We start from the raw sequence: 57,142 nt of genomic DNA, 5'->3' as shown, positions 1-57,142 counted from the left end.
AAGGCGCAAAAAACCCGCAGGACGCCTACACCTTCATCAACTACTTACTGCAACCGGCCGTGATCGCGCCCATCAGCGACTTCGTCGGTTACCCCAACCCGAACAAGGACGCCACCGAGCAGGTCGACCCGTCGATTCGCAACAACCCCAACCTGTACCCGACCGAGGCGGCCATGGCCACGCTGTACACCTTGAAACCGCTGACCCGGGATGCCGAGCGCGCCAGGACCAGGGCCTGGACCAAAATCAAGTCGGGTACCTGATCGCCGATTCCACCGCAGGGCCTGAGGGGTTGACCTTGACTTAACTACCGCTCGCCGAGTGGGCAACATCCTTACTGTGAGAAAAACGCCGCTACGCACCCTAGCGGCCCCTTTCTTGCGGCCAGGATGCCCTTATGAATGACACTGCACTGTCCCCCAGCGCCAACGATCTGCTGACTCAACTGGCCACCGGCCCCTCCCTGCGGGAGGTCGCGGCGGCGACTTTACGATCGGCGCTGGCCGAGCTGTACCCGGACCTTGATATCGACCCCAACCTGGCCATCCTGGTCACACCTCGCTGGCAAAGCGTCAGCGGTGAGGTGGTGCCCGACCTTCCGCACCTTCAATCGCTGGCCGGCGCACTGGCGCGCAGTGCGTTGACCAACGTCGCGCTGACCTGGATCGACGGTGAGCACTATCTGATCAATCAAACCCAGGAGCAGGCAAACACCCACGTTTCCGTCCAGGTTGACCGTATCGCGCAGTTGATCAACGAGTTGGCCCCCCTGCTGTTTGTCTCCTACCAGGAACAACAGCTCGATTTCTGGAACCAAAGCGGCGGCCAGAACGGGCCACGCTGGAAGACGTTGGCCCGCACACTGCGCAACCTCTGGAATGTACACACCGTCGATGACTGGGACGACGATGAGTGCGCCATGGCCAGGAACGTTTTTCACTACCCCGAATACGCACAGCGCCAGCCCCATGACAACTATGACGCCCACGTCTACCTGATTGATATGGATGAGCAAGCGGGTAGCGTCAGCAAACACCTCAATGTGACCTCTATGGCGCTGGTGGTCGGGCAGTTGGGCACACGGGAGCTCATCCTCGGTTACTCGATTGCCACCGGCTATAAAAAATTCAGCTCGATGAAGGCGTTTGGTGAATACCTGGCGCCCCATCCCCATTTATTCGCGGGGCGCGAAATCCATTGGCGACTGTTCGAGCCATCGGGCAATTTCTTTGAGTATCAGGCCAGTAGCCTGATCAGCCTGCAAATCGAAGCGCTGCGGCACATTGCCTTTGACGATGAGGACATCAAGCCACTTTCCCCGGCGGACAGTGCGAAGAAGGAACTCCACGCGTTCACGCAACAGGATCAATCCCGGCTTGGCTGGGCTCGCGACTCCCTGCCAGGATGGTTGCAGCAGGCCTCGTCACCCGACCAGTCGGCCTATGGTCGTTACATGATGGACTTGGCGGCCTTGAACCTGCAGGAGAACGGCAAAACCTATATGGATGACATTCCCGCCGTGGGTGATTTTGCCCGCGACGCATTGCGCACACAGATGATCAAGGACCACCCGGAGGCTGCCAACGTCAACCTGGAAAACGTGCAAATCGCCGTGACCAGCGCAGTGATCTGGGGCACGCTGGCCGTACCCGGCCAAACCCAGACGCAAACCTTCACGCTGACCGAGTTGGCCCTGGAAAACCTGATTGCCCTGCCGTTGGGTAACAAGGTCGTGATTTACCGTAACGGGACGGTGACGCCCATCTGGATGACGGCGCAATACTTGGAAAAACTGATTACCCAGGTCGATATCGGCAAACATTATCCCGCCCTGATCAAAAGCAAATTGCTGGAGGACGCTGCGCAGTCCTTGCGCCGGCAAAAACTCTACACCGAACAATTGCGCCTGCAACTGCCCTTGCTGGCCTTGCAGTACAAGATTCGCGGTCTTCACGGCCTGACCGAGCAGGGTTATCGCTACGTGTGTGCGGTGATGAACACGGAGACTGAAAAGCAGCGGGTAGACGGTTACCCGGTGGTGATCCGCCCCCTGGCCCTGTACCCCAAGCGGCGCTTGACGACAGCCGTGGATACGGTCGACAACATGTTCATCATTGGCCCCCAAGCCCCGAAAAACGGCCCTTGCCTGCTCTATCGACCACTGAGCAATGAGCCGTTGATGGAGTTCGCCTCTGAAGCCAACCTGCTCTATGAAATCAAGCAATCAGCGACCTTGCGCCAGTCGATCCTCGCCTGGTTGCCCGACAAGGAGCGCACCGCTTACGGCCAGTTCGTATTCACCGGCACCCTGCCGTCCCCCTGGGTCTTTACCAGCCTGCTCAATGACCCACTCGATGCGCTGGTGATGACAGGGCCGATCCGTTTCGGCAATGAGGTGTTGCGCAATGACTATTTCGCGACGCTGTTCAAAACTCACGCGATAGCATTGGCAAACCTGGCCGACCGCCAGTCTGTCTCCAATGCCGAGGGCCGCTGGGAAAGCTTGAAGCACATGGGCTGGCAGATCTTTACCGCGGCACTGCCATTCATGGGGAAAACCGTCGGCGCAGCGTCCTGGATCTGGCAATTGATGGATGATCTGCAACATGTCGTGGATGCCAGAGAAATAAACGAGCGACCTGCCGAGCTCTCCGCCTGGGTGGATATATTGCTGACGCTGGGCATGGTGTTGACGATGCACATCAGTACACAACGACGCCCCAGCGCGGCGATCGAAAAAGAAACGCGCGCCTCTTCCGAGCCGGGCGAGTCGTCCGAGCCCTCCAAGCATCCCAAGCATCCCAAGCCGTCAGAACCCGCCGAACCGTCCAAGCCCCCACCCGCCATGGTCCTGATACAAAAACCGACGATCACGGCAGGTGAGCTGCCGGCGGACCATCAAGGTACGCTGCATGCCAGCGGCGCGCTGACTCAGTCCCGGCGCAATCTCGGAGCGATCCTGGATGCCCTCATGGTCGAGAAGCCATCATCCCTGAGCGAACAGTACAAGGAGGACACCGCCTACAAGCACCTCTACAGCGCAGGGGAACACTGGTATGCGCCGGTTGGGACTCGATGGTTTGAGGTTGATGTGGACGAAAACGATTCAGTCCTGATTGTTGATCCAAAACAGTCACAGCGAACAGGCTTTCCGCTGACCAGCAACCGTGCTGGCCAGTGGTTTATCGACATCCGGTTCCGATTGAAAGCCAGCGGGCTGCGACGCCTGCGGCAAAAGGGCCAGCGCCTGAAACCGCCGAAAATAAAAGACCTGCGCGAGCAGTTAAATAGCTTTGACAAGCAATTGATGCAACGGCACAGCGAGCTTGAGGCACTGCGCGAGGCCATCGCCGCAACGCCGGAGGACGCCCAGGAAGCGGCTCGAACCTCCTACCTTGCCCAGGCGGACAATCACATCAAGGAACTCGACGTAACGATCTCCCAACTCAAATCGCTGAAGATCATCGACACCGTTCCCAATTACCTGGACGGGATGTACGAATACCTGACCAACCAGATTTTCGTGGCCCGCTCAGCCATCAACGAACAGTTGGACGGGTTCCAACAACAGCTACGTTCTGTCGAAGGGCACATGGACCCCGATGACGATACGCTGGCGACACTCCCCCTCAGTACCTATCAAAAAGTCTATGAGGTCACCCAGGATATGATTGAACGCCTGACGTTCATCGAGACCCCTTTAAGGGAGATGCGGGAGCTCGGTGAAAGGGGTGTCAGGTTCGCCACTACTCATGGGCTCGGCCTGGCGAATGTGAGCCTCACTGACCTCAAAGCGTTCAAGATCAGCCTGAGTACCTTCCTATGCCTCAATGAGACCAAAACCGAGAGCTTGCCGGCGGCCAGGGAAGCGGTTGCGCGCATTATCGAAACCGCCGAGCTGGCAGTGCAAAGCCTGCGAGTCGCCCTGGACCCGGAGAATGAAGCCACTCAAGACCAGTTGATCGAAACCCTCGACAGCCTGGTAGACCAGTTTGCAAGCGTGGATCAGAACCTGGTGGAGTTGCCGGCCGACTTCCCCGACGACCTGCAAAAAACCCCATTGGCCAATCTGCGCAAACAAATCGATGAGTTCGCCCAAAACGCCACGCGAGAACTGACCGGCCTGCTGCGCGAACGCAAAGCCCAAACCCTGGAACCCATGCCTGGACCTTCCCGCCCCTCGTCCAGGGTCACGAAGAGAGTCATCAAGACGCATCTCAAGGGGATTGTCATCGGCGAAGAACGCCTGCCGGACGCCGAAGGCAGCACAGCGCTGGTGGAGGTAAAGGAGCCGCTGACAGGCAAGGTAATCGCCACGTTCCATGAAAAAGAGCCGGGCGTGTGGGTTGAACAACTACCCGCGGCGCGATCAACCAGCCGCACCCAGGCCCGCAACCTTAAACAGAGCACGACCCACGGCCAGGCCCTGCTGGACACGCTTGATGCCTTTATCACTCGCACGGAAGTGCTGTCCAACGAGGCGGGATGGCTGCCAGTAACCATTGAAGAGCGTATCAGCAACCGGATCGAACAGCTGATGCACGCCAGCCAGGAGATCGAAGAAGCACTGACCCTGAGCAATCTGACAGAAAGCACGACACACCCCTCAGCAATGCTCAACAAACGACTGTCCGCCGCGATCAGCAAGCTCCAGGGCGAACGCAAGCGCCTCCACATTCATATGCTCAAGACACGGCCACCCACCGCGGCTCATGTCGAGCTATTGCTCAAGGAAGGGGTGGTTACCATCAAACCGCCCACCGGTGCGCGCATCAAGCTCACCGGACGTCACTCAGGTTTCCTGCAGGAGTATCCCGTGGTGGATATCCAAACCAAGAAAACGGTGTGGTATGCCCACTTTCACTACACCGCGCTGACAGGATCAGAGGAGAACTTCACCGCTGCCCACCTGAAAACCCCAGACCAACGCGGCCTGGGCGGAAAATACGAGCGCAGGAACGACGCCAGCCGCAACAATATCAGTATCTACCGCAGTGAGATCAGCCCCCAACTGGCGCGCATGCTGTTCCTTAAAAGCAAGCCACCTCAGCCGGCGGTGGAAGAGCCCCAGGCCTGACGCAAGCGCGCCAGGGCCTGGCCGATGGCAACCTCTGGCACCGCGGCAAACCCCAGCACGAGGCCCGCACGCTGGTCCGGCGGTGTGCTGGAGCCTGCCAGCCAGTAACTGCTCAGGCCGTTGATTTCGACACCAGCAGCCTTGGCCTGCTCGAGCAATTGTTGCTCACGGGCCAGGCTGGCCACGCGTACCGTAAGGTGCAGCCCTGCGGCAACGCTGGGCAGGCTGGCGACCCCGTCGAGGTCACCCGGCCACCCGGCCAGGAGTGCGTTGCGTCGGCTCAACGCCGCGCGGCGCATGCGCCGGATATGTCGCTGGAAGTGCCCGGCGGCCATGAATTCGGCCATCACGGCCTGGGTGCTGACTTCTGAATGGCGCATATCCACCGCGCGCCGCCGGGAAAAGGCGTCGACCAGGCCCGGCGGTAATACCAGGTAACCCAGGCGCAAGGCCGGAAAGGCCACCTTGCCGAACGTGCCGACGTACAGCACGCGCCCGCTGCGGTCCAGTGCCGCCAATGGCGACAGCGGCGCGCCGCTGTAGCGGTATTCACCGTCGTAATCGTCCTCGATGATCCAACCGCCCGTGCGCTCGGCCCAGGCCAGCAGTTCGAGGCGCCGCGCCAGGCTCATCACCACACCCAACGGGTACTGATGAGAGGGCGTGACATACGCCACTCGGCAATCGCCCAGGCTGTTGAGCACCTGGCAATCGATGCCTTCACTGTCCACCGGTACACCGTGCAACCGTCCGCCTGCCAAAGCGAACGCATGCCCAGCCGCACGGTAGCCAGGGTTTTCCACCGCTACCCCATCTCCCGGCTCTACCAGCAACTGTGCACAAAGGCTGATTGCCTGCTGCGCCCCACTGGTGATCACTATTTGTTCAGCGGTGCATTGCATGCCCCGTGAGCTGCGCAAGTAAGCGGCGATCAGACCGCGCAGGCGACCGTCACCCGCGGGGTCGCCATAGCACAGCAGTTCCAGGTCCGGCTTGCGCCAGAACGCCCCATTCAGCTTGGCCCATACCTCAAAGGGGAACAGATCAAAGGCCGGCACGCCCACGCGGAATGCCCGAGGCGGACCCGAGGGAGGTAAGGCCAGGTGGTTGTTTTTGACCCTGGCCAAGCCCGCGCTGTGGATAACTTCATCGTCCAGATCTTCCGGCAAATCAGCCCATTTTGTGGATAAGGCTGGGGATAAGCCTGTTGACAACCCTGTGGATACTTTTGTGGATAGTTTTTTTGCCGTAGGCAATTGAGCGACATAAGTGCCATCGCCGACCCGGCTTTCAATAAACCCCTCCGCATACAGCTGATCGTAGGCGCGTACCACACTGTTGCGGGAAATCGACAACGCCGCCGCCAGGTCACGGGTGGCGGGCAGGCGCGTGCCACTGACCAGTCGTCCATCCAGCACCCGCTGGCGCAAGGCGTCATACAGTTGGCGAGTCAGACCCTGACGGCGATCCAGCTCAATACCGGCGGGGTTGAATGACAGCGGCGCAGAGATGGGCGACATATTGGACCTATGAAATTGGTGCCAGATGGCTCTTACAACGAGCCATTAGCCTGCCTAGGATGCAGGCATTCGCCAAGGAATATTTCCATGTACACACCTCGCGCCTTCGCCCTCGACGATTTGCCCGAACTGCACCAATTGATCCAGCACACCCGCCTGGCGCAGTTAGTGACCGTGGGTGAACAAGGCCTGCAAGCCAGCCACTTGCCACTGCTGCTCAACCCCGATGAAGGTGCCAATGGCACGCTCTACGGACACCTGGCCAGAGCCAATCCTCAGTGGCGGGACCTGCAGAACGGCAGCGAAGCGCTGGTGATCTTTGCAGGCGCCGAGGCCTACATCAGCCCGGCCTTTTACCCAGCCAAAGCCGAGCACGGCAAAGTGGTGCCCACCTGGAATTACCTGGCGGTGCACGCCTATGGCAAGGCCGAGGTGTTTACCGACGCCGAGCGTTTGCTCAACGTGGTCAGCGCTCTCACTGATCGCCATGAAGGCAACCGCTCCCAGCCCTGGAAAGTCAGCGATGCCCCGGCCGATTACATTGAAAGCATGCTCAACGCCATCGTCGGCTTTGCCCTGCCGATCGAACGCCTGATCGGCAAACGCAAACTCAGCCAGAACCGCAGCCCGGCCGATATCGCCGGCGTGCGCGAAGGCCTGGCCGCCAGTAGCGACGTGCGTGACCAGACCCTCGCCCGCTTTATGCCCCAAGGAGCCTCAGAATGAGCCAGATCGACATCCGCCCAGTCACCGCCGCCGACCACGCCGCCTGGCTGCCGCTGTGGCAAGCGTATCTGACGTTCTACAACACCGAGTTGCCCGACGCCGTCACCCAAAGCACCTGGCAGCGCCTGATCGACGCCACCGAGCCCACCCATTCGGCCCTGGCCTGGCAGGACGACAAGGCGGTGGGCATGGTCAACTTCATCTACCACCGCTCCAACTGGAGCATCGAGAACTCGTGCTACCTGCAGGACTTGCTGGTCGTCCCGACCCAACGTGGCACCGGCGTGGGCCGCAAGCTGATCGAATTCGTCTACACCACCGCCAAGGCTGACGGTTGCTGCAAGGTCCATTGGCTGACCCACGAGACCAACGCCACAGCGATCCAACTCTACGAACGCATTGCCGAACGTCCAGGCTTTATCCAATTTCGCAAAGGTCTTTAAGGAGCGCAGCATGACGACTTCTCTCGCCGACTGGAAAGGCGTTCAGGCGCCCACCGTTCAACGGCTGGAAGGACGGTTTATCCGTCTGGAAAAACTCGACCCCGCCCGCCATGGCGATGAGCTGTTCAACGCCCTGCAAGGCCCCGGTGCCGACCCCAAGCTGTGGGACTACCTGCCTTACGGCCCATTCCCCGAACGCAGCGTCTTCAATGATTGGCTGAACAATCACGCCGCGCACAGCGACCCGTATCTTTTCAGCGTCATCGACCGCGCAACCGGCCAGGTACAGGGCATCCTCAGCCTGATGTCGATCGTCCCGGACCACGGTCGCATCGAAATCGGCCACGTCACCTTCGGCGCCGCCATGCAGCGCTCGCCAAAAAGCACCGAAGCGGTCTACCTGCTGGCCAAGCACGCGTTCGACCAGGGTTACCGTCGCCTGGAATGGAAGTGCAACAACGCCAACGGCCGCTCCAAATACGCAGCCGAGCGGTTGGGTTTCAGTTTTGAAGGCGTGTTCCGCCAGCACACCGTGGTCAAAGGCAAGAACCGGGATACCGCGTGGTACTCGATCATCGACGCCGAATGGCCACAGGTTGCAGCGGGCTTTGAGGCGTGGTTATCGGAAGCGAACCAGCAGGGTGATGGGCAGGTGAAGTCACTGGCGCAGTGCCGGTCCCAACACCTCTGATCAATGAGGGAGCCACGCGTTGATCGCCCGCTGGCCGATGCGTTTTTAATCGCGCCGCACTAGAGAAAACTCCCGCAAACTGGGGGTCGATGACCTGACAGTTATCGCCCCGTCATCTCGCTAAATTCCCGGCCTCATTCATCAGAGGTTGGGATTTCATGCCTTTTACACCCCACAGATTCGCACTCGTCATTGCCCTTGCTCTCAGCACTGCCAGCCTTCAACCCGCGCATGCGCGTGGCGATATCGAATACAAGCCGTACCCGCATCCCTACTACGATGCGCAGCCCGATCCGTGGCCTCCTGTAGAGCCCGAGATCGAGTCAACGCCCCTCGACGGTTATCTCACCCAGAAAGCGACCTCGCGCAATGGCTTGCAAGTGGCCAAGGTGCTGGAGCCGGGATTGATTCGGTTACTGGAGTCCGGGGAACTGACGTCCGAGCAAATCAAAGCCCTTGAAAAGCTCGGTGATGGCCTCGAGAAACAACCCGGCGGCATCGGTGCCAGCCTTGAGCAACTGGCCGGCAGCCAGAACGCCAACCTCGCCGGCGCAACGCAAAACACCACACAGCACCTCAGCAACCAATTGCTCTCGACCCTGCGCACACTGCCCGCTGACGACGAAGGCCACTTCTGGATTCAAGGTGTGGGCAACGACGGCAGCCTCGACAAGCAAGGCGGCAGCGCCGGTCTGAAATATGGCATCGACGGCCTGTTGCTGGGCGCCGACTGGGCACTGGATCACGCCTGGCGCGTTGGCATCATGGGTGCAAAATCCACCAGCCATTTGAATACCCAACGCTTCTCTGGCGACCTCGACAGCTGGCACCTGGGGGGTTACGCCGTACGCCAGGACGGCCCGATAGGCCTGCGCCTGGGGGCGATCTACAGCGACCACGCGGGGCAGAACAAACGCGACGTCAACCTGCTGGACTACAAGGAGCAACTCAAGGGCAAATACAACGCCCAAAGCCAAACCCTGTTTTCCGAACTGGGCTATCAACTGGGCAGCGCGGACCTCAGCGTCGAACCCTTCGCCGGCCTCGGTTTCCAGCGCTACCACCGCGACAGTTTCAAGGAAACGGGTGGCTTGACCGCGCTGAACGTCGGCGCACAAACCCAACAAAACCTCAGCACCACCTTGGGCCTGCGCCTGGCAACGGTGTATCGGTTCGATAACCAGATCAGCCTCACACCCCACCTCAGCACCGGCTGGAAACACCTCTACGGCGGAGTCGACAGCCAGGTCCGCCAATCCTACCGCGCCCTGCCGGGGCTGGTTGACGGCTTCACCGTCACCGGCACCTCGCTGGACCGCAATAGCCTCGACCTTCAAGCCGGGCTCGACCTCGCCTTGTCGGCACAACACACCGTCGGCCTGACCTACAGCGCGCAAGCCGGCACAAACAGTCGCAACCAGGGCTTGATGGGGCAGTGGAAGATCAGCTTCTAACCCCACCAAATTGCGCACGAAAAAAAAGGGGGGCACCTGCCCCCCCGAGGATTAAACGGTCGTGTCGAAGGCTGGATCAGCCTTCGATTTCAATCAGGATTTCGCCAGGGTTGACCCGGTCGCCCTTGGCCACATGAACGGCAGTCACCTTGCCGGCAATCGCTGCCTGCACTTCGGTTTCCATTTTCATGGCTTCGGTAATCAGCACGGCCTGGCCGGCCTTGACCACGTCACCTTCCTTGACCAGCACGTCGACGATATTGCCCGGCATCGCGGTGCTGACATGGCCAGGCTCGGTGGCGTGCTTGCGCTTGCTGCCGCCACTGCTGACGAATTCGTTGAGCGGTTCGAACACCACTTCTTCCGGCATGCCGTCGATGGACAGGTAGAAGTGACGCTTGCCTTCGGCCTTCACGCCGACACCGGTGATGTCCACGCGGTAGCTTTCGCCGTGTACGTCGATGACGAACTCGGTCGGTACGCCTTCGCCACCGGCACGCGCCACGCCGCCGGCTTCTGGGATCGGCAACAGCACTTCAGGGGCCAAGGTGCCGGCGTCGCGCTCTTCGAGGAACTTGCGCCCGATGTCCGGGAACATGGCGTAGGTCAGCACGTCTTCTTCGGACTTGGCCAACGCGCCGATTTCACCGCGCAGTTTGGTCATTTCCGGCTTGAGCAGGTCGGCCGGGCGTACGTCGATCACTTCTTCGCTGCCGATGGCCTGGCGACGCAATTTCTCGTTCACGGTGCCCGGCGCCTTGCCGTAGCCGCCTTGCAGGTACAGCTTCACTTCGTTGGTGATGGTCTTGTAGCGCTCGCCGGCCAACACGTTGAAAAACGCCTGGGTGCCAACGATCTGCGAGGTCGGGGTGACCAGCGGCGGGAAGCCGAGGTCTTCGCGTACTCGCGGGATTTCGGCCAGCACTTCGCCCATGCGGTTGAGCGCGCCTTGCTCTTTCAATTGGTTGGCCAGGTTGGAAATCATCCCGCCCGGTACCTGGTTGACTTGCACGCGGGTGTCGACGGCGGTGAATTCGCTTTCGAACTGGTGGTACTTCTTGCGCACGGCGTAGAAGTACAGGCCAATCTCTTGCAGCAGTTCCAGGCTCAGGCCGGTATCGAACTCGCTGCCTTTAAGGGCGGCGACCATCGACTCGGTACCGGGGTGGCTGGTGCCCCAGGCGAAGCTGGAGATCGCCGTGTCGATGTGGTCGGCACCGTTCTCGATGGCCTTGAGTTGGCACATCGCGGCCAAGCCCGCCGTGTCGTGCGAGTGGATAAAGATCGGCAGGTTTTGCTCGGCTTTGAGTGCCTTGACCAGCTCGCCGGTGGCGTACGGGGTCAGCAGGCCGGCCATGTCCTTGATCGCAATCGAGTCGCAACCCATGGATTCCAACTGCTTGGCCTGGGCCACGAACGCCTCGACGGTGTGCACCGGGCTGGTGGTGTAGGCGATGGTGCCTTGGGCATGTTTGCCGGCGGCCTTCACCGCTTCGATGGCCACGCGCAGGTTACGCACGTCGTTCATGGCGTCGAAGATGCGGAATACGTCGATACCGTTGACGGCAGCCTTGGCCACGAACGCCTTGACCACGTCATCGCTGTAATGGCGATAGCCCAGCAGGTTCTGGCCACGCAGCAGCATCTGCAAGCGGGTGTTGGGCAACGCGGCGCGCAGTTTGCGCAGACGCTCCCACGGGTCCTCCTTGAGGAAGCGCACGCAGGCGTCGAAGGTCGCGCCGCCCCAGACTTCCAAGGACCAGTAGCCGACTTTGTCGAGCTTGTCGCAGATCGGCAGCATGTCGTCGGTGCGCATGCGAGTGGCCAGCAACGATTGGTGGGCGTCGCGCAGGATGGTGTCGGTTACGAAGATTTTTTTAGACATTGGAATGTTCCTCACAGGCCTGCGTGGGCGGCGATGGCGGCGGCGATGGCCAGGGCCAGCTCTTCGGGTTTGCGCTTGATCGAGTAGTTGGTCAGCTCAGGGTGGCTTTCCACGAAACTGGTGTTGAACTGGCCGCTGCGGAATTCCGGATTGCGCAGGATTTCCTGGTAGTAGGCGGCGGTGGTCTTCACGCCTTGCAGGCGCATGTCGTCCAGGGCACGCAGGCCGCGGTCCATGGCCTCTTCCCAGGTCAACGCCCACACCACCAGTTTCAGGCACATGGAGTCGTAGAACGGCGGGATGGTGTAGCCGGTATAGATCGCCGTGTCGGTACGCACGCCGGGGCCGCCGGGTGCGTAGTAACGGGTGATCTTGCCGAAGCTGGGCAGGAAGTTGTTCTTCGGGTCTTCGGCGTTGATACGGAACTGCAACGCGAAGCCACGATGCTGGATATCTTCCTGTTTCACCGACAGCGGCAGGCCCGAGGCGATGCGGATCTGTTCGCGGACAATGTCGATCCCGGTGATTTCTTCAGTGATGGTGTGTTCCACCTGCACCCGGGTGTTCATCTCCATGAAGTACACCTCGCCCTCGGCGAGCAGGAACTCCACGGTACCGGCGTTCTCGTAGCCCACGGCCTTGGCGGCTCGCACCGACAGGTCGCCGATGTAGGCGCGCTGTTCCGGGGTCAGTTGCGGGCTTGGGGCGATTTCGATGAGCTTCTGGTTACGGCGCTGGATCGAGCAATCGCGCTCGAACAGGTGCACCACGTTGCCGAAGCTGTCACCGAGGATCTGCGCCTCGATGTGCTTGGGATTGACGATGCATTTTTCCAGGAACACTTCCGCCGAACCGAACGCCTTGGTGGCCTCGGAAATCACACGGGGGAAGGCTTGTTCAAGTTCTTCACGGCTGTTGCAACGACGAATGCCGCGACCGCCACCACCGGAGGTGGCCTTGAGCATCACCGGGTAACCAATACGGTCGCCTTCGGTGAGGGCCTCAGCGATGTCGGCGACGTTGCCTTCGGTGCCCGGCGTGACCGGCACACCGGCCTTGATCATGCTGCGGCGCGCTTCGGTCTTGTCGCCCATGCGGCGGATGACTTCGGCCGAGGGACCGATGAATTTGATCCCGCGTTCGGCGCAGATGTCCGCCAGTTCGGCGTTTTCCGACAGGAACCCGTAACCGGGGTGCAGTGCATCACAGCCGGTTTCCACGGCGAGGTTCACCAGCTTGCGCGGGTTCAAGTAACCGGCCAGGGGCTCGGCACCGATGCTGTGGGCTTCGTCGGCACGCTTGACGTGCAACGCGTGGCGGTCGGCGTCGGAGTAGACCGCGACCGAGCGAATGCCCATCTCGGCGCAGGCACGCACGATTCGTACGGCAATTTCACCACGGTTGGCGATCAGGATCTTTTTTATCACTTGGAAATTCCCTTGAGCCGATTGCTGCGTTCTTCGACCCTATGAATCCGGGTCGGCGCGTGACCAAATGTTTCATGACAGTCGCGAGACACACACTAAGCCCGCCAAGGGATTAACAAAAATCAATAATTATTGGGTCGTGCATAAGTAAAGACTTATAGTTGGCCGCACAGCCTGGGGCGAGAGGATTAAAAAATGCGTAAGTCATTGATGCGACTGACATTGCGTCAATTGCAGATCTTCCATGAGGTGTGTGACTTGCGCTCCTACAGCCGCGCGGCCGAGGAAATGTCTCTCACACAACCGGCCGTTAGCCTGCAAATTCGCCAGCTGGAAGAGCTGATCGGCCAGCCGTTGTTCGATTACGTCGGCAAAAAGCTCTACATGACCGAGGCCGCCGAAGCCCTGCAACGGGCCAGCCGGGATATTTTCGGGCGCCTGGAAAACCTCGATATGCAGCTCTCGGACATGCAGGGCTCGTTGCAAGGCCAACTGAAACTGGCGATTGAGTCCAGCGCCAAGTATTTCGTGCCGCACCTGTTTGCCGCCTTCAAGCGCCAGCATCCGGAAGTGCAATTGCACCTCACGGTGGTTAACCGTGCCCAGGTGATCCGCCGGCTTTCGGACAATCGCGACGACCTGGTGATCATGTCGATGGTGCCCCAGGACATGGGCTTGGAGTTCCTGCCGTTCCTTAACAACCCAATCGTTGCCGTGGCACCGCCCGACCACCCGCTCAGCCTTCAGGGACCGCTGCGCCTGCAGGACCTGGAACCTTACACACTGCTGCTGCGCGAACCGGGTTCCGGCACGCGGCTGGCTTGTGAGGAATATTTCAAGGAAAAACGCGTGCACTTCACCCAGACGGTTGAAGTCGCCTCAGCCGAGGCGCAGCGCGAATGCGTATGCGCCGGGCTGGGCGTGGCCTTGTTGACGCGTCACGCGGTCAACATGGAATTGGCCACCGGCGGGCTCAAAGAGCTGCCGGTGGAAGAGCTGCCGCTGTACCGCAGCTGGTGCCTGGTGCAGGCCAAGGCCAAGCGCCTGTCACCGGTGGCCCATGCGTTCCTGGGCTTTATCCGCAGCGAGCGGGTGCAGATCAGCGCGCTGGCTGAGCGCTTCGCTGGGCAGCCGCGGGTGCCTGCCAGTGGAGTTCCGGGTAGTCCGTGATGCTCTGGAGCAGTTGGCGCTGATCACAGCGGTCTTCGATTGCGCGACGGAACGCCATGCGGCGCTGGTCTTCCTGTTGACGACGGGTCTTGACGGAGCTGTTGCTGTCTTCGTAGGGCCGGGCCATTTGGAGTCTCCCAATGCGAGTACGGGGAGTACAGGATGGCCTTGGAGAGTTACGGTTTGGCGGCATAGGCATGACAAAAGGGTGAACATTGATCCGTGGTGAGCGGGCTTGCCCCGCGCTGGGCTGCGAAGCGGCGCCAATCCGGCCACCGCGTTACTTCAGATAAAACGCGGTGGCCTGTTTTAGGGCCGCTTCGCGCCCCAGCGCGGGGCAAGCCCGCTCACCACGACAGCCTGCTCACCACAACAGCCCGCCACACGCAAAACTGCAATCAGTCGTCGAGGGCTTTGACGGATTTGGGCGACAGACGCAGGCTGCGCAAGCTGCGCTTGACGCTCTTGAGGTGGTTGACCAGGCTCGGCCCGCGCGCCATGGCCACGCCCATGGCCAGCACGTCGATCACCACCAGGTGGGCGATGCGCGAGGTCAGTGGCGTGTAGATCTCGGTGTCTTCATGCACATCGATGGCCAGGTTGACCGTTGACAGTTCCGCCAAGGGCGTCTGGCTGGGGCACAGGGTGATCAACGAAGCGCCGCTCTCACGCACCAGGTTGGCGGTGATCAGCAGGTCTTTGGAGCGGCCGGACTGCGAGATGCAGATGGCGACATCGGTGGGCTTCAAGGTCACCGCCGACATGGCCTGCATGTGCGGGTCACTGTAGGCCGCTGCGGTGAGCAGCAGGCGGAAGAATTTGTGCTGGGCGTCGGCCGCCACTGCGCCGGATGCACCGAAGCCATAGAACTCAACGCGCTGGGCCTGGGACATGGCCGTCACGGCCTTCTGCAGCTCCACCGGGTCGAGCTTCTCGCGCACTTCCATCAGGGTGTGCAGGGTGGTGTCGAAGATTTTCAGGCTGTAATCGGCAACGGAATCGTCTTCATGGATCGCAAATTGCCCGAAGCTCGCACCGGCGGCCAGGCTTTGGGCCAGCTTGAGTTTCAAGTCCTGGAACCCGGAGCAACCGATGGCGCGGCAGAAACGCACGATGGTCGGCTCGCTGATGCCCACGCTGTGGGCCAAATCGGCCATGGAACTGTGCATCACAGCCGCAGGGTCAAGCAGCACGTGATCGGCAACCTTGAGTTCCGATTTGCGTAACAGGTGGCGCGACTGGGCGATATGTTGCAACAGGTTCAAAGGACAGGACTCTTGTTATGGGCAGGGCCAAGGATGTAGCAAGCTTGTAGTTATACTACAAGAATTGCCGTTTTGCCCGTCCGACGCGTCACTAAATCGCCCTGCCCGCCTTTGAATTTAAGGGCAGCCAAGTTGTAGCCACAGGGGCGACCTTGGCATCACTCAGGAAAATCTGCATTTTTCCGTAACAAATCTGCCAACCCTTCGGCCTGCATCGGCCGGCTGATCAAATAGCCCTGCACTTCATCACACCGCTCACCGCGCAGGAAATCCAGCTGCTGCTGGTCTTCCACACCTTCTGCCACCACCTTGAGTGCCAGCCCATGGGCCATGGCGATAATTGCGCGGGTGATGGCCGCGTCTTCACGCCCCTGCCCGAGTCCACGAATAAAGGTCTGGTCGATCTTCACGTAGTCCACGGGGATACGCTTGAGGTAGCTGAGGGACGAATAACCGGTGCCGAAATCGTCGATGGCCAGCTTCACGCCCAGGTCGCGCAGTTGCTGGAACGTGGCGATGATGTGTTCGACGCTGTCGAGTAATTGGCTTTCGGTCAGCTCCAGCTCGAGGTATTGCGGGTCCAGGCCGGTTTCTTCAAGCACTTGGCGCACCAGGCTGACCAACTTGCCTTGACGCAGTTGGTGCACCGAGAGGTTCACCGACACGCGAATCGGCGCCAGCCCCTGACGCTGCCATTCACACGCCTGCCAGCACGCCTCGCGCAGCACGAATTCGCCCAGCGGCACGATGAGGCCAGTCTCTTCGGCCAGGCCGATAAAGTCCCCCGGCGGCACCATGCCCCATTGCGGATGCTCCCAGCGGATCAACGCCTCGGCCGCATTCAGCTTGCCGGTGGCCAGGCATAGCTTCGGTTGGTAGAACACTGAGAGCTGACGTTCTTCGATGGCCTTGCGCAGGTGGTTTTCCAGCTGCAAGCGCTCCAGGGTGCTGGCTTGCAAGCTGTCGGTGTAGAACTGAAAGTTATTACCGCCCAAGTGCTTGGCGTGCTGCATGGCCATGTTCGATTGACTGACCAGCGCGGAAATCTCCCGCGCATTGTCCGGTAACAGGCTGACACCCATTGAGGCACTGACCACCAACTCATGCCCTTCCACCGTCACCGGCACCCGCAGTTTGGCCAGCAGCCGCGTGGCCACGCGCGCCAGGCTCGACAGGTTGCCATAGGCGTCGAACAACACAGCGAATTCATCCCCGGACAAACGCGCAATGGTGTCGGCCTCGGGCAAGGCGTTAATCAGGCGACGCGCCATTTTTTGCAGCAATTGGTCGGCAACTTCATGGCCGAGGCTGTCATTGAGTAACTTGAAGCGGTCGAGATTGATGTGCAGCAGCGCCAGGCTGCGCCCGCCTTGGCGTACACGCTGGTGAGCCTCGCGCAGCCGTTCGCGGAACAGCGAGCGGTTGGCCAGCCCGGTCAACTCGTCGTAATGAGTGAGGTAACGCATACGTTCTTCGGACTCACGCCGCGCCGAGAGATCGGCGAAGAACCCCACGATATGACTGACTTTTCCTCGAACATCGCGCACCACATTCAATTGCAGCCACTGCGGGTACAGCTCGCCGTTCTTGCGCGTCTCCACCAACTCGCCCTGCCACGTACCGTGGCTTAGCAACGCCTGGCGGATCACCGGAAAGTGGCGGCGGGCATCGCGGCTGCTGGGCAGCTCCACCACATTGCGGCCAATCATGTCGTCGGTTTCGAAGCCCGTGACACGGCTGAAGGCCTGGTTGACGGCAATCAGCACGTAGTCCGGGTCGAGGATCACAATGCCCTCGCTGGCGGCTTCAAAGACGGTCGACGCCAAACGCTGCTGTTCCTCCAGGGCCTTGCTGGCGCTGATATCACGGCGTGTACCGAGCATGCGCGTGACGCGGCCGCTGGGCGCACGCTCCACGGCACGGCCACGGTCTTCGATCCACACCCAGTGCCCATCGCCATGACGCACGCGGTATTCCACTTGGTAGTCCTCGCTGCGGCCCTTGAGGTGCTCCACCAGGGCACGCTTGAGCAGCGGCAGGTCTTCGGGGTGCAGGCGTGGCTTGAGGTGACCGAGCATCGCCGTGACGTACTCAGGCTCCAGGCCGAACAGCTCCTTGAGCTGGGTGTGGTGGACTTCGTCGGTTTGCAGGTTCCAGTCCCACAGGCCCAGCTCGCTGGCTTGCAGGGCCATGGCCAGGCGCGCCTCGCTTTTATTCAGCGCTTGGCTGGCAGCGTCCAGCTCCTGGCTACGCTGTGCCACGCGGTCCTGCAGGCCGACCTGGGCTTCGCGCAGTTCCTGCTCGACCTGGCGGCGTTGTTCGACTTCGCGCACCAACTCCTGATTGAGTTGCTCGCTGCGCTGCTGTGCCTGTTGCAGATGTTCGATCAACGCCTGGTTCTGGAAGCGTCGCAGCAGCCCGCGCTGGATCAGGCGATTGACCTGCCACGCCACCAGGCTCAAGGACGCCAGCAGGATCAGGCCGAGTACGCCCCAGCCACGCTGCTGCGGGTCACCGCTCCAGAACAGGTAAATGATGGACGGCACCAGGCACGGCAAGGCGAACGACAAAAAGGCCGGCACGCTCACGGCGTAGGCCACGCTGGCCGACAGTGTCGCGGCGCCGATCAGGCCGAACACCCAGGCCTGCTGCATAAAGCTGCCCGCCGGCACCAGGGCGATGGCGGCGGTGGCCAGGGTCAGGCCGCTGACCGCCGAACCGAGCATGAACATGCGCCGCCACACCGGCTGGGCCTGGCGACTGGGCATGGCCGAATCAAACGCGGCCACTTGGATCACGCGCATCGCCACCAGGGCCAGCAGCCAGACCAACCAGATGCTGTCCAACAGGTATTGCTTGGGGTTCCAGAGCAGCCAGGCGCAGACCAGGCCATTGACCAACATCAACAGGGTCGGCAGCAGCGAGCCCTGATACAGCAGGCGTGTGCGCTCGACCGCCATCTCGGTGGCGTAGTGTTTGCGAAGAACCTGCGCGGGCGCCGCCGAGGGGCCAAACAGGTCGGTGCTGAGGGTCATAGGCAGTGTTCTTATAATGGTGAGCCCGAAACGTCGACGGAGCATACACAAGCAAACGCTTGGGCCAAACTGCTCTACGTCATAAAAACGGCATGCTCATGCGCCGCAAACTTCGGGGCCAGACGGCTTGAGCGAGACGCTGCGCGGGCTGTGGCCATTGACCAACCGGTCATCACCCTGATTGTTTTCCGTCGACCACCCGGCATTGGTATTTGCCCCACTCCCCCGTGGGCCATAGAATGCGCCGATGCGCGATGATCTCTCTCTTTTGCTGAACTCCCTCAACGATGCCCAACGCCAGGCCGTAGCCGCCCCCGTTGGCCGTCAGTTGGTCCTGGCCGGTGCTGGCTCCGGTAAAACCCGAGTGCTGGTGCACCGTATCGCCTGGTTGATCCAGGTCGAGAACGCGTCCCCGCATTCCATCCTGTCGGTGACCTTCACCAACAAGGCCGCTGCCGAGATGCGCCACCGCATCGAGCAGTTGATGGGCATCAGCCCGGCCGGCATGTGGGTAGGCACCTTCCACGGCCTGGCGCACCGCCTGTTGCGGGCGCACTGGCAGGAAGCGGGCCTGAGCCAGACCTTCCAGATTCTCGACAGCGATGACCAGCAACGCTTGGTCAAGCGGGTGATCCGCGAACTGGGGCTCGACGAACAGCGCTGGCCAGCGCGCCAGGCCCAATGGTTTATCAACGGCCAGAAAGACGAAGGCCTGCGCCCGCAGCACATCCAGGCCAGCGGCGATTTGTTCCTGGCCACCATGCGCAGCATTTATGAAGCCTACGAGGCCGCGTGCGTACGCGCCGGGGTGATCGACTTCTCCGAGCTGCTGCTGCGCGCCCTCGACCTGTGGCGCGACAACCCGGGTTTGCTGGCCCATTACCAGAAACGCTTCCGCCACATTCTGGTGGACGAGTTCCAGGACACCAACGCCGTGCAGTACGCCTGGTTGCGCCTGCTGGCCAAAGGTGGCGACAGCCTGATGGTGGTGGGCGACGACGACCAGTCGATCTACGGCTGGCGTGGCGCGAAAATCGAGAACATCTACCAGTATTCCGAAGACTTCCCGGACGCCGTCACCATCCGCCTGGAGCAGAACTACCGCTCCACCGCCGGTATCCTCAAGGCGGCCAACGCCTTGATCGCCAACAACACCGGGCGCCTGGGCAAAGAGCTGTGGACCGACGGTGGCGAAGGCGAAGCCATCAACTTGTACGCCGCGTTCAACGAGCACGATGAAGCGCGCTACGTGGTGGAAACCATCGAAAGTGCACTGAAAACCGGCCTGGCGCGCAGCGATATCGCCATTTTGTATCGCTCCAACGCCCAATCGCGGGTCTTGGAAGAAGCCTTGCTGCGCGAACGCATCCCGTACCGCATCTACGGTGGCCAGCGCTTCTTCGAGCGTGCCGAGATCAAGAACGCCATGGCCTACCTGCGCTTGCTGGAAGGCCGCGGCAACGATGCGGCGCTGGAGCGGGTGATCAACATCCCGGCCCGTGGCATTGGCGAAAAGACTGTCGAAGCCATTCGCGACCACGCGCGCCATGCCGATGTGTCGATGTGGGAAGCCATGCGCTTGCTGATCGCCAATAAAGGCCTGACCGGCCGCGCCGCCGGGGCGCTGGGTGTGTTTGTCGAACTGATCGAGAACCTCGCCGCCAAGTGCGCGGAAATGCCTCTGCACTTGATGACCCAGACCGTGATCGAGCAGTCCGGGCTGATCGCCTACCACGAAGCGGAAAAAGGCGAGAAAGGCCAGGCACGGGTAGAAAACCTTGAGGAACTGGTCAGCGCCGCCCGTGCGTTCGAAAACACCGAGGAAGACGAAGAGCTGACCCCGCTCGCCGCTTTCCTCGGCCATGCGTCGCTGGAAGCCGGCGATACCCAGGCCGATGAGCATGAAGACAGCATCCAGTTGATGACCTTGCACAGCGCCAAGGGCCTGGAGTTCCCGTACGTGTTCCTGGTGGGCATGGAAGAAGGCCTGTTCCCGCACAAGATGAGCCTGGAAGAGCCGGGCCGTCTTGAGGAGGAGCGCCGCCTGGCCTACGTGGGCATCACCCGCGCGATGCAGAACCTGGTGATGACCTACGCCGAGACCCGACGCCTGTACGGCAGCGAGACCTACAACAAGGTGTCGCGTTTCGTACGTGAAGTGCCGAAGGGGCTGATCCAGGAAGTGCGCTTGTCCAACAGCGTCAGCCGCCCGTTCGGCGGAGGTCAGCAGCAGAACTCCAGCAGTATGTTCGCCGGTTCCGAGATTCCGGAAACCCAGTTCAGCCTTGGCCAGCAGGTCAGGCATTCGGTGTTCGGCGAAGGCGTGATCCTCAACTTCGAAGGCGCCGGTGCCCAGGCGCGGGTGCAGGTGAATTTCGCCGAAGGCAGCAAGTGGCTGATGATGGGTTACGCGAAGCTCGAAGCCATCTGACTGTGGCGAGGGCGCTTGCTCCCTCACCCCAACCGGCCCCTCTCATGAAACACTGCGTTACATGAAGATCATGGGCCCGCCCTTGTTTTAGACGAGCGCGGGCCAATATCTGTAATAAGTCCTACAGACCATTCTGAATCGGTCCTACGCAAAAGCCCGAAACATTATGTCGCTAGCCACTGTCACTACACCTGTGCAACATGGCGCGCGTGCAATCCACAAATGGGAATTCCCTTTATGAAACGTTTTCTTAGCATCGCCATGGCGTTGTGCATCGGCCTGACGATGAGCATCGACGCCAACGCCAAGCGCTTTGGTGGCGGCAAAAGCATGGGCTCGGCACCGACTCACCAGACCAGCCAAATGGCCCCATCCGCCGGTGCCGGCGGTGCTGCGGCTACCGCAGGCGCAGCCGGTGCTGCAGGCGCCGCTGCCAAGGCTGGCGGTGCTTCGCGCTGGTTGGGCCCTCTGGCCGGTATCGCCGCCGGTGGCCTGCTCGCTTCCATGTTCATGGGCGGCGGCTTCCAGGGCATGCAGATCTTCGACATCCTGATCATGGCGGTCATCGCCTTCCTGATCTTCCGCTTCATCGCTGCCCGTCGCCGCAAGCAGCAGGAGCATCTGGCTCCCGCTGGCGCGCCAATGCAGCGTGAAGTGTTCGAGCAAAAACCAGCCATGGGTTCGATCTTCGGTGGTTCGGCAGCGCCTGCTGCGGCCCGTCCGGTGATCAACGCACCGGCCTGGTTCAACGAAGAGCGTTTCGTCGAAGCGGCCCGCAGCCACTTCCAGTCCCTGCAACAGCATTGGGACGCCAACGAAATGGACAAGATCTCCGAGTTCGTGACCCCGCAATTGCTGGAGTTCCTCAAGCGCGAACGTGCCGACCTGGGCGACGCGTTCCAGTCGACCTACATCGACGACCTGCGCGTACAGCTGGAAGGTGTGGATGATCGCGCTGACAAGACCATCGCCACCCTGACCTTCAGCGGTGTATCGAAGACTTCGCGCTTCGACCAGGGCGAAGTGTTCAGCGAAAGCTGGAACATGGAACGTGCCCAGGGCGACAACCAGCCTTGGCTGGTCGCCGGTATCCGCCAGAACGGCTGATCCCTGCGCGCTTAGCAAGCAGATACAAAAAACCCCGGACCTGTCCGGGGTTTTCTATTTCACGGTTGCACTTATAGCGAGCTACTGTATAAAACGCCCCTATAAACCGCGCCATCTAGCAAGAGGATCCCGGCCGTGGAAGAAATCATCGAACAATTGCGTGAAGCCAACGAACCGGTTCCGGTTCCGCTGGAACTGCCTGACGAAGACCAACTGGTGGAAATCGAGGAACAACTGTTCATCGACATCCCGTTTGTCTTCCGTGAATTTTTGCTGACCGTCAGCGATGTGGTGTACGGCAGCCTGGAGCCGGTGACCGTCACCGACCCGCAATCCCATACCTACCTGCCGGACGTGGCCGCCAACGCCTGGGATGCCGGTGTTGATCGCAGCCTGATCCCTATCTGCCAGGACGGCGACGACTACTATTGCGTCGAAGAAGACGGCACCGTGGTGCTGTGGTCCGGCGAAGAAGAAATCGTCACCGAGGAAACCTGGGAATCCGTGTGGCACTGGGCGCGGGACGTCTGGCTGGAAAGCTGACCGGGCTTGCTGTAGTGAGCGGGCTTTGTGGTGAGCGGGCTTGCCCCGCGCTGGGCTGCGAAGCAGCCCCATAGCCTCACATCGCCAAACCTGAAAGAACGCGTCGCCTGGACCGGGCCTGCTACGCAGCCCAGCGCGAGCAAGCTCGCTCACCACAAAAAAGCTCGCTCACCACAGTAAAGTGGCCCGCCCACTTTAGTGCTCCGGCGTATCCTTGTGGTTATCCAGGGTCTCCAGCAAGGCGACCTGCATCCGCGTATGCACGCGGATGAACCACCGCCAGAGCACGGCCGCCACCGCTGCCGTGACGACGGCGATCAGCACCAGCAACTTGTTGGTCGGCAGGATACTGGCCGACAAGGCGGCCAATAGCAGGAAGATCACCAGCAGCGAGAGGATCGGGATCAGTTCCGCGATCACCCTTCGTACACGCTGGGTGTGTCGCCCAGCCATTTCCGGCTTCACGCTCATCTCCGCCAGCAGCATCGACAGCGCCTTGAGCTTGCGGTACGCCGCGATCAGGAATGGCAGCGACAACAGCAACGCCCCGCCCCAGATCAGCGCCTTCTGCCAGCTTGGATCGCTGATCCAGCCCTCCAGATACCCACCGATGCGCGCCGCAAAAAAGCTGCCGGCAAAGAAGATCGCGATCACCAGCGCCAGGTTTACCCCCACTTGCAGGATGATCTTGCGGATCATCGACGCCAACATGGCGCCCTCGCCCTGAGGCTGGATGCTGCGCAACCATTCGCCGTACATGCCGAACACCCGGCTCATGCGCTTGGGCATGATTGCCGCAATCTTCAGCGACAGCGGGTCAGCGCCGCGAATCAAGTACGGCGTGAGCAGCGTGGTAATCGCTGAAACCGCCACGGCGACGGGATAAAGGAAATCACTGGTCACCTGCAGCGTCATCCCCAGCGCCGCGATGATGAAGGAAAACTCACCAATTTGTGACAGCCCCATCCCCACGCGCAATGAGGTCCGGCCATCATTGCCGGCGATAAATGCCCCCAAGCCGCAGGACAGCATCTTGCCGAGCACCACCGCCACGGTGATCACCGCAATCGGCCAGGCGTATTGCAGCAGGATCTGGGGGTCGATCATCAAGCCAATGGCCACAAAGAAGATGGCGCTGAACATGTCGCGAACCGGCTCGATCAGGCGCTCGATCTTAATCAACTGTCGGGATTCGGCCATGATTGCGCCGATCAGGAACGCGCCCAGCACCATGCTGTATTCCAGCTTGACCACCAGCAGGCAGAAACCGAAACACAAGCCCAGTACGGTGATCAGCAACATCTCGTTGCTTTCGAACTTGGCCACGTAAGCCAACAGCCTCGGCACCAGCAAAATACCGATGACCAGCGCAACGATCATGAACAGCGAGAGCTTGCCGACCGTGGAAAACACCTCGCCGGAGCTGACCGTACCGCTGACGGCGATGCTCGACAGCAAGGCGATGATGCCGATGCCGAGGATGTCTTCCACAATCAGTACGCCAAAAATCAGCTGGGCGAAGCGCTGGTTTTTCATCTTCAGGTCGTTAAGCGCCTTGACGATGATGGTGGTGGAGGAAATCGCCAGGATTGCGCCGAGGAACAGCGAGTCCATGGTGTTCCAGTCAAACCAGCGGCCAATCTCGTAGCCGATCCAGATCATCAGGATGATTTCCAGGAAGGCTGCGATAAACGCCGTGGCGCCGACCTTGAACAGCTTGCGCAGGCTGAACTCCAGGCCCAGGCAGAACATCAGGAAGATCACCCCCAGCTCGGCGAGGGTCTTGATGGTGTCTTCGTCGTGAATCAGGCCGAAAGGTGGGGTGTGGGGGCCAATGATGAACCCGGCGACGATGTAGCCCAGCACCACTGGCTGCTTGAGGCGGTGAAACAGGATGGTGACAACCCCTGCCACCAGCATGATCACGGCCAAGTCCTGGATAAAGCTGATGGCGTGCATGGCGAGGGGCTCCTTGAGGGTACTGGCGCTTTTCCCACTTCCGCCCGCGCCTTTGAAATATCGCAAAGTGCGGAAGGAAAAGTCTGCCTTGATCGTAAGAAATGCCCTGAGACGGGCTTTTGAAGGTTAACACCGCGACTTCCGCCGGAAAGCCGGTGCAATATATGGAAACAGATCGGAGAGCGCGTGACGGCAAGGCGCCTACCGGCGTCCCGTTATGGATGGCGCTGTAAAGATTCCAGCACCCGCAGAGGTGCGCCCCCAACCAATGCCTACAACCCGTGAGTGTGCTATGGAACCCGGAAACGCCCAGCTGTCGATGACGGTATTGATGACCCCTGATATGGCCAACTTCTCAGGCAATGTCCACGGCGGCACACTGCTCAAGTACCTCGACGAAGTGGCCTACGCCTGCGCGAGCCGTTATGCCGGCCGCTATGTCGTCACCTTGTCGGTAGACCAGGTGATCTTTCGCGAGCCGATCCATGTCGGTGAGCTGGTGACGTTCCTCGCATCGGTCAACTACACCGGCAACACGTCGATGGAAGTGGGCATCAAGGTGGTGACCGAGAACATCCGCGAACGCTCGGTGCGCCATACCAACAGTTGCTTCTTCACCATGGTGGCCGTGGACGACCAGCGCAAACCGGCCGCCGTGCCACCGCTGCAACCTCACAATAGCGAAGACAAGCGCCGGTTCGTGCAGGCCCAGCAGCGCCGGCAGATCCGTCAGGAACTGGAAAAGCGCTATCAGGAAATCAAGGCAGACGCGCTGTAGGCCATGCCCCCCCGTGTAGGAGCGAGCAAGCCCGCTCCTACAACCGCCAGCACCCATCGTAGTGGGCACACACATCAAAGCGCTGATCCAACTGGCTCATGCGCTCCATGTGATGGTTCACGATGTCCACCATCACGGCTTTGCTGGTGTTCGTGTAGTACTGCGCCATCAACTTGTCGTTAGCCTTGACGCGCTCGACAACGGCGGCGTCCGTCGGGTTCTGCCATTGCTCCAGAATCGCATCTTCGGTGCCGCTCAGGCGCATGCGGTAAACCCGCTCATAAAGCTCCAGCGTACGCGCCTTGCGGCCAGCCATTTCCTGATTCACCCGTGCATAGTTCTGACGGAACTGAACCCAATAGGCCTCAGGTGGCGTGAATGTGCCTAATTTCGCCTTGCGCTCGGCGATCGCCTCTTCGGTAGCTTGCGGGCGCTGCGCGGTGTCAGGCTCCATCAACGTGATGAGCTGCATATGGGTTTCAACGATTGCGTTGATCAACGCGGTACGGTGTGGCGTAGCCGGGATCACCTTACCGAATATCGGGCTCTTGCCCGCGCACGACGGCATACCGTTCTCGAATATCGGCTGGGGGATGCGCACATCCTTGCCATCCGAGCGCATCAGGCGCTGAAACGAGGTCGTGCACATGCCCCGTTCCATGTCGAAGGTCACTTCATACTCTTCCCCGGCCTTTGGCGTGATGCTCATTGATTTGCCGCAGACATAGCTGCCGCCATTGGTGTTGATCATCAGCATGGTTTCTTTGCCGGGTGCCAGCTTGAACTCCAGCAAGCCTCTGGCCTTGACCGGTGGGGGCACAGACATGCCGACACGCCGCCGGGTATCGACCAAGAAAATATTGTTGAGCATGCCAGTGGTCTGGCCCATACAGTGCTCAGCGTCGTAGACGTCGATGGTGGTATTGGACGTATTAGAGATGAAGCGCAGCTTGGCGGCATCAGCCTCGGTGGCATCAGGGTAAGTGCCGTTCACACTGCAACCGGCCAGTAACGACGTCAGCACCAGGGCGGTCAGCGCCCGCGGCGAAGGGAATACAAGGGACATGGATCTTCCTTGAAAGCACAGTGGACTAGAAGGCGCCCGATAGTACCGGACGCCCTTTGCCTGGCTCAATCAGGAATATTCCTACAGCTCGATGGGTGTCGCTTCGAAACGTACGCGAGGGTGGGCGATGCGATCCTGAGCCCGCACCAACTCCAGCTCGTAACTGGCGCAAGCCTGGGTTTCCAGCAGCACTTCGTGTACGGCGGCGGCGGTGAATTCGAAGGCGGCCAACAGGCTGTCGCCCAACAGAACGCGCGCCAGGAACAGGCCCGAGGTCAAATCGCCGACGCCCACCGGCTGACGCGGAAACGCCAACAGCGGCCGGCGCAGGTGCCAGCTGCCTTCGGCGGTCACCAGCAGCATTTCGAAACCATCCGGCAACTTGCCGGGGTAATCCAAATGCTTGACCAATACAGCCTTCGGCCCGCGCGCCAGCAACGCCTTGGCCATGGCCAGGCAATCGAACAGCGATTGCGGCTTGCGCCCGGCAAAACTGTCCAGTTCCAACTGGTTGGGGCACAGGAAGTCGGCCATCGCCGCGGCTTCGTCCAGCAGGAAATCGCTGACTTCCTGGGGCACGATGCAGCCCTTTTCCGGATGGCCCATCACCGGGTCGCACAGATACAAAGCCTTGGGATTGATGGCCTTGATGCGCGCCACGCCGGTCAGGATCGCCCGGCCCTGATCCGCACTGCCCAGGTAGCCGGACAAAATCGCGTCGCAGTTGCCCAACTCGCCGATCGCGGCGATGCCTTCCACCAACGCCGGAATCTGCTGCGGCGCCAACACTTCACCCGCCCACTGGCCATACTGGGTGTGGTTGGAGAACTGCACGGTGTTCAGCGGCCACACGTTCACCCCGACGCGCTGCATGGGGAACACGGCGGCGCTGTTTCCGGCGTGGCCGAAGACCACATGAGACTGGATCGCAAGCAAATGAGGTGTGCGTTTCATGCGGGGGATTTCCGTAAAGCCGTTGAAATTCTGGCCGCGCAGTATGCGACTAAAAGCAGCCTATACGACAGACCGGCGACACAGTTAAGCTGCTCTCACTTTGTTGGAGTCTTTCGCATGCTGACCCTGGGAAACATCTTCGTGTTGATGCTGCTGGCGACCGGTGCCGCCTGGGTGTGGCACAACCACGGCCTGCGCGAGCGCGCGCTGGAGCGGGTCAAGCAGCATTGCGCCAAGCTCGACATTGAACTGCTCGACGGTGCGGTGGCGCTCAAGCGGATCGGGTTTGTGAAGGATGCCAATGGCCGGCGGCGCCTGGCACGTATCTACAACTTTGAATTCACCGTCACCGGCGAAACCCGCCACCCAGGGACCATCACCCAATTCGGCGCCCACAGTGCGCAGATCGAACTGGCGCCCTACCCGTTCGAGATCAAGACACCACTGCCCAGCGCCGAAGTGATCGAGCTGAGCCAGTGGCGACAGGACCACGGCACCAAGAACCGTCAGTAACGACAGGCCGCCAGTGCGGTCTGCAATGCCGCCACGTCCTGTGGGTCGCTGAAAATCAATTCGATACGCGAATCGCGCCGCCATTCGCTGGTTTGCCAGGCGAGCGGGCTGTTATCCACAGCGTTGGCCGACAACCAGCCTTCGGCGCTGTGGATAACCAGCTTGGCGCGGCGCCACTCAAGGCTTGCCAGCCAATGATGCAGGCGCTGGGCATCGAATTGCTGGCTCGGGTGCCAGCGCCAACCGATGCTCCAGCCGCCCTCTTGGGCCTGGCTCAGGCAGATCGGTTGCGCGGGATCGCTCCAAATGGCCGGCATCTGCGCCAGCCCCTTGGGCACTTCGAAGTTATCCACAGCCGCAGCCGCCTGTGCGTTCAGCCCTGGCAACTGGGCCAGCGGCAAATGCGCCTGCCGGGTCCAGTAAAACGGGCAATCCGGTAACTGCTGTTCAATGGCGTGGCGCTGCGCGGCGTCCAGCGCTTCCTCCTTGTTCAATACCAGCAGCCCGGCACTCGCCAAGGCTTCCTGCTGCGCCGACGGCAAGGGTTTACCCGCCGCCAGCGCCTGGGCATCCAACACCAGTACACAGGCCTGCACTGCCAACACGTTCTGCCACGGCGCCTCTCGCAACTGCTTGAGCAATTGCGCCGGATGGCCCAGGCCTGACGGTTCGATAAACAGCCGATCGGGTTTGGCCTTACGCAACAAACGCCCAAGTCCTACCTGGAACGGCGCGCCATTCACACAGCACAGGCAGCCGCCAGCGACTTCGCCCAAGGCAATGCCGTCGTCATCCTGAGTGAGCAAGGCGGCGTCCAGGCCTATTTGCCCGAACTCGTTGATCAGCACAGCCCAGCGCTCGTTGGCTGGGCGCTGGGCGAGCAGGTGCTTGATGAGGCTGGTCTTGCCAGCGCCCAACGGCCCGGCAATCACATGAGTGGGAATGTTCTGCAGCATGAGGAGCATCGTTCAGACCGTGTAGAGCGTTTGATCCTACGCGGTTATGCGAGCCAATCCAGTGTCAGGATCAAGCGGCGTTCGTCAGCCTTGAGTGCGGGCGAACGGTGAATCAGGCCATGGCCTTCATTGCCATGCCACTTGGTGCCCTTGAGCAGGGCGACTTCCCCGCACTGGAGCTGCTCGATTCGGTCGCTGGGTTCGGCGTCCGGCTGGCCCAACTGGCGACGGTCCATCACGCCTTCACGCAACCACTGGCTGCCGATCCCGGCATAGGTGGTGATCAGCCGCACCGGCACATGGTCGACGTGAAAACGCGGGCACATGGCTTTATCCAACAGGCGCAAGCGCACGCCGATACGCTTGGCACCCAGCAAACAGGCAAAAGCGCTGACCAGCCAAGACACATCGGCGATAAAGCCTTCGTAGCCTTCCAGGTCGCGGCAACTGGACGCCAGCCCCTGCAAGTCGGGCGCGGCGTCTTCGTTATTGAGCTCAATCACCCTGGAATCGGCCAACGGCTCATTGAGCGCTACCAGCAAGGCGCCGAACTCGGCGATGTGCAGGGGCAACTGGCGCTGCCACACCGCCAGGTTGACGCCGTCTTCAAGGATGTCGGACAGCGCCAGCGGAGTTTCACCACGGGTCTGGCGAATCACGGGACGCAGGGGAATAACCGGGGCCAGCATCAGGCGGCTGCCTCCTCATACCAAGGGCCAAAGGGATCGGCCAGCAGGCGCCAGCCTTCGACGCCCAGGGCCATTTCTTCATCGTCGAGCAGGCAGGCGTCCAGCTCGGCGCGCAGCTGGGTGAAGTCGATGTTCTGCCCGATAAACACCAGTTCCTGGCGACAGTCACCGGTGCTCAGTTGCCAGTTGCCCATGATCGCCGCGACGCTTTCCTCATCCTGGGGCCACTGGCTTTTTGGCACAAAGCGCCACCAGCGACCGGCAAACCCATGGCGCATCAAGCCGCCCGCCTGAGACCAACTGCCTGCATCCTGGTGCTTGCTGGCCAGCCAGAAAAAGCCCTTGGAGCGCAGCAGTTTGCCGTTGACCCACGGACGGTCGATAAAGTCGAAAAAGCGCTGGGGATGAAAAGGGCGGCGCGCACGGTAAGCGGTGGAGGCGATGCCGTACTCTTCGGTTTCCGGCACATGTTCACCCCGCAACTCCTGCAACCAGCCCGGGGCCTGCGCGGCGCGTTCAAAGTCGAATCGGCCAGTGTTGAGGATCTTGTTCAGCGGTACTTCGCCCATCACCATCGGGATGATTTCCGCCTGGGCGTTGAGGCGCTCAAGGATTGCCATCAACTCTTCACGCTCGCGGCTGCTGATAAGGTCGATCTTGCTGATAAGGATCACGTCGGCGAATTCGATCTGCTCGATCAGCAGGTCGGTGATGGAGCGTTCGTCTTCTTCACCGAGGGTTTCACCCCGGGAGGCGAGGCTTTCGGCGGCCTGGTAGTCGAGCAGGAAGTTGATGCCGTCGACCACCGTGACCATGGTATCCAGACGTGCGATGTCGGCCAGGCTTTGCTCGTTTTCGTCGCGGAAGGTGAAGGTTTCAGCCACCGGCAAGGGCTCGGAGATGCCGGTGGACTCGATCAGCAGGTAATCGAACCGACCTTCCTTGGCGAGTTTTCCGACTTCCTCCAGCAAGTCTTCCCGCAAGGTGCAGCAGATGCAGCCGTTGCTCATCTCCACCAGTTTTTCTTCAGCGCGGTTGAGGGTGACGTCGCGCTGGACTTCGCTGCCGTCGATGTTGATTTCGCTCATGTCGTTGACGATCACCGCCACCCGCAGGTTTTCGCGGTTGCGCAGGACGTAATTGAGCAGCGTGCTTTTACCGGCGCCGAGAAAGCCGGACAACACAGTAACGGGGAGACGGTTGGGCATCAGGTATTCCTCATCAAGGGTGGCCGGTCAAACTGTCCGTTTATGGCGTTCGCGCAGCTCTTCACGTTCTTTGGCTTCGATACAGAGTGTCGCGGTGGGACGTAGCAGCAGGCGTTGCAGGCCGATGGGCTCACCCGTATCGCGACACCAGCCGTATTCGCCGCGAGCCAGTAATTCGAGGGCATCGTCGATCTTGTCCAACAGCTTTTTTTCCCGTTCCAGCAGACGCAGCTGCCACTGGCGCTGCTCTTCGGCGCTGCCGACATCGGCCGGGTCGCTGTTGGTTTCCTGCTCGCGCAGTGCCAGGAACTCGGCGTCGATACGCACTTGCAGCTCATGGCGCTGGGTCAGCAGCAACTCACGGAAGAAACCTTGTTGGGCTTCGTTCATGTAGTCGGCGGGCGGCTGGGCCAGCAGGTCTTGTTTGGTCATGGGGAGCGGGTCACGGGTCAGGCTATGCTTTGATGTTATAGTATAACAGTGCAAATAAGCCAATCCCCTCTTGCTCACCACGACGAAGGGCGCAATGCTTGAATACTTCCCTGCCTCGAGAAGCCCGATGAAATATTTGCTGTGCGCCCTGTTATTGGCTGCGGCAGGACCTGCCTGTGCCCAAGCGCCGAGCCTGCTGGCCAACTGCACGCGCAGCGCCAACCTGCTCGCGTGCGTCGACCCACTGGGCAATGCCTACAGCGTGGCGACGATCGGCAGCACCACGTATTTGCGTGGGTATGAGGTAATCGGCAAACGCTACTGGGCACAGACCAACAGCCGCTATGGGCAGCTGACGTTCTTTACTGGGTTGGCGTCGGACGGTGAGGCGTGGGTCGGCTATACACGGCGCGTGGGCTGGACCACCCTTAACCGGTTTTCCAGTTCGGGGGGCGCCAGCGCCAAATTCACCTGCAGCCGCATCACCGGCTGTTAGACCTGGGCGCTCTTCTGTTCCTGCATCCACGCCATGTAGCTGTTCATGGGCGGGTTCTTCTGGAAATATTTTTTCAGGCCTTCGAACAGGCCATCGGCAACCGCCTGTTGATGCCGCGCGGTGACCAGGCGCGCACTGTCACGCGCATTGGAGATAAACCCGGTTTCTACCAGGATCGACGGCACGTCCGGTGACTTCAGCACCGCGAAACCCGCTTGCTCCACGCGCTTCTGATGCAAGCTGGTGATGCCCTCCAGGCTGCCCAGGATCGAGCTGCCGAGTTGCAGGCTGGAGGCGATGGTGGCGTTCATCGACATATCCAGAATCACCCCGGCCAACATCGGGTCCTTGTCCTTCAGATTGAGCAGACGGGTGGCGCCGAGCAGATCGGCACCGTTTTCTCGTTGCGCCATGAAGCGTGCGGTGGCTGACGTCGCACCGCCTTCGGACAACGCATACACCGAAGCACCCGACGCGGTGATGCGCGGTGCCGCATCCGCATGCACCGAGATAAACATGTCGGCATTGTGCTTGTGGGCGATCTCCACCCGTTTGCGCAGCGGTACGAAGAAGTCGTCGTTGCGCACCAACTTCACGTCAAAACCCTTCTCGCGCTTCAGGCGTTTGGCCAACAGCTGAGCGATGGACAACACCACGTCTTTTTCTCGCTGGCCCTTGGAGCCGACTGCGCCGGGGTCCTTGCCGCCGTGGCCGGGATCGACCACCACGATGATGTCGCGCTTGGGGTGCGCCTTATCCACCAGGGGCGTGGGCTCTGACGCTATTTGACGAGGCGCCTGGGTGGCGCTGGTCAGATCCAGCACCAGACGATGACCCTGCCCATCCTGGGGCGGCAACACGAAGCTGTTGAGCTGCATCGGCGCAGCCAGGTCGAGCACGATGCGCGTGTCGCCCTTGCCAAAATGCCCCGAGCGGATCGAGGTGATCCCGCTGTTCGTCAACGCCAGCTGAGAGAAATCACCACTGAGCCCGGCGCCGCTCAGGTCGATGATCAAGCGCTCAGGCGCGCTCAGGGTGAAGGTCTTGTACTGCACCGGGCCGCTGAGGTCGAACACCAGCCGCAGCTTGTCGTCAGAGCGCCACAGGCGGGCGTTGCGTATCTGTGTGGCGTGGGCCGCAAACGGCAAGGTGAAAAGAGGGCTGGCCAGAAGCAGGTTAAGGAGCTGACGTCTGTGCATACAAATACCGCAAATAAAGGAGCGTCCCTACTCGACATGACTGAAAAAAGGCAGGAGCAGAATATTCATCGTCGACTCTATTGTTATACTATAACATGTCAAATCATTTCCAACGATGGACCTGCTCATGAATGCGCTGACTCTGCCGGATATCGCCGCGCAGGCTTCACGCCAAGCCTTGCCACTCGACTGGGTGGGGATGTGCGGCATCGCCCTGCCGATCCTTATCGACGGCCAACGCCTGACCGCCACCGCCGATGCCGGCGTGAGCCTGGACGACGGCGCCGCCCGTGGCATTCATATGTCACGCCTGTACCTGGCGCTGGAGATGCTCGACCAGCAGCCGCTTACGCCTGCACTTCTGCGTAATGTACTGCAGCGTTTTCTCGACAGTCATGAAGGTTTATCTAATAACGCCTACCTGCGTATCCACACCGATCTGCTCCTCAAACGCCCGGCGCTGGTCAGCCCACTGGGCGGTTGGAAACGCTATCCGGTGAGCATCGAAGCGCGTCTGGAAAACCAGATGTTCCACGTGGAACTAAAAATTGACGTTACTTATTCCTCAACCTGCCCTTGCTCTGCTGCACTCGCCAGGCAGTTGATTCAGCAGCAATTTCTTGATGACTTCGGCGACACACCGTTGCGGCATGAGGACGTGTTGACCTGGCTCGGCAGCGCCAACGGCATCGTCGCCACGCCCCACAGTCAGCGCAGCAGCGCGCAACTGTTGATCACATTGGACGGTGACCAAGCCGGCCTGCCCATCAATGACCTGATCGACAACGTCGAAGCCGCTCTCGGCACCGCCGTACAAACCGCCGTAAAACGTGCGGACGAACAAGCCTTCGCCCTGGCCAACGGGCAGAACTTGATGTTCTGCGAAGACGCCGCCCGCCGCCTGAACCTCGCCTTGAAACGCTCGGATGCCGTCAAAGCCTTCCACCTGAAAGTGATCCATGCCGAAAGCCTGCACGCGCACGATGCCGTGGCTGAAAGCCGCTGGACGAGAAACCCTGCATGATCACCTGCACCGCTTTGCGCTGGGGCGCCCCCGGCCAACCGCTGACGCCAGCCATAGATCTCACCCTGGAACAAGGCAGCCTCACTGGCATCATCGGCGCCAACGGCACCGGTAAAAGCAGCCTGCTCAAAGTCATCGCCGGCCTGCAAAAGCCCTTGGCAGGTAAAGTCTCGGTGGATGTTCCACGCCGTGGCGGCCTGTCGTTTCTGCCTCAGCAACAGCACCTGGACCGTCAGTTCCCCATCAGCCTGCAAGAACTGGTCGCCGCCGGATTCTGGGGTACCCAACTCACCCCGCAACAACGCAGCCAGCGCCTTGAAGCGGTGCTTGAAGACTGGTGCCTCAGCGGCCTGGAGCACCGCCCGTTGATGGCCTTGTCCGGTGGCGAATTGCAGCGCGCCCTGCTCGCCCGCATGAGCCTGGCCGAAGCGCCGGTGTTGTTGCTCGACGAACCCCACGCCGCGCTGGATGAAGAAGGCCAAGCGCTGTGCTGGAAACACATCCATGCCTGGCACGACCAAGGCCGCACGCTGATTGTCGTCTGCCATGACCTCGCATCCGTTCGCCATCACACCCAGCAAGTGGTGCAGATCAAAAACACCGGCTGCGTCTTCGGGCCCAGTAAAGAACTGATCCGCCCGCAACCCCGCATGCAGGTGGCCTGATGCACTTTGCCGCCCACCTGTGGATGCCCTTCGTCGACTTCGTCTTTATGCGCCGCGCGCTGATCGGCGGCCTGGTGCTCGCCTGCAGCACTGCGCCGCTGGGGGTGTTTCTGATCCTGCGGCGCATGAGCCTGATCGGTGACGCTGTGGCCCACGGCATCCTGCCCGGCGCTGCCCTCGGCTTCTGGTTCGCCGGCCTGAGCCTGCCGGCCCTGACCATCGGCGGCCTCGGCGCCGGTCTGAGCATGGCCGGCCTGTCCGCCTGGATCACCCGCCGCACCGGTCTGCGTGAAGACGCCAGCCTCGCCGCCATCTACCCCATCTCCCTCGCCGCCGGTGTACTGATCCTCGGCATCGCCGGCAAGCGCCTGGACCTGCTGCACCTGCTTTTCGGCTCCGCCCTGGCCGTCGACGAAACCACCCTCACCGGCATGCTCTGGGTCTCCGGTTTCAGCCTGATCGCGATGGCCGCGATCTATAAACCGTTGCTGCTGGACACCCTCGATCCGTTGTTCCTGCAAACCGTCAGCCGCCTCGGCCCGCTCGCCCATGGGTTGTTCCTGACCTTGGTGGTGCTGAACCTGGTGATCGGTTTCCAGGCGATCGGCGCCTTGATGGTGGTGGGCTTGATGATGTTGCCCGCCATCGCTTCACGCTTCTGGAGCCGGCGCCTGCCGGTATTGATCGCAGTATCGGCAGTGCTGGGATGCCTGTCGGTATGGCTGGGTTTGTTGCTGTCGTTCTACTACTCGTTGCCCAGCGGCCCGGCCATCGTGCTGGTGGCGGGCGCCGGGTATCTGCTGTCCGTGGTCTTCGGTCCGGTGCACGGCTTGCTGCGCCGCCCGCCTTTGCTGTCATCCCAATGAGGTGTTTCCCGATGCGCGCTCTACTCGTGCTGTTCAGTCTAATCCTGTCGTTATCGACGGCTCAGGCCGCAGACAAGCTCCAGGTGGTTACCAGCTTCAGCATCCTGGATGACATCACCCACCAGATCGGTGGCGATCACATCCAGATCAGCAACATGGTCGGTCCCGACGCCGATGCCCATACCTACGAACCGACACCCGACGACGCCAAGGCGCTGCTCAAGGCCAAGGTCATCATCAAGAACGGCCTGGGCTTCGAACCCTGGCTGGACCGCCTGGTGACCAGCACCGAAACCAAGGCCACGGTGGTCACCGCCAGCAAAGGCGTAATCTCCCACACCATGGAAGAGGACGGCGAAACCATCCCCGACCCACACGCCTGGCACAACCTGGCCAACGCCGAAATCTACGTGAACAACATCACCAAGGCGCTGGTGGCCGCCGACCCGGCCAACAAGGCTGACTACCTGCGCAACAGCCAGGCCTACCTCAAGGAAATCTACCGCCTGCTCGCTGAGGCCAAGACCAAGTTCGGCGCGTTGCCACCAGGCAACCGCCGCATCGTCACCTCCCATGACGCCTTCGGCTACCTGGGCCAGGCATATGGCATCGAGTTCCTCGCGCCTCAAGGCCTGTCCACCGAACGTGAGCCGTCCGCTGCCGAAGTCGCCGCGCTGATCACTCAGATTCGCAAAGATAAAGTCAAAGCCGTGTTCATGGAAAACATCAAGGATTCGCGCCTGCTCAAGCAGATCGCTGACGAAAGCGGCGCGCAGATCGGCGGCACGCTGTATTCCGACGCCCTCGCCGCAGAAGGCCCGGCCAGCACCTTTACCGGCCTGTTCGAATACAACCTCAACACGCTGTGCGCGGCGTTGAGCAAGCCATGAACTTGAGCATGCTCGACCTGGAAGGGGCTGCCGTCGGCAGTCGCTTTCCACTCGAACAGGTGCTGGATGCCCTGCCGTGGAACAGCGATGGCTTGGTGGCCGCCATCGCTCAGCAACATGGCAGCGGCGAAGTATTGATGCTGGCCTGGATGAACCGCCGGGCCCTCAACGAAACCCTGCTCACCGGGCAAGTCTGCTACTGGTCGCGCTCGCGCCAGCAGTTATGGCGCAAGGGCGAAAGCTCGGGCAACTGGCAGCAGTTGGTGGAAGCGCGCCTGGATTGCGACGGCGATGCGGTACTGCTGATCGTCAACCAACTGGGCCCGGCGTGTCACACCGGCCGCCCCACCTGTTTCTATAACGCCATCGACGGCGACCACGTCTACATCATTACGGAGCCCGCTGCATGATCCGCAAAAACCCTTCCGGCGATCTGCCGGTCATTGCCGAATCGGCCTACGTCGACAAAACCGCGATCATCTGCGGCAAGGTCATCATCGGCGAGAACGTCTTCGTCGGCCCCTACGCCGTCATCCGTGCCGATGAAGTCGATGCCAGCGGCGCCATGGACCCGATCACCATCGGCGCCAACTCCAATATCCAGGACGGCGTGGTCATCCACTCCAAGTCCGGCGCGGCGGTCACCATCGGCGAATTCACCTCCATTGCCCATCGTTCCATCGTGCACGGCCCCTGCACCGTCGGCGACCGTGTGTTCATCGGTTTTAACAGCGTGCTGTTCAACTGCGCCGTGGGCGACGGCTGCGTGGTGCGTCACAACTCGGTGGTCGACGGTCGCGATTTGCCCGCCGCCTTCTACGTGCCCTCCACCACCCGCATCGGGCCCAACACCGACTTGTCGCAATACCCGCCGGTGAGTGTGAGCGCCTCGGAGTTTTCCGAAGACGTGGCACGCACCAATGTCGATCTGGTGCGCGGCTACAAAGCCCTGCAAAACGAGTTCTGAATCATGAGCCGCCTGCTGATTCGCAATGCCCGCCTGGTGAACGAAGGCCAGGAATTCGACGCCGATGTGCTGGTCGCCAACGGCCGTATCGAGAAGATCGCCAGCAGCATCGAGGGCTGCGACGCGCCCTTGGCCATCGACGCCCAGGGCCAATGGCTGCTGCCGGGCATGATCGATGACCAGGTGCACTTTCGCGACCCCGGCGCGCCGGACAAGGGCAGCTTTTACAGCGAATCCCGGGCGGCCGTGGCCGGCGGTATCACCAGCGTCATGGATATGCCCAACACCCAACCCGCTACGCTGACCTTGCAAGCCCTGGCCGATAAAAAGCGTCGCGCGGGCCTGCATTCGGTGGCCAACTATGGCTTTCACTTTGGCGTGAGCAATGACAACCTCGACCTCGTCGCAGCGCTGGACCCGCGGGAAGTGGCCGGCGTCAAAGTGTTCATGGGGGCCTCGACCGGCAATATGCTGGTGGATGATCCACGGGTTCTGGAGCGGTTATTCGCTGAAGTGCCGACCCTCCTGCTGGCCCACTGCGAACATACGCCGAGTATCCAGGCCAATGAACAACGCCTGCGTGAGCGCTTTGGCGACAATATTCCTGCCGTGGCCCATCCGCTGATTCGCGATGCCGAAGCGTGCTATCGCTCGTCCTCTCTGGCCGTGGAGTTGGCCCAGCGCCACGGCACACGCCTGCATGTGCTGCACCTGACCAGCGCCCGCGAGCTGGTGTTGTTCGAAGACAAGCCTCTGGCGCAAAAGCGCATCACGGCCGAGGTCTGCGTGCACCATTTGCTGTTCGATGACCGCGATTATCATCGGCTCGGTCATCAGATCAAATGCAACCCGGCAATCAAGACACGCGCCGACCGCGACGCGCTGCGCCAAGCCTTGTTGAGTGATCGTCTGGATGTGATTGGCACTGACCACGCGCCGCATACCTGGGCGCAAAAACAGTTGGGCTATCGCGAAGCGCCGTCGGGTTTACCCCTGGTGCAGCACGCGCTGCCGGCGTTGTTGGAGCTGGTCGCCGATGGGCTGCTACCGCTGACGACCCTCGTGGCGAAAACCAGTCACCGCGTGGCCGACCTGTTCGCCATCCCGGATCGGGGTTATCTACGCGAAGGGTATTGGGCCGACCTGGTGTTGATCAACCCGGAGCCCGAAGGCAAGCCCGTCAGCAGCGAGCCGATCCTGGCCCGCTGCGGCTGGACGCCTTTTGCCGAGCGCAGCTTTCGCCACAGCGTCAGCACCACGCTGGTCTCCGGCCACCTGGCTTGGCACAACGGCCAGGTGGTCGACAGTTGCCAGGGCTTGCCCCTGCATTTCCTGCGTTAGGCGGCCTGCGTTAGGCGCGAGGCTTGACCGTCCCGCAATCGTTACCCAGCCACTGGGCATGGCTGTCCAGGCTGCCCTTCTGCTGAATACCGGTGGCATTGAAGGTGCCGTTGACGGTGGTGGTGAATTCTTTCTGGCTCTGGAAAGTAGCGACGCCGGTGCCCTGGGCTTTCGGGCAACTGAAGCGGAATTTCCACTGGTTACCGGTCTTGTCGGTGACTTCCTGTTTACAGCCCGATTGCGGGTCGGTCAGGGGGATCGAATCGGACGCGACCTGCGCCGGTGTCAGGCACACCTGCACGCCTTTGCCGGCCATGGTGATGCCTTGTTTTTCCAGCATGGCGCGCTGTTCAGGGGTCATCTGTTGCTTGAGTTGACCGAGGATCAGCGACAAGTCCGGCAGATCCTGGTTATCGACCTTCATATTGCTGGTGGTCAATTCCCACAAGCCCGGCGCCAGCATCTGCGCCTGTGCTGCCACGGGCAGCGACAAACCAATAACCATGGCTAAACCAAGCAGACGAGCATTCATCGGGTAACTCCTGGGCAATTGTTGGCGTTAGACGCCGCGAAGGCGCCAGTGTTGCACGGCAAATAAAATAGCGACATTCGTCAGCGAACATGGTCTGTTAGGCACTCGATTGCCTGGAGTACCGTCGTCCATGGATTTTTTTGGCCCGCACCTGCTCGCCTACTTCATCGCCACGCTGCACTTTCTCGGGACACTCGCCGCGATCCACGCGGTGCTGACCGTCAGGACCGCCCAAGGCTCGATCGCCTGGGCCTTGTCGCTGATGTTCATGCCGTACCTCACGTTGATCCCCTACCTGATTTTCGGCCGCAGCACGTTCGACGCCTACATCCAGGCCCGTCGCCAGGCCAATCAGGAAATGCACACCGCCATCACCGCGCTGAACTGGCGGCCTTGGGTCGAGGAAGCCCTGGCCGCACGTAACTCCAGCGCCTACGCCTCCCTGCGCGCCATGCCCAAGCTGGGCCGCATGCCGTGCCTGGCGAACAATGAAGTGCATTTATTGATCAATGGCGATGCCACGTTCAGCGCGATCTTCGAGGCGATTCGCAACGCTAGGACAGCCGTGCTTTTCCAGTTCTTCATCATTCATGACGACGAGCTTGGCAGACAGTTACATGCCTTGTTGAAGGAAAAGTCCGCCGAAGGCGTAGCCATTTACGTGTTGTATGACCGCATCGGCAGCCATGCCCTGCCCCATCGCTACGTGCAATCCCTGCGCGACGCCGGTGTACAGGTCAAGGCGTTCGCCACCCGCAGCGGCTGGCTCAATCGCTTCCAGGTCAACTTCCGTAACCACCGCAAAATCGTGGTGGTGGACGGCATTACCGGGTTTGTCGGCGGGCATAACGTCGGCGATGAATACCTGGGCAAGAAACCCCCGCTGGCGCCGTGGCGCGATACCCATGTGCAGGTCACCGGCCCGGTAGTGGCGTGCTTGCAGGAGTCGTTTGCCGAAGACTGGTTCTGGGCCGCGCGCGAGTTGCCAACGTTGATCCTGCCGGACGCCTACCCCGAGGATGGCGTGCTCTGCCAATTACTCGCCAGCGGCCCGGCCGACCCGTATGAAACCTGCTCACTGTTCTTCGTCGAAGCCATCCACGCGGCGACCGAGCGCGTGTGGATCACCAGCCCGTATTTCATCCCCGACGAAGCCGTGTTTGCCGCGCTGCGCCTGGCGGTGTTGCGGGGAGTGGACGTGCGCCTGCTGCTGCCCTCGCGGCCCGACCACCGCATCGTCTACGCCGCCTCCAGCCTTTACGCGATCGAAGCGGTGCGCGCCGGCGTGCGGGTGTTCCGCTATACGCCGGGCTTTCTGCATCAAAAGGTGGTGTTGGTGGACAGTGAAATCAGCGCCATCGGCAGTGCCAACATGGACAACCGTTCATTCCGGCTGAATTTCGAAGTGATGTTGCTGACGGTCGACGAAGCCTTCGCCAAAGAAGTTGAGCACATGCTGCTCGACGACTTTGCCCTGGCCCATGAGGTCAGCCAGGAAGAAAGCCGCGAAACCCGCCGCCTGCAACAACTGGGCATGCGAGTTGCGCGGCTTATTTCACCGATTCTCTGACAAACGACGCGGTGAACTATGTGGGAGGGGGCTTGCCCCCGATAGCGGAGGATCAGTGCCTGATGAGCTAGCTGACACACCGTCATCGGGGGCAAGCCCCCTCCCACATTTGGATCTCCAACAGTGTTGAAATTCAGCGGTAGATATCTTCCCGCGTCCACGGCAGTTCATGGCTGCCATCGGCATGGGGTTTCACCGCCAGTATCTGGTGCAGGTTGATCCAGCCCCTTGCAAACGCGTACGCGCAACCGGCCAGGTACAGCCGCCAAATACGCAACGCTTGCTCCGGCACCATCGTCGCTGCCGCTTCCAGGTTGTCTTCCAGGCGCTCGCTCCAGTGGTCCAGCGTGCGCGCGTAGTGCAGGCGCAGGCTTTCGACGTCGACCACTTCCAGCCCGACTTCACTGATCTCGGCGGTCATCATCGCCAGGTGCGGCAGCTCGCCGTTGGGGAACACATAACGCTCGATAAACTCCCCGGCGCCACGGCCTACCGGACGGCCATCGGTGTGCTTGGCGGTAATGCCATGGTTCATCACCAGGCCGCCTTCGCGCACGGCGCCGTACAACGTCTTGCAGTACTCCGCCAGGTTGGCGTGGCCGACGTGTTCGAACATGCCCACGCTCACGACTTTGTCGAAACGACCGTCTTGCGGCAGGTCACGGTAGTCGAGCAGTTGCAGGTCCACCTGGTCTTCCAGGCCTTCGGCTTTCACCCGTTCCCGGGCCAGCGCCAACTGTTCCTTGCTCAGGGTGATGCCAAACACTCTGACCCCAAACTCCCGTGCCGCAAACCGTGCCAGCCCGCCCCAGCCACAGCCGACGTCGAGCAGATACTCGCCCGGCTGCAGCCGCAGTTTGCGGCACAGGTGGCGAAATTTGTCTTGTTGGGCCTGGTCGATGGATTCGCTACCGGTTTCGAAGTAACCGCAGGAGTACGCCATGTCCTGATCCAGCCATAGCTGGTAGAACTCGTTGGACAGGTCGTAATGGTAGGAAATGGCTGCTGCGTCAGTGGCCTTGTCGTGGATCGAGCGCACCGGACGACTCACCTCGTCATCCTCGATCAGAGCGTGGCTCAATTCGTCACAGACCCGGATGACCTCGGAAATGGAGCCTTCCAGCTCCAATTTTCCCTCCACGAAGGCTTCGCCCAGTGAATCGAGCGTTGGATGTGTCAGCTGGGACACGACCGTGGGGTCCTTCACCACGATGGTCACACTGGGCTCGGGGCCCAAGTTGAATTCATGGCCGTCCCAGAGTCGAAGACGCAGCGGTAGCTGAAGATTCTGTAAGGCCGGTGGAAGTTGCGCGAGCATGAGTAATCCCCCCTTGTTTCAGACGTCTGCTGTGAGGGTAGACCATCCCAAGACAAAGTAGGAGGCTATCGATTTGATAGCGCTCTCCTATGGGGCTCGGCGCTCGAGCAAACCGTCCTGGACCCACTGTTTCAGCCACGTAACGGCCTGCAGTGGCGCACCCTCTGCGTAACTGACTGCCAACGCTGCGCACAGTTCGGCAAAGTTCCAGCCGGTCGTCACCATCCCCGCCAGGGCGCAGGCCTCTTCAGGCTCAAGGCTACGGTAATGGCACACATTCTGATGACGCCATACCAGGCAGACTTCGGTCGGAGCCAATGCCTGGCTGGCGGGAAAGGCTGACGCGTCCTTACTCGCACGCCAGATCGCTACGGTATTGAAATGGCACAGCAGCAGCTGCACCGACGGCGCCAGGGTCACCTGCAACAGCGGCCACGCTTCGGGCGGCAACACCGCCATCTCATTCAGCGTCAGCGGTTCGCCCTGCGGCGCATCAAACGCCAGGGTAAACGCCCATTCCAAACGCGCCAGTTCCGCCAGCGGCGCACTTTGCTCCGCCACCAGATGCTCAAGGATAAACGCCGGGAAACGCTCCCCCAGCCAACGCAGACTGTAGTGGGCCGAGGGATAACGGCGCACAAAGGCCTCGGTCAGCGTTGCAAACTCATCATCACCCAACCAATAGCGGATGGCATTGAAGTCATGCCGCAAAACCTCCTGCAACCGCGAGATATAGGCGTTGTGGTAAATCGCCAGGCCCGCGTCCACATCCAGCGTCGGCCCGCCCAGCAGGGTGGCCGCGAAGTCACTGTTGGCCACTGGCGTTTCGGACAACAGGTGCTGCTCGAAGGCCAACTGCCAATCGGTCAGGCGCATAACGTTCTCCTGGCCAACGCCATAGCCCCCAGTTCACGGGCCTTGCTCAGTTCGGTGAGCAGATCTTCAAAGGGTGGAAAATGGTCGTCGCGCTCCAGTAGCGTCGATACGGGCCCCAGGTGCTCCAGCGTCTGTTGATAGAGCGCCCACACCGGATCGCATACCGGGTGGTCATGGGTGTCGACCACGTAGTCGCCATAGTCCATATGCCCCGCCAGGTGCAGTTGGCGGATGCTCTGCGGTGGCAGGTTGCGGATAAACGTCCAGGCATCGAAGCCATGGTTGCGCGAGCTGACATACACGTTGTTGACGTCGAGTAACAACTGACACCCTGTCAGATGCGCCAGGGCGTTGAGGAATTCCCACTCAGTGAATTCGTCCGCCTTGGAGCGCACATAACTGGAGACGTTTTCCAGTACCAGCGGGCGCTGCAACGCGTCCTGCACTTGGCGCACGCGGGCGGCCACGTGGTAGAGACTTTCTTCGGTGTAAGGCAGCGGCAGCAGGTCGTGCAATTGGTGCGCGCTGCCGCGACTCCAGCACAGGTGATCAGACACCCACGCCGGGCGGATTCGCTCGGCGAGCTGTTTGATTTGCTTCAGGTAATCGGTATCGAGGGCATGGGGACCACCGATGGACAGGGACACGCCGTGCATCACCAGGGGATAACGCTCGGCGATCGCGTCCAGGTAGTACAAGGCTTTACCGCCCTGGACCAGGTAATTCTCAGAGATCACCTCGAACCAATCCACAGCCGGCGATTGTTCAAGGATCTGTTCGTAGTATTCGTTGCGTAAACCCAGGCCGTAACCCAGGAAGGGAAGAGACGTGGCCATCATGGACTCCTGCAAACGTGTCCGCAGCGACGGTGAGCGCCGCTGCGGTTGCACTCGGCTTGTGCTTACTCGCCGACTTTACCGCCGGCGGCTTCGCAGGCAGCCTGGGTCATGGCCTTGAAACCGTGGCCCTTGCAGACAGCCTGGCCTTTGCAGGCGTTTTCAGCGGTCTTGCAGTCGTTCATGCCTTTGCAGGAAGTCACGCCGTAGCAATGAACGGTAGCGCCGGCGGCCTGTGCCTGGGTAGCGACACCGGCGAACAGAGTGGCGGCAGCGATAGCCAGGGCAGCACCGGACATAGCATTCTTGATGTTCATTGTGTAGTCCTCATCGATCAGTAGGTGGGTCGGTCTGAACGGGTTGCTCAGTCTCGACACACCACTAGAGTGAGGTCCCCCAACGGCGTTACAGCATTCCTCAAAAATTTCTGAACATTAATCTTCTAGCTTTAACAGTGGCTCCTGAAAGCGCAGCAAACGCCCGGCATTCCCCAGTACCAGCAAGGTGCTGAGGTTATGCAGCACCGCCGCGATCATGGCGCCGGCCGCACCCAACCAGCCAAACGCGGCAAACACGACAATTGCCAAGGTCCAGCCCAGGCCGATGATCACGTTGACCTGCAACGTCTGGCGACACTGGCGGCTCAAGCGCACACAGGTACCCAGGCGCCGCAGGTCGCTGCCGATCAACACCACATCCGCCGACGCCAAGGCAATATCCGCCCCGCCCGCGCCCATGGCCACACCGACCACGCCAGCCTTGAGCGCGAGCGAATCGTTGATGCCATCCCCTACCACCATCGGCCGGAAGCCGCTGCCGATCTCGCCCAGCACGCGGTTGAGCTTGTCTTCCGGCAAGGCCTGGGCTTCGACATCGCTGATGCCCACCTCCAGCGCCAGGCTGTCAGCCACGCTCTGGCGGTCGCCGGTGAGCAACAGTTGGCGGCCGAGGCCAAGGTCACGCAGCTCTTGCAGCGCTTGGCGCGCTTCCGGCTTGACGCTATCGGCCAGCAACAACCAAGCGAGAAACACCCCGTTCAGCGCCAACCCGGCGATGGGGCCATCGTGATTCGGGACGGCGGTGGTGAGGATACCCAGTTGCTCGAACAACTCCGGCCGCCCCAAGGCCGCTTCACCCTGCTCGGTCTGCGCCACGACACCCAGGCCCTGGCGCTCGCGAATATCCGTCAACGCCAGCATCTGTTCCTGCGTCGCCAGCCCCGCCAACGCCCGGCTGACCGGGTGGCTGCTGGCCGAGCCCAAGCTGGCCGCCAGGTTCAGCAACACCTGCCGGTCCGGCGCCGTGGTGTCGATGGCGTGCAGGCGCAAGGTGCCGAAGGTCAGGGTGCCCGTCTTGTCGACCACCAACGAGGTCAGGTCCGCCAGCTCTTCAAGGAACGCCGAGCTGCGAATCAGGATGCCATGCCGCGCTGCCACGGCGATCCCGGCAATCGCCGTGGCCGGCGCCGACAGCACCAACGCACACGGACACGCCGCCACCAGCACCGCGAGCATCGCCTGGGCGTCGTTGGTCACAAACCAGGTGACCGCCGCCAGCAGCAACACCAGCACCATATAGCTGCCGGCATACCGCTCCAGCAACCGCGTGATCGGCGGCTTGGAGCGCTCGGCGTTCTGCATCAGCGCGATGACTTTGCCCAGGGTCGACTCATTGCCGGTGCGGGTCACCTCAAGACGCAGCAGGCCGTCGAGGTTGATCGCCCCGCCAAACACCTGCACGCCCACACTCGCTTCCAGCGGCACCGACTCGCCGGTGATCGGCGCGGTGTCCAGGCTCGCCTGCCCCGATAGCACCACACCGTCGGCGGGCACGCGGTCACCGGCGCGCACTTCGACGATATCGCCAGTATTCAGCGTGCTGTTATCCACTTCGATAATGCTGCCGTCAGCCTGCACCAGCCGCGCATGGCTGCGGGTCAGTTTGCCCAGGGCATGGATCGCCTCCTGGGAACCGATCACGCTGCGCTCTTCCAGCACATGGCCAAAGATCATGATGATCGGCAGCAGCGCGGCGGTCAGCAGATCACCCGTGGCCCAGGCGCCGAGCATGGCCAGGGCGATCAGTTGGTCGGTGATCCCGTGCAGGCTGGGGAACCGCAAGCTGTACCAGGCCGAACGCATCACCGGCACGGCCACCAAGAGCGACGCGACGCCCAGCAGCAATTGGCTCACGCCGGTCTGGTCAGGCGCCAGCCAGCGCCATATCAGGCCCAACACCAGCAAGCCCAAGGCGAGCATGGCCAGGGTCAATTGCCGGGCAGCGCTGCGCTGCTCGGCGGAGGTCAGCATAGGTGCGCTCATTGTTCGGCTCCCTGGATGATCAAGCGGGAGTCGTCTTTAGGATCGACCGTGGTCACGGAGCCGGCCTGGCCGAGAATCTTCGGCAGGCGCTCGCGGTACAGGCGCACCATCAGGCCCGGGTCTTTTACCTGGGCCAGGCTGGCGACGGTGGCGGTTTGCGCCTGGGCATTGGCCAGGCGTTCGCTGGCCTGGGCGTGGGCGACTTGCACCAGTCGATCGGCCTGCTGAGTGGCGGTCTGGGTGAGTTTTTCCGCGTCGTTACGGGCATTGGCCACGGCTTTATCGGCCTGCTGGCTGGCGGTCAACACCGCATTGAACGCGTTCACCGCCGGGCCTGGCAGGCTAGATTGCACATCCACGCGGGTGACCTGGATACCCAATCCCAACCCGGTGGACGTCAACTCCGCCAAGCGTTTATTGATGCCTTGCACCAAGTCGCCGCGCAGCCGTTCGCGGCGTTCAGCAGCGCCGTTATCAGTACCGATCAATTCCGGCCTTGCCACCAAAATCGTGTCCAGGTCCCGCGCCGCCGTGAGGGCCACGGCGCTGCGGGTCACGAGTCGATCCAAGGCAGGCAACACATGCTCGCCCTGCAGCACAAACGCATAAGGTTCGGTGACTTTGTAAAACACCCGCACATCCAGTTGCACCACGCCGGCATCGCCGGTCAGCAAGTAACCGGAACCGGCCAGTGCATCACTCAACGGCGTGGCAAACGTGGCCACGCGGTCGGCCTGGACCGCCGCGTCAGAACGCAGCAGGTTCTCCACCCTGCGCTCGATCACGCGGTCAGCGGCCGGCAACAGCACCACCTGCTCGAACGGCTGCGGCCAGGCCAGCAACAGCCCGGCATTCTGGATACGGTCGAGGGCGCCGAAATGCAGGACCACCGCACGGTTCTGCGGGTCGATCTGGCGCACATTGGAAAATGCCCAGGCCAGCGCGGCCAGCACGGTCACCGCGTACAACGCCAGGAATGTCAGGCGTCCGGCCTGGATCCATGGGCTGTCCGGGCTGTCACGCTCGGTCATGGCTGGACATCCTTCGGCCCGTCCACCAAGGCGCGGAACGGCGCAGCGTCGGTGCGCAGGATGATCTTGGTGCCCGGCGTGACCACGGTGCCCAGGGTATCCAGGGAGCGCAGCAGGTTATACAGCTGCGGGTTGCCGGCGTAGGCACGGCCATAGATCTGCGCGGCCTCGACCCGCGATTGCGCTTCGATATCGGCGGCTTTCACCGTGGCATCCGCCTGCACGATGCGTGCATCGCGCTCGGCAGCGGAGCGGATCTGCGCCGCCTCACGCTTGCCCACGGCGGTGCGCTCGGTGGCGATGGTTTCCCGCTCGGCGCGCATGCGGTCGACGGTGGCGGTGAGGGTCACCGACGGCAAGGTCAGCCGTTCGATACCGATTTGGGCCACGCGCACGCCGTAGGTCGTGAGCAATTGTTGATCAATCTGCTGGCGCAACTGCGCTTCGAAATCAGCGATGCGCACCTGGCTGGCATCGGTGTTGATCAGGCTCGACAGGTCGAAGCTGGCCGCCGTGGTTTCCAGCGCCGAACCCACGAAGGTACGAATCTGCCGCGCCGCTTCGTCCGGCTGGTTCTGCACGGCGCGCATGAAGCGCTGCACATTGTCCGCATCACCCTGTACCTGCCACGCCACGTACGCCTGCACGATAATGCGCAGGCCATCACGGGTGCCCACATCCTGCAAACCGCTGGAAGTGGTGCGCAGGCGCAGATCCACCGGGATCGCCGCTTCGAACGGCGCCGGCCAGCGCCAGCCCAGGCCCGGTTCCAGCAGCACCCGCGAGGGGTTGCCGAAGCGGGTAATCACCGTGGCCTCGCCGGACCGCACTTGCACCAGGCTGGCGGCGGCGACCGCAAACAGCACCAGCAACAGCGCCCAGGCCATGCGGCGCCACGGGAATGGGCCGGCGGCTTGTTCGTCACCGTGATGATGGTGGTGGCCATGGTGATGACCGTGATCATGAGAATGAGCGCTCAACAGACCGACTCCTTATTGAACGGCTTTACGCGGCACCGAGGGATCGGCCGGCAAGGTAAAAGAACGCAGATCGATCGTCGGCGCGCTATCGGCGCCCAGGCGATGATCCAGAATGAGCAGCTTGGCGTGGGCCAGGCCTTGGCTGAGTTGGCCGAGGTATTGCTCCAGCACGAACGCCTGGCCGGCCGTGGCGTAGGCCTTTTGTTCGGCAGCGAAACGCAGGTCGGCGGCTTGGGCACCGGCATTCACTTCCCGCGCGGTGGCCTGGGCCTGATCGCGCGCGGTGCTGGCTTGCAGCAGCGCCTGGTTGGTTTGCTCACTGGCTGCACCGCGCTCGCGGGAGATCAGGGCCTGGGCGCCGATCTGCGCGGCTTGCACGCCGTGATAAGCATTGGCGGCACCGGCCGGTGGGTGGATCGCCTCGACCACGGTCGCGAGGATTTCCACGCCGCTGTCGAGTGTCTGCAGGTCCGCCTGCACGGCGCGGCCGATCTCGTCGGCCAGGCGGGTGCGTTGTTCGCCGAGCAACTCATCAAGGGTGCGCGAGGCAAAGTCGTGCACCAGGATGCGACTGGCGGTGCTGCGGATCAGGGTCGGCACATCCGCGCTGTTGTAGGTGGCGGCCAGCGCGGCCTGATCGGTGAGGCCGATGCGGTAGACGAAGCGCACATCCATATTGACGATCTGGAAGCTCTGCTTGTCGCCGCGGCTGCTGGCGATCACTTGGGATTTGTCATTCACATGGCTGGCGTCCCACAACCGGTTGGCAATCAACGGCGGCGGGCCTTCGGCGGGGGCGAGCTCCGGGGCGGCGGCTTCACTGACACTGGTGGCCAACTCATGCACCACGCCGTTTTCCACGCTGATGACACGCCCCAACGGCCACGGTAAGCCCGCATGCAGACCGGGGCCGAACACCTCGACGGGTTTACCGAAGCGCTCGTAAATCCCACGGCCTTGCAGGGGCACTTCGTGCACACCGGTGAGCGCCCAGCCTACCGCGAGAACCACCAGCAACACCGGCAGAAACGCCCGGCGCATGTAGGTAAACGCCCAGATCTGGCGCAGGTCGATGCCGAAGCGGTTGTGCAATTCATGCTGCAACGCGAGCAAAGGTTGCGGCGGCCAACGCAGCAGTCCGGCGATAAAACTTTGCGCCATCAGGCGGGGCTCGAGCCGTGGCTGGCGCGGGCTGAACAGCGACAGCACGGCCCTTAATAGAAACTCCAGCGCGACCAATGCCGGCAGCAGGCCGATCAGTGCCGCCAGGCGCAACGGCCACACCGACGCCGCACCCGCAAACAGCAGGCACACCGCACTGACCACCAGGCAGATGATCGCCACCCGGCTCAACTGCGCCAGTTGCGAGGCTTCCGGCCATTGCGCGGCGGTTTCCTGAGCGAGGCGACGCTCGAACACCAACAGGCCAAACGCCAAGGCCAGCGCCAGCGCGGCACCGATGCTTGCCGATTGACCGATCGGTGCGGCGGGTAACGCCAGGTTCCAGAATTCGATAATGCTGACCAGCGCCAACAGCGACCAACCGCCAAGCCACAACACCGGCGCGCCGATCTGTTGGCCAAAACGCTCAACCAGGCGTGCGTAGCGGCCCGTGTCTTCGACCTGCACTTCAACCGCCGGCGCCTCCAACGCCTGGGCGCGCCAATCGGCCACCCACCACGCCGATTGCAACCCGGCCACCAGCAGCAGCAACGCCGACGCACAGTTGATCAGTACCACCGGCCAGATCGACAGCGGCGCAAACAGCGCGACAAACAGCGCCAACACCCAACCGGCAACGCCCAGCACCGTCAGGCTGATACCGGCCTGGCGCAATCGACGGGCATGGAACAGCCCCTGTTGAAAACGCGGAAGGCCTTCCACCGAAGCGCCGTCAGCTTCCAGATCCACTTGCATCCACTCAACGCCTGCTTGTACATAATTCGTTACGATATAACACGATGCGTGAAATTTTTGTTCGAAAAACATCGCTTTAAGCGGCACACCGTTACCCTGTGGGAGGGGGCTTGCCCCCGATAGCAGTGTGTCAGCCAACACCGGTTTCAACTGGCCCATCGCCATCGGGGGCAAGCCCCTTCCCACATTTGATCTACCGCACCGTCAAGATCGTGACTAACCCCCCATAAACACACGCCATCACTGGTGCAAGCCACATTTAATCGGCACACTCCAAAACAGTTTTTCGCGGGCCCACGGACAAGGAAGCGTCACCCCCATGATTTCGATCTATCAGCTCAAGCCGCGCTTTCAAAACCTGCTGCGTCCTCTTGTGCAGCGCCTCTACGACAACGGCACCACCGCCAACCAGATCACCGTGCTGGCCGGCGTGGTTTCCCTGCTGGTCGGCCTGTTGATCGCCAGCTTCGCCCAACACCTCTGGCTGTTTGCGCTGATTCCGCTGTGGATGATCCTGCGCATGGCCCTCAACGCCATCGACGGCATGCTCGCCCGAGAATTCGGCCAGCAGTCACGCCTGGGCGCCTACCTCAATGAACTCTGCGATGTGATCGCCGACAGCGCGCTGATCCTACCGTTTGCGCTGATCCCCGGTGTCAGCCTGGCACCCGTGCTGCTGGTGGCGTTGCTGGCGGTGTTCAGTGAATACGCCGGGGTGCTGGGACCGATGGTGGGTGCATCGCGCCGCTACGACGGGCCGATGGGCAAAAGTGATCGCGCCTTCGTACTCGGCGTACTGGCCACCGGCGTGGCGCTGGGCTGGCTGGGCGCCGGTTGGGTCGACGGGGTGATGTGGGTGGTCGCCGCTCTGCTCGCCTACACCCTGTTCAATCGGGTGCGCCAAGGCCTCAACGAACAACAAGATACTTCCCCTTCTGCATAAGGATTTTGCGATGCGCGAACAGCAAGAGCACACCTTCAGTACCCATGATGGCGTCGAGCTTTTCTACCGGCACTGGCCGGCTGCCGCTCCAGCAGACGGTGAGCCACGCAAGGCGATTGTGTTGTTCCATCGCGGCCATGAGCATTCGGGGCGTATCGCCCATCTGGTCGATGAACTGAACCTGCCGCAGTTCGACTTCTTCGCCTGGGACGCCCGTGGTCACGGCCAGTCCCCCGGCGAGCGTGGTGACAGCCCCAGCTTCGCCACCAGCGCCCGTGATGTGCAGACCTTTTGCGACCACATCGGCACCACCTATGGCATCGAGGAAGAGCACTTAGCTGTCATCGCCCAAAGCGTCGGTGCGGTGATTGCTGCGACCTGGGTGCACGATTACGCGCCGAAAATCCGCGCGTTGGTGCTTGCCTCCCCCGCCTTCAAGGTCAAGCTGTACGTGCCGTTCGCGCGGCCGGGCCTGGCGCTGATGCGCAAGTTTCGCGGCAACTTTTTCGTTAACAGCTACGTCAAGGCCAAGTTCCTCAGCCATGACCCGGAACGCGTAGCCTCCTACGACAGTGACCCGCTGATCACCAAGGCGATCTCGGTGAATGTGCTGCTCGGCCTGTATGAAGCGGCTGACCGGGTAGTAGCCGATGCCCAGGCGATCCAGGTGCCGACTCAACTGCTGGTTTCGGGCTCGGACTTTGTGGTGCATCGCAAACCCCAGCAGCAATTTTTCGACCGCCTTGGCAGCCTGAAAAAAGAGCTGCATATCCTCCCCGGTTTCTTCCACGACACCCTCGGCGAACGCGACCGCGCCACCGCCGTGAACAGCGCCCGGCGCTTTATCCTGCAGAATTTCGAACACCCGCTGGACCGCGCCTCGCTGTTGGATGCGGACAAACTGGGCGCCACCTGCGCCGAATCCGAAGCCCTCGCCGCGCCACTGCCGCGCAATTCCCTGCGCGACCTGTACTGGCGCCTGACCCGCGCCAGCATGGGCCTGGGCAAGAACCTGTCGGACGGGGTGAAGCTGGGCTTCGATACCGGTTTCGACTCCGGCAGCACCCTGGACTACGTGTACCGCAACACCCCCACCGGCAAGGGCGGGCTGGGGCGGATGATCGACACCAACTACCTCAATTCCATCGGCTGGCGCGGCATCCGCCAACGCAAGCTGAACGTCGAGGAACTGCTGCGCCTGGCCATGGCCACATTGCGGGATGAACAGCGTGAAGTGCGCATCGTCGACATCGCTGCCGGCCACGGTCGCTACATTCTTGAAGCCTTGCAGGGCGTGTCACCGCTGCCGGAATCGATCCTGCTACGCGACTACAGCGACATCAACGTGCGCGACGGTGGTGCACTGATCCGTGAGAAAGGCCTTGGGGATATCGCGCAGTTCGTCAAAGGTGATGCGTTCGACCGCCTGGATCTGGCGGCGCTGGACCCAAAACCGACGCTGGCGGTGGTGTCCGGGTTGTATGAATTGTTCGCCGATAACGCCATGGTCGGCGGCTCATTGGCCGGACTGGCCGAAGCCGTGGAGCCGGGTGGCTACCTCGTCTACACCGGCCAACCGTGGCACCCGCAGTTGGAACTGATCGCCCGGGCGCTGACCAGCCATCGCCAGGGCCAGGCCTGGGTGATGCGCCGTCGCAGCCAGGCGGAAATGGACCAACTGGTGGAAGCCGCCGGTTTCCGCAAGATCACCCAGCGTGTGGATGAGTGGGGCATTTTCACCGTGTCCCTGGCACAGAAGATCTGAACATGCGCGAACCCGGCTTGTTGAAACCAGCGGTCCTCTGGCTGCTGCTGTTGGCGCCGCTGTTTTTCAGCACTTACGGCTTTGCCACGTGGGTGACCAGCCAGCGCAGCGACGTCGGCACGCTGGTGTTCGGCTGGGAAACCCATATGCCGTTCTGGGCATGGACCATCGTGCCCTACTGGTCCATCGACCTGCTCTACGGGTTTTCCCTGCTACTGCCCAATAGTCGGCATGAGTTGAAACAGCATGCGCTGCGGCTGCTGTCAGCCCAGGTCATTGCGGTCAGCTGCTTCCTGATCTGGCCGTTGCGCTTCACCTTCGAACGGCCGGAACTGGACGGCGTATTCGGCTGGCTGTTCGCCGTGCTGGCGGGCTTCGATAAACCGTTCAACCAGGCGCCATCGCTGCATATCGCGCTGCTGGTGATCCTGTGGGTCATGTACCAGCGCCATACCCAAGGCGTGTGGCGTTGGCTGGTGCATGGCTGGTTCGCCTTGATCGGTATTTCGGTGCTGACCACTTATCAACATCACTTTATCGACTTACCCACAGGCGCCCTCGCCGGGTGGATATGTGTGTGGCTCTGGCCGGTGGAGCACCCAAACCCACTGTTGAACGCGCGGCTGACACGGGACCCCAAGCGCAGGCGGTTGGGCATACGCTACGGGCTGGGTGCTCTGGTACTGGGCATTCTTGCCTTCGTGCTGGGCGGTGGTTGGCTGTGGATACTGTGGCCGGCGGTGTCTCTGGCGTTGATCAACGCCAATTACGGGGTGCTGGGCGCTTCGGGTTTCCAGAAACGCGCCGATGGCCAACTGACGCCCGCCGCGCGCTGGCTGTATGCGCCGTATCTGGCGGCCGCATGGATCAACTCGCGCCTGTGGACGCGCAAACATCCACAACCCGACCTGATTGTGGATAACGTCTGGCTTGGTCGAATTCCTACGACAAGCGAGCAGTCGCCCTTCAAGGCCATCGTCGATCTCTGTGCTGAATTGCCGATTAATCCACAGGGCCGCGCCTATCAATGCATCCCCGTGCTGGACCTGATCGCCCCCACGCCCGACGAATGCCTGCAAGCTGCACACGCTATCGAGCGGCTGCGCGCCAACGGGCCCTTGCTGGTGTGCTGCGCCCTCGGCTACTCACGCAGCGCAACGGCCGTCGCCGCCTGGTTACTGCACTCAGGGCGCGCCGCGACGGTAGAGCATGCGCTGTCTATCATTCGTACAGCGCGGGCCGATGTGGTCCTGCACCCCGCACACCGTCAAGCGTTGGAGGGTTTGCCCCATGCCGGCTGATATGGAACTCCAAGTGGTCGCCAGCCTATTGCGGCGAGGCCGTTCGCTGGATCAGTTATCCACAGGCCTGACCTTGGTCGGCGTGTTGTTCGGCTTGGCGCAACTGCTGATGGCGAGTGTCGCGCCGATCTGCCTGCTGCTGAGCCTGTGGATGATTATCCTCGGGCTGCTGCAAAAGTACTGGGCGCTGCGCGTGGCCTTCGATGCTGACCTGTTCGCCCTGCTGGCCCGTGACATCGAGCGCACCGCAGACCTCGACCAGGCCCTGCAAACCCTCGGCCTGCAGTCGCCCAAGCGTGCCGGCCGGCCTTGGACCGAGCGTCGTCGCGGCGCGCTCAAACTGTTGCGCAAACAAGCCTGGCTACTCGGCGCGCAAGCGCTGCTGACCCTGGGCGTGATCCTCGCCAGCCCTTGGCTGCCTTTCGCCGGATAAGGAACCCCCATGTTCGAACCCGTGGTCGCCACGCTGATTACCTCTATGGCCCGCACCGTCACAGGAGCGCGCAGCCTGTGGCTGGGGTGCGCGCCGGTGCCGGTGCAACGCATCTATTTTGCCAACCACAGCAGCCACGGCGACTTTGTGTTGCTGTGGGCGTCACTGCCGCAGAACCTGCGCAAATTCACGCGCCCGGTGGCCGGCAGCGATTACTGGAATAAAAGCGCCTTGCGCCGCTACATCATCAACCGCGTGTTCAACGGCGTGTTGATCGACCGCGAACGCAAGGACCCTGGGGATAACCCGCTGCAGCCGATGCTTAACGCCCTGGAAAGCGGCGACTCGCTGATCATCTTCCCCGAAGGCACGCGCAATCTCGAAGACGGCCTGCTGCCGTTCAAAAGCGGCTTGTATCACCTGGCCAACAGTTATCCACAGGCCGAATTGATCCCGGTGTGGATCGCCAACCTCAACCGGGTCATGCCCAAGGGCCGCGTGTTGCCGTTGCCTCTGCTGTGCACCACCAGCTTCGGCGCGCCGCTGCAATTGGAAGACGGCGAAGACAAAGCCGCCTTCCTCGCCCGCACCCGCGATGCCCTGCTCGCCCTTGCCCCGGAGCATGTCTGACATGGATAGCCAAACCCTGATGTTGTTCGGCGGCATCGGCGCGATCCTGGTGCTCGCCTCGTTGATCGGCCTGATCCTCAAGCTGCGCACCCGTGGCACGCCCAACGCGGTGGTCGAAAACCTCAATGCCCGCATCAACGCCTGGTGGGTGATGGTGGTGGTGATCGGCATCGCCTTCTGGCTCGGCACCGCCGCAGTGATCCTGCTGTTCTACGCGGTGTCGTTCTACGCCCTGCGCGAATTCCTCACCCTCACGCCCACCCGCCGCAGCGACTACCCGGCACTGGTGGCCGCGTTCTACCTGGCCTTGCCGCTGCAATACCTGCTCATCTACGCCGACTGGTACGGGCTGTTCTCGATCTTCATCCCGGTGTACGTGTTCCTGCTGCTGCCAATCCTTGCCTCCCTCGGCGGCGACAGCACCCACTTCCTGGAGCGCGCCTCGAAGGTGCAGTGGGGCCTGATGATCGCGGTGTTCTGCGTGTCCTTCGTGCCCGCCCTGCTGACCCTCGACATCCCCGGCTACGAGGGCCGCAACCTGCTGCTGATCGCCTACCTGGTAATCGTGGTGCAACTGTCCGACGTGCTGCAGTACGTGTGCGGCAAGCTGTTCGGCAAACACAAGATCGCACCCAACCTGTCACCCTCGAAGACGGTGGAAGGGTTCGTCGGCGGGATTCTGCTCTCGTCCCTGATCGGCGCGGCACTGTGGTGGACCACGCCGTTCAACCCGTGGCAGTCGTTCTTGATTGCGCTGCTGATCAACCTGCTCGGGTTTGCCGGCGGCATCGTGATGTCGGCGATCAAGCGCGATCGCGGCGTCAAAGACTGGGGGCATATGATCGAAGGGCACGGCGGGATGCTGGATCGGCTGGATTCGGTGTGCTTCGCTGCGCCCATCTTCTTCCACCTCGTGCGCTACTGGTGGACCTGAGGTCACCGCTCTAAAGCCAAATAACGATCAACATGTGGGAGGAGGCTTGCCCCCGATGACGGTGTGTCAGACAACATAGTGGTAGCTGACTCGCTCTTACATGCAACACGCCTAGCGGGGCGGCGAATCGCGTCATCTTTTGTATCAAAGACGCGTGTAAGATACGCCGCACTTAGCCAGGGATGCTCACCATGTTCAATTCGTTCAAAGCGATCAGCCGCCGCATTGTCGGTGCGTTATTGACTGTGGTGGGGGCCGTCTTTGGCCAATGGCATCCGCCGGTCTGGCTGCGTGCCATCGGCCGTGGGCTGGCGAACCTGGGCAGCAAAGCCCGCGCTTATCCACGTCAAACCGGTGCCGGTTTATTAGGGCTGGTCTTGCTGGCCGCCGCCGGCTTCTATGGCTGGCACTGGTATTCCAACCTGCCGCAGCCGCATACCGCGAGCTATTCGCTGCACAAACCGAACCTCACCGATTACACCCAGCAAACACCGGTTGTGGATAACTTGCAGGTGCGTTTCGGCGAGTCCGTGGCCCCGCTGGCGGCCATCGGCAAGCCGGTCACCGAGGGCATCACCCTCAAACCCGCGGTCGCGGGCACCTGGCGCTGGGCGGATGACCGCAGCCTGTTGTTCGTACCGGAAAAAGACTGGCCCATCGACGCTCATTACACCGTCGACCTGGCAAAGAAAAACCTGCTGGCCGACGGCGTGTTGCTGGACCAATACAGCACGCAGTTTTCCACCCAACCGTTCCGCGCCACCCTGGCGCAAAACGAGCTGTACCAGGACCCGTCCAATCCGACACTGAAACAGCTGGTGGCGACCTTCCATTTTTCCCACCCGGTGGATGAAGACAGCCTACGCAAGCGCGTCACAGTAACCCTCGGCAAAGGCCTGGCCTACCGCGACGCCCAGTTGCCCAACCGCCCGGAAATCACCTTCGACGAGAAAAAACTCAACGCCTACGTACGCTCCG

Annotated in this window: 51 protein-coding genes (2 of these 51 only partly in view); 28 read left to right on the top strand and 23 right to left on the bottom strand. The window is 61.6% G+C overall.

What is annotated here, in order from left to right; translation table 11 throughout:
- On the top strand, positions 1-263 hold the 3' end of the coding sequence (locus AC3ZU9_RS13725) for a polyamine ABC transporter substrate-binding protein (RefSeq protein ID WP_064053211.1). The gene continues 829 nt to the left of window position 1, outside the view; only the last 263 of its 1,092 coding nucleotides appear in the window; its start codon lies beyond the left edge, outside the window; it ends in the stop codon at positions 261-263.
- Between the two features lie 134 nt (positions 264-397).
- On the top strand, positions 398-5,077 hold the full coding sequence (locus AC3ZU9_RS13720) for a dermonecrotic toxin domain-containing protein (RefSeq protein ID WP_490090854.1): 4,680 nt from the start codon (positions 398-400) through the stop codon (positions 5,075-5,077).
- On the opposite strand, the gene pdxR is transcribed toward AC3ZU9_RS13720, so the two are convergent.
- Positions 5,047-6,597, bottom strand: a complete 1,551-nt coding sequence (gene pdxR, locus AC3ZU9_RS13715) for a MocR-like pyridoxine biosynthesis transcription factor PdxR (protein ID WP_093544711.1) — start codon at positions 6,595-6,597, stop codon at positions 5,047-5,049. The genes AC3ZU9_RS13720 and pdxR overlap by 31 nt on opposite strands.
- 87 nt (positions 6,598-6,684) lie before the next feature.
- Between pdxR and AC3ZU9_RS13710 the strand changes: the two genes are divergently transcribed.
- From AC3ZU9_RS13710 to AC3ZU9_RS13695, 4 genes are all read left to right on the top strand, one after another.
- Complete coding sequence (locus tag AC3ZU9_RS13710; protein ID WP_015886596.1) at positions 6,685-7,323, top strand: FMN-binding negative transcriptional regulator; 639 nt, start codon at positions 6,685-6,687, stop codon at positions 7,321-7,323.
- Positions 7,320-7,766 (top strand): GNAT family N-acetyltransferase, encoded by a 447-nt coding sequence (locus AC3ZU9_RS13705; RefSeq protein ID WP_064053207.1) that lies wholly within the window; start codon positions 7,320-7,322, stop codon positions 7,764-7,766. Before AC3ZU9_RS13710 ends, AC3ZU9_RS13705 begins: the two co-directional genes overlap by 4 nt.
- 10 nt (positions 7,767-7,776) lie before the next feature.
- Positions 7,777-8,457: a GNAT family N-acetyltransferase gene (locus AC3ZU9_RS13700; RefSeq protein WP_093544719.1), complete on the top strand. Its 681-nt coding sequence runs from the start codon at positions 7,777-7,779 to the stop codon at positions 8,455-8,457.
- A 158-nt stretch (positions 8,458-8,615) separates the two neighbouring features.
- Positions 8,616-9,911 carry an autotransporter outer membrane beta-barrel domain-containing protein gene (locus tag AC3ZU9_RS13695; protein ID WP_093544722.1) on the top strand — a complete coding sequence of 432 codons (1,296 nt, stop codon included), beginning with the start codon at positions 8,616-8,618 and terminating at the stop codon, positions 9,909-9,911.
- A 76-nt stretch (positions 9,912-9,987) separates the two neighbouring features.
- On the opposite strand, the gene oadA is transcribed toward AC3ZU9_RS13695, so the two are convergent.
- Positions 9,988-11,796 carry a sodium-extruding oxaloacetate decarboxylase subunit alpha gene (gene oadA / locus AC3ZU9_RS13690; RefSeq protein WP_015886599.1) on the bottom strand — a complete coding sequence of 603 codons (1,809 nt, stop codon included), beginning with the start codon at positions 11,794-11,796 and terminating at the stop codon, positions 9,988-9,990.
- An 11-nt stretch (positions 11,797-11,807) separates the two neighbouring features.
- A complete protein-coding gene (locus tag AC3ZU9_RS13685) occupies positions 11,808-13,223 on the bottom strand; it encodes an acetyl-CoA carboxylase biotin carboxylase subunit (protein WP_003213442.1) in 1,416 nt (471 codons plus the stop codon).
- A gap of 195 nt (positions 13,224-13,418) precedes the next feature.
- On the opposite strand from AC3ZU9_RS13685, the gene AC3ZU9_RS13680 reads away from it, so the two are divergent.
- Positions 13,419-14,393, top strand: a complete 975-nt coding sequence (locus AC3ZU9_RS13680; protein ID WP_015886600.1) for a LysR family transcriptional regulator — start codon at positions 13,419-13,421, stop codon at positions 14,391-14,393.
- On the opposite strand, the gene AC3ZU9_RS13675 is transcribed toward AC3ZU9_RS13680, so the two are convergent.
- The 3 genes from AC3ZU9_RS13675 to AC3ZU9_RS13665 all read right to left on the bottom strand — a co-directional run bounded on the left by AC3ZU9_RS13675 (position 14,323) and on the right by AC3ZU9_RS13665 (position 18,693).
- Entirely contained in the window at positions 14,323-14,520 is a 198-nt protein-coding gene (locus AC3ZU9_RS13675) for a PA3496 family putative envelope integrity protein (RefSeq protein ID WP_079444958.1), read from the bottom strand. The genes AC3ZU9_RS13680 and AC3ZU9_RS13675 overlap by 71 nt on opposite strands.
- A 271-nt stretch (positions 14,521-14,791) precedes the next feature.
- A complete protein-coding gene (gene hexR, locus AC3ZU9_RS13670) occupies positions 14,792-15,658 on the bottom strand; it encodes a transcriptional regulator HexR (RefSeq protein ID WP_003177007.1) in 867 nt (288 codons plus the stop codon).
- A gap of 158 nt (positions 15,659-15,816) precedes the next feature.
- Positions 15,817-18,693 carry an EAL domain-containing protein gene (locus AC3ZU9_RS13665; protein ID WP_046035797.1) on the bottom strand — a complete coding sequence of 959 codons (2,877 nt, stop codon included), beginning with the start codon at positions 18,691-18,693 and terminating at the stop codon, positions 15,817-15,819.
- Between the two features lie 247 nt (positions 18,694-18,940).
- On the opposite strand from AC3ZU9_RS13665, the gene uvrD reads away from it, so the two are divergent.
- The 3 genes from uvrD to AC3ZU9_RS13650 all read left to right on the top strand — a co-directional run bounded on the left by uvrD (position 18,941) and on the right by AC3ZU9_RS13650 (position 22,774).
- A complete protein-coding gene (uvrD, locus tag AC3ZU9_RS13660) occupies positions 18,941-21,124 on the top strand; it encodes a DNA helicase II (RefSeq protein WP_015886602.1) in 2,184 nt (727 codons plus the stop codon).
- Positions 21,125-21,361: 237 nt separating this feature from the next.
- Positions 21,362-22,231, top strand: a complete 870-nt coding sequence (locus tag AC3ZU9_RS13655) for a Tim44 domain-containing protein (protein WP_046035798.1) — start codon at positions 21,362-21,364, stop codon at positions 22,229-22,231.
- 135 nt (positions 22,232-22,366) lie between these two features.
- Positions 22,367-22,774 carry an SMI1/KNR4 family protein gene (locus tag AC3ZU9_RS13650; protein WP_028618538.1) on the top strand — a complete coding sequence of 136 codons (408 nt, stop codon included), beginning with the start codon at positions 22,367-22,369 and terminating at the stop codon, positions 22,772-22,774.
- A gap of 195 nt (positions 22,775-22,969) precedes the next feature.
- Here the strand turns inward: AC3ZU9_RS13650 and AC3ZU9_RS13645 are convergent, their stop codons facing one another.
- Positions 22,970-24,733, bottom strand: a complete 1,764-nt coding sequence (locus tag AC3ZU9_RS13645; RefSeq protein ID WP_046035799.1) for a cation:proton antiporter — start codon at positions 24,731-24,733, stop codon at positions 22,970-22,972.
- A 292-nt stretch (positions 24,734-25,025) separates the two neighbouring features.
- Here AC3ZU9_RS13645 and AC3ZU9_RS13640 point away from each other — a divergent pair, with 292 nt between their 5' ends.
- On the top strand, positions 25,026-25,511 hold the full coding sequence (locus tag AC3ZU9_RS13640; protein ID WP_003177014.1) for an acyl-CoA thioesterase: 486 nt from the start codon (positions 25,026-25,028) through the stop codon (positions 25,509-25,511).
- A 37-nt stretch (positions 25,512-25,548) separates the two neighbouring features.
- Here AC3ZU9_RS13640 and AC3ZU9_RS13635 read toward each other — a convergent pair whose 3' ends face one another.
- Together AC3ZU9_RS13635 and pdxY are read right to left on the bottom strand one after the other, a co-directional pair.
- A complete protein-coding gene (locus tag AC3ZU9_RS13635) occupies positions 25,549-26,577 on the bottom strand; it encodes a hypothetical protein (protein ID WP_490090853.1) in 1,029 nt (342 codons plus the stop codon).
- Positions 26,578-26,658: 81 nt separating this feature from the next.
- On the bottom strand, positions 26,659-27,531 hold the full coding sequence (gene pdxY / locus AC3ZU9_RS13630) for a pyridoxal kinase PdxY (RefSeq protein ID WP_034110415.1): 873 nt from the start codon (positions 27,529-27,531) through the stop codon (positions 26,659-26,661).
- A 117-nt stretch (positions 27,532-27,648) separates the two neighbouring features.
- Here pdxY and AC3ZU9_RS13625 point away from each other — a divergent pair, with 117 nt between their 5' ends.
- A complete protein-coding gene (locus tag AC3ZU9_RS13625) occupies positions 27,649-28,044 on the top strand; it encodes a DUF3301 domain-containing protein (protein WP_015886608.1) in 396 nt (131 codons plus the stop codon).
- Here AC3ZU9_RS13625 and AC3ZU9_RS13620 read toward each other — a convergent pair.
- Genes AC3ZU9_RS13620 through dksA form a run of 4 tightly spaced genes read right to left on the bottom strand, consistent with a single transcriptional unit; the run spans position 28,038 to position 31,329 of the window.
- Positions 28,038-29,000: a CobW family GTP-binding protein gene (locus AC3ZU9_RS13620; RefSeq protein ID WP_490090852.1), complete on the bottom strand. Its 963-nt coding sequence runs from the start codon at positions 28,998-29,000 to the stop codon at positions 28,038-28,040. The two genes, AC3ZU9_RS13625 and AC3ZU9_RS13620, sit on opposite strands and share 7 nt — an antisense overlap.
- Positions 29,001-29,044: 44 nt before the next feature.
- Entirely contained in the window at positions 29,045-29,689 is a 645-nt protein-coding gene (locus AC3ZU9_RS13615; protein ID WP_490090851.1) for a DUF1826 domain-containing protein, read from the bottom strand.
- Positions 29,689-30,897: a zinc metallochaperone GTPase ZigA gene (zigA, locus tag AC3ZU9_RS13610; protein WP_490090850.1), complete on the bottom strand. Its 1,209-nt coding sequence runs from the start codon at positions 30,895-30,897 to the stop codon at positions 29,689-29,691. The genes AC3ZU9_RS13615 and zigA overlap by 1 nt, the downstream gene beginning before the upstream one ends.
- Positions 30,898-30,924: 27 nt before the next feature.
- Positions 30,925-31,329, bottom strand: a complete 405-nt coding sequence (gene dksA / locus AC3ZU9_RS13605; RefSeq protein WP_015886612.1) for an RNA polymerase-binding protein DksA — start codon at positions 31,327-31,329, stop codon at positions 30,925-30,927.
- A gap of 127 nt (positions 31,330-31,456) precedes the next feature.
- Between dksA and AC3ZU9_RS13600 the strand changes: the two genes are divergently transcribed.
- Positions 31,457-31,825 (top strand): hypothetical protein, encoded by a 369-nt coding sequence (locus tag AC3ZU9_RS13600; protein ID WP_046035804.1) that lies wholly within the window; start codon positions 31,457-31,459, stop codon positions 31,823-31,825.
- Here the strand turns inward: AC3ZU9_RS13600 and AC3ZU9_RS13595 are convergent.
- A complete protein-coding gene (locus tag AC3ZU9_RS13595; protein WP_046035805.1) occupies positions 31,822-33,024 on the bottom strand; it encodes an N-acetylmuramoyl-L-alanine amidase in 1,203 nt (400 codons plus the stop codon). The genes AC3ZU9_RS13600 and AC3ZU9_RS13595 overlap by 4 nt on opposite strands.
- A gap of 127 nt (positions 33,025-33,151) precedes the next feature.
- Between AC3ZU9_RS13595 and folE2 the strand changes: the two genes are divergently transcribed.
- From folE2 to AC3ZU9_RS13560, 7 genes are read left to right on the top strand one after another with little or no spacing between them, the layout of a single operon-like run.
- Entirely contained in the window at positions 33,152-34,048 is an 897-nt protein-coding gene (gene folE2, locus AC3ZU9_RS13590; protein ID WP_102061226.1) for a GTP cyclohydrolase FolE2, read from the top strand.
- Entirely contained in the window at positions 34,045-34,713 is a 669-nt protein-coding gene (locus tag AC3ZU9_RS13585; protein WP_490090849.1) for a metal ABC transporter ATP-binding protein, read from the top strand. The genes folE2 and AC3ZU9_RS13585 overlap by 4 nt, the downstream gene beginning before the upstream one ends.
- Positions 34,713-35,579: a metal ABC transporter permease gene (locus AC3ZU9_RS13580; RefSeq protein ID WP_015886617.1), complete on the top strand. Its 867-nt coding sequence runs from the start codon at positions 34,713-34,715 to the stop codon at positions 35,577-35,579. Before AC3ZU9_RS13585 ends, AC3ZU9_RS13580 begins: the two co-directional genes overlap by 1 nt.
- Before the next feature lie 11 nt (positions 35,580-35,590).
- A complete protein-coding gene (locus AC3ZU9_RS13575; protein ID WP_015886618.1) occupies positions 35,591-36,469 on the top strand; it encodes a metal ABC transporter substrate-binding protein in 879 nt (292 codons plus the stop codon).
- The gene (gene hisI / locus AC3ZU9_RS13570; RefSeq protein WP_015886619.1) at positions 36,466-36,879 is read left to right on the top strand and encodes a phosphoribosyl-AMP cyclohydrolase; all 414 of its coding nucleotides are present in this window, start codon (positions 36,466-36,468) and stop codon (positions 36,877-36,879) included. Before AC3ZU9_RS13575 ends, hisI begins: the two co-directional genes overlap by 4 nt.
- Positions 36,876-37,436 (top strand): gamma carbonic anhydrase family protein, encoded by a 561-nt coding sequence (locus tag AC3ZU9_RS13565; RefSeq protein WP_034110438.1) that lies wholly within the window; start codon positions 36,876-36,878, stop codon positions 37,434-37,436. Before hisI ends, AC3ZU9_RS13565 begins: the two co-directional genes overlap by 4 nt.
- Positions 37,437-37,439: 3 nt before the next feature.
- Positions 37,440-38,777 (top strand): dihydroorotase, encoded by a 1,338-nt coding sequence (locus AC3ZU9_RS13560; RefSeq protein WP_490090848.1) that lies wholly within the window; start codon positions 37,440-37,442, stop codon positions 38,775-38,777.
- A 10-nt stretch (positions 38,778-38,787) separates the two neighbouring features.
- On the opposite strand, the gene AC3ZU9_RS13555 is transcribed toward AC3ZU9_RS13560, so the two are convergent.
- Positions 38,788-39,309: a DUF3617 domain-containing protein gene (locus tag AC3ZU9_RS13555; protein ID WP_015886622.1), complete on the bottom strand. Its 522-nt coding sequence runs from the start codon at positions 39,307-39,309 to the stop codon at positions 38,788-38,790.
- A gap of 130 nt (positions 39,310-39,439) precedes the next feature.
- On the opposite strand from AC3ZU9_RS13555, the gene cls reads away from it, so the two are divergent.
- Complete coding sequence (gene cls / locus AC3ZU9_RS13550; protein WP_490090847.1) at positions 39,440-40,879, top strand: cardiolipin synthase; 1,440 nt, start codon at positions 39,440-39,442, stop codon at positions 40,877-40,879.
- A 133-nt stretch (positions 40,880-41,012) separates the two neighbouring features.
- On the opposite strand, the gene cfaB is transcribed toward cls, so the two are convergent.
- From cfaB to hflK (AC3ZU9_RS13510), 8 genes are all read right to left on the bottom strand, one after another.
- On the bottom strand, positions 41,013-42,197 hold the full coding sequence (gene cfaB / locus AC3ZU9_RS13545; RefSeq protein WP_093544749.1) for a C17 cyclopropane fatty acid synthase CfaB: 1,185 nt from the start codon (positions 42,195-42,197) through the stop codon (positions 41,013-41,015).
- A gap of 87 nt (positions 42,198-42,284) precedes the next feature.
- A complete protein-coding gene (locus tag AC3ZU9_RS13540) occupies positions 42,285-43,073 on the bottom strand; it encodes an HvfC/BufC N-terminal domain-containing protein (protein ID WP_046035809.1) in 789 nt (262 codons plus the stop codon).
- Positions 43,064-43,909, bottom strand: a complete 846-nt coding sequence (bufB, locus tag AC3ZU9_RS13535; protein WP_046035810.1) for an MNIO family bufferin maturase — start codon at positions 43,907-43,909, stop codon at positions 43,064-43,066. The genes AC3ZU9_RS13540 and bufB overlap by 10 nt, the downstream gene beginning before the upstream one ends.
- Before the next feature lie 65 nt (positions 43,910-43,974).
- Positions 43,975-44,226 (bottom strand): BufA2 family periplasmic bufferin-type metallophore, encoded by a 252-nt coding sequence (gene bufA2, locus AC3ZU9_RS13530; protein ID WP_490090846.1) that lies wholly within the window; start codon positions 44,224-44,226, stop codon positions 43,975-43,977.
- Positions 44,227-44,343: 117 nt separating this feature from the next.
- The gene (locus AC3ZU9_RS13525; RefSeq protein WP_102061232.1) at positions 44,344-46,230 is read right to left on the bottom strand and encodes a cation-translocating P-type ATPase; all 1,887 of its coding nucleotides are present in this window, start codon (positions 46,228-46,230) and stop codon (positions 44,344-44,346) included.
- Complete coding sequence (gene hflK / locus AC3ZU9_RS13520) at positions 46,227-47,261, bottom strand: protease modulator HflK (RefSeq protein ID WP_490090845.1); 1,035 nt, start codon at positions 47,259-47,261, stop codon at positions 46,227-46,229. Before hflK (AC3ZU9_RS13520) ends, AC3ZU9_RS13525 begins: the two co-directional genes overlap by 4 nt.
- Complete coding sequence (hflC, locus tag AC3ZU9_RS13515) at positions 47,258-48,241, bottom strand: protease modulator HflC (RefSeq protein WP_046035812.1); 984 nt, start codon at positions 48,239-48,241, stop codon at positions 47,258-47,260. The genes hflK (AC3ZU9_RS13520) and hflC overlap by 4 nt, the downstream gene beginning before the upstream one ends.
- Before the next feature lie 12 nt (positions 48,242-48,253).
- Complete coding sequence (gene hflK, locus AC3ZU9_RS13510; RefSeq protein ID WP_489095891.1) at positions 48,254-50,158, bottom strand: protease modulator HflK; 1,905 nt, start codon at positions 50,156-50,158, stop codon at positions 48,254-48,256.
- 319 nt (positions 50,159-50,477) lie between these two features.
- Here hflK (AC3ZU9_RS13510) and AC3ZU9_RS13505 point away from each other — a divergent pair, with 319 nt between their 5' ends.
- The 7 genes from AC3ZU9_RS13505 to AC3ZU9_RS13475 all read left to right on the top strand — a co-directional run.
- Complete coding sequence (locus tag AC3ZU9_RS13505; RefSeq protein ID WP_046035814.1) at positions 50,478-51,101, top strand: CDP-alcohol phosphatidyltransferase family protein; 624 nt, start codon at positions 50,478-50,480, stop codon at positions 51,099-51,101.
- A 10-nt stretch (positions 51,102-51,111) separates the two neighbouring features.
- A complete protein-coding gene (locus AC3ZU9_RS13500; RefSeq protein ID WP_102061235.1) occupies positions 51,112-52,866 on the top strand; it encodes a bifunctional alpha/beta hydrolase/class I SAM-dependent methyltransferase in 1,755 nt (584 codons plus the stop codon).
- 2 nt (positions 52,867-52,868) lie between these two features.
- Entirely contained in the window at positions 52,869-54,167 is a 1,299-nt protein-coding gene (locus AC3ZU9_RS13495; protein ID WP_490090844.1) for a phosphatase PAP2/dual specificity phosphatase family protein, read from the top strand.
- A complete protein-coding gene (locus tag AC3ZU9_RS13490) occupies positions 54,157-54,600 on the top strand; it encodes a hypothetical protein (RefSeq protein WP_046035817.1) in 444 nt (147 codons plus the stop codon). The genes AC3ZU9_RS13495 and AC3ZU9_RS13490 overlap by 11 nt, the downstream gene beginning before the upstream one ends.
- Before the next feature lie 9 nt (positions 54,601-54,609).
- Positions 54,610-55,230, top strand: coding sequence for a lysophospholipid acyltransferase family protein (locus AC3ZU9_RS13485; protein ID WP_046035818.1), 621 nt, complete (start codon positions 54,610-54,612; stop codon positions 55,228-55,230).
- Between the two features lies 1 nt (position 55,231).
- Positions 55,232-56,164, top strand: a complete 933-nt coding sequence (locus tag AC3ZU9_RS13480) for a phosphatidate cytidylyltransferase (RefSeq protein ID WP_015886637.1) — start codon at positions 55,232-55,234, stop codon at positions 56,162-56,164.
- A gap of 191 nt (positions 56,165-56,355) precedes the next feature.
- A protein-coding gene (locus AC3ZU9_RS13475) for an MG2 domain-containing protein (protein WP_490090843.1) crosses the window boundary here: on the top strand, positions 56,356-57,142 show its 5' portion. It continues 5,018 nt past the right edge of the window; 787 of the gene's 5,805 nt are visible here — the first part of the coding sequence; the start codon lies at positions 56,356-56,358; its stop codon lies beyond the right edge, outside the window.

The organism is Pseudomonas sp. A39 (assembly GCF_058145955.1).
This window is presented reverse-complemented; position numbering and strand designations above follow the sequence as displayed.

Excerpts from the sequence above, each read along its gene's own strand:
- zigA (WP_490090850.1), bottom strand. The coding sequence starts at position 30,897 with ATGCCCAACCGTCTCCCCGTTACTGTGTTGTCCGGCTTTCTCGGCGCC.
- AC3ZU9_RS13700 (WP_093544719.1), top strand. The coding sequence starts at position 7,777 with ATGACGACTTCTCTCGCCGACTGGAAAGGCGTTCAGGCGCCCACCGTT.
- AC3ZU9_RS13565 (WP_034110438.1), top strand. The coding sequence starts at position 36,876 with ATGATCCGCAAAAACCCTTCCGGCGATCTGCCGGTCATTGCCGAATCG.
- AC3ZU9_RS13575 (WP_015886618.1), top strand. The coding sequence starts at position 35,591 with ATGCGCGCTCTACTCGTGCTGTTCAGTCTAATCCTGTCGTTATCGACG.
- AC3ZU9_RS13595 (WP_046035805.1), bottom strand. The coding sequence starts at position 33,024 with ATGCACAGACGTCAGCTCCTTAACCTGCTTCTGGCCAGCCCTCTTTTC.
- AC3ZU9_RS13710 (WP_015886596.1), top strand. The coding sequence starts at position 6,685 with ATGTACACACCTCGCGCCTTCGCCCTCGACGATTTGCCCGAACTGCAC.
- hflK (WP_490090845.1), bottom strand. The coding sequence starts at position 47,261 with ATGACCGAGCGTGACAGCCCGGACAGCCCATGGATCCAGGCCGGACGC.
- AC3ZU9_RS13625 (WP_015886608.1), top strand. The coding sequence starts at position 27,649 with ATGCTGACCCTGGGAAACATCTTCGTGTTGATGCTGCTGGCGACCGGT.
- AC3ZU9_RS13665 (WP_046035797.1), bottom strand. The coding sequence starts at position 18,693 with ATGACCCTCAGCACCGACCTGTTTGGCCCCTCGGCGGCGCCCGCGCAG.
- hflK (WP_489095891.1), bottom strand. The coding sequence starts at position 50,158 with ATGCAAGTGGATCTGGAAGCTGACGGCGCTTCGGTGGAAGGCCTTCCG.
- AC3ZU9_RS13505 (WP_046035814.1), top strand. The coding sequence starts at position 50,478 with ATGATTTCGATCTATCAGCTCAAGCCGCGCTTTCAAAACCTGCTGCGT.
- AC3ZU9_RS13655 (WP_046035798.1), top strand. The coding sequence starts at position 21,362 with ATGAAACGTTTTCTTAGCATCGCCATGGCGTTGTGCATCGGCCTGACG.
- AC3ZU9_RS13525 (WP_102061232.1), bottom strand. The coding sequence starts at position 46,230 with ATGAGCGCACCTATGCTGACCTCCGCCGAGCAGCGCAGCGCTGCCCGG.
- AC3ZU9_RS13555 (WP_015886622.1), bottom strand. The coding sequence starts at position 39,309 with ATGAATGCTCGTCTGCTTGGTTTAGCCATGGTTATTGGTTTGTCGCTG.
- AC3ZU9_RS13640 (WP_003177014.1), top strand. The coding sequence starts at position 25,026 with ATGGAACCCGGAAACGCCCAGCTGTCGATGACGGTATTGATGACCCCT.
- bufB (WP_046035810.1), bottom strand. The coding sequence starts at position 43,909 with ATGGCCACGTCTCTTCCCTTCCTGGGTTACGGCCTGGGTTTACGCAAC.
- AC3ZU9_RS13645 (WP_046035799.1), bottom strand. The coding sequence starts at position 24,733 with ATGCACGCCATCAGCTTTATCCAGGACTTGGCCGTGATCATGCTGGTG.
- cls (WP_490090847.1), top strand. The coding sequence starts at position 39,440 with ATGGATTTTTTTGGCCCGCACCTGCTCGCCTACTTCATCGCCACGCTG.
- AC3ZU9_RS13620 (WP_490090852.1), bottom strand. The coding sequence starts at position 29,000 with ATGCTGCAGAACATTCCCACTCATGTGATTGCCGGGCCGTTGGGCGCT.
- AC3ZU9_RS13615 (WP_490090851.1), bottom strand. The coding sequence starts at position 29,689 with ATGCTGGCCCCGGTTATTCCCCTGCGTCCCGTGATTCGCCAGACCCGT.
- cfaB (WP_093544749.1), bottom strand. The coding sequence starts at position 42,197 with ATGCTCGCGCAACTTCCACCGGCCTTACAGAATCTTCAGCTACCGCTG.
- AC3ZU9_RS13540 (WP_046035809.1), bottom strand. The coding sequence starts at position 43,073 with ATGCGCCTGACCGATTGGCAGTTGGCCTTCGAGCAGCACCTGTTGTCC.
- bufA2 (WP_490090846.1), bottom strand. The coding sequence starts at position 44,226 with ATGAACATCAAGAATGCTATGTCCGGTGCTGCCCTGGCTATCGCTGCC.
- AC3ZU9_RS13500 (WP_102061235.1), top strand. The coding sequence starts at position 51,112 with ATGCGCGAACAGCAAGAGCACACCTTCAGTACCCATGATGGCGTCGAG.
- AC3ZU9_RS13585 (WP_490090849.1), top strand. The coding sequence starts at position 34,045 with ATGATCACCTGCACCGCTTTGCGCTGGGGCGCCCCCGGCCAACCGCTG.
- folE2 (WP_102061226.1), top strand. The coding sequence starts at position 33,152 with ATGAATGCGCTGACTCTGCCGGATATCGCCGCGCAGGCTTCACGCCAA.
- AC3ZU9_RS13480 (WP_015886637.1), top strand. The coding sequence starts at position 55,232 with ATGGATAGCCAAACCCTGATGTTGTTCGGCGGCATCGGCGCGATCCTG.
- pdxR (WP_093544711.1), bottom strand. The coding sequence starts at position 6,597 with ATGTCGCCCATCTCTGCGCCGCTGTCATTCAACCCCGCCGGTATTGAG.
- AC3ZU9_RS13485 (WP_046035818.1), top strand. The coding sequence starts at position 54,610 with ATGTTCGAACCCGTGGTCGCCACGCTGATTACCTCTATGGCCCGCACC.
- AC3ZU9_RS13675 (WP_079444958.1), bottom strand. The coding sequence starts at position 14,520 with ATGGCCCGGCCCTACGAAGACAGCAACAGCTCCGTCAAGACCCGTCGT.
- AC3ZU9_RS13600 (WP_046035804.1), top strand. The coding sequence starts at position 31,457 with ATGAAATATTTGCTGTGCGCCCTGTTATTGGCTGCGGCAGGACCTGCC.
- hisI (WP_015886619.1), top strand. The coding sequence starts at position 36,466 with ATGAACTTGAGCATGCTCGACCTGGAAGGGGCTGCCGTCGGCAGTCGC.
- AC3ZU9_RS13680 (WP_015886600.1), top strand. The coding sequence starts at position 13,419 with ATGCGTAAGTCATTGATGCGACTGACATTGCGTCAATTGCAGATCTTC.
- pdxY (WP_034110415.1), bottom strand. The coding sequence starts at position 27,531 with ATGAAACGCACACCTCATTTGCTTGCGATCCAGTCTCATGTGGTCTTC.
- AC3ZU9_RS13495 (WP_490090844.1), top strand. The coding sequence starts at position 52,869 with ATGCGCGAACCCGGCTTGTTGAAACCAGCGGTCCTCTGGCTGCTGCTG.
- AC3ZU9_RS13695 (WP_093544722.1), top strand. The coding sequence starts at position 8,616 with ATGCCTTTTACACCCCACAGATTCGCACTCGTCATTGCCCTTGCTCTC.
- AC3ZU9_RS13705 (WP_064053207.1), top strand. The coding sequence starts at position 7,320 with ATGAGCCAGATCGACATCCGCCCAGTCACCGCCGCCGACCACGCCGCC.
- AC3ZU9_RS13580 (WP_015886617.1), top strand. The coding sequence starts at position 34,713 with ATGCACTTTGCCGCCCACCTGTGGATGCCCTTCGTCGACTTCGTCTTT.
- uvrD (WP_015886602.1), top strand. The coding sequence starts at position 18,941 with ATGCGCGATGATCTCTCTCTTTTGCTGAACTCCCTCAACGATGCCCAA.
- AC3ZU9_RS13635 (WP_490090853.1), bottom strand. The coding sequence starts at position 26,577 with ATGTCCCTTGTATTCCCTTCGCCGCGGGCGCTGACCGCCCTGGTGCTG.
- AC3ZU9_RS13560 (WP_490090848.1), top strand. The coding sequence starts at position 37,440 with ATGAGCCGCCTGCTGATTCGCAATGCCCGCCTGGTGAACGAAGGCCAG.
- oadA (WP_015886599.1), bottom strand. The coding sequence starts at position 11,796 with ATGTCTAAAAAAATCTTCGTAACCGACACCATCCTGCGCGACGCCCAC.
- AC3ZU9_RS13720 (WP_490090854.1), top strand. The coding sequence starts at position 398 with ATGAATGACACTGCACTGTCCCCCAGCGCCAACGATCTGCTGACTCAA.
- dksA (WP_015886612.1), bottom strand. The coding sequence starts at position 31,329 with ATGACCAAACAAGACCTGCTGGCCCAGCCGCCCGCCGACTACATGAAC.
- AC3ZU9_RS13490 (WP_046035817.1), top strand. The coding sequence starts at position 54,157 with ATGCCGGCTGATATGGAACTCCAAGTGGTCGCCAGCCTATTGCGGCGA.